The sequence below is a fragment of the Brevibacillus porteri genome (assembly GCF_003013475.1).
Classification (GTDB): domain Bacteria; phylum Bacillota; class Bacilli; order Brevibacillales; family Brevibacillaceae; genus Brevibacillus; species Brevibacillus porteri.
The window spans coordinates 1-57671 of sequence record NZ_PXZO01000011.1 but is presented as its reverse complement, the minus strand read 5'-3'; the positions used below and the strand labels follow the sequence as shown (position 1 = coordinate 57671).

Sequence of the window (57671 nt, the reverse complement as noted above, 5' to 3'; positions counted from 1 at the left end):
TCTTCCAATTTGTGAGGAATGGTTGCTTTGAAATCGGTATCCCCCGAAGGAAAGCGACATCAACCCGATTATTCTCCTATCACTTCCATTTTCGCCAATCGAAACGGGAAACACAAGACAAAAATAAAATCCCCATCGATTACCAGCTCCGACGAGGATTTTCGCTTGATTATCCAATTTTAAATGTGATGAGCAAACAAATAATTCAAGAAAAAACCACCGCTGACAACTGCAATTACCATGCATACGATGCCACTTTTCACCCGTTCCGAAAGCAATCGCATAAATCCAAGACAGAAAAAGACTCCTGTGACCAAAAAGTAAGCGACTCCAACCCAAAAAACATTCCAAGGCAAGCTCGCAAAATCTACGTTACCCAAACGTGAACACCATCCCTGTCCGATTCTACTGATTCATTCTATGTACGATACTCCATTATAGCATTTGTTCACGCTTACTTTCCCATTTTTGCAAAATGCGTAACAGAAGTGTCATACATCCCGTCTTCATGTTTTCTACACAATCGTTTGGTACGCTTTCCCCAACAGCTCAAAGGAGGAAAAAGTGCACATGAACAAACGGAAAATACGCCTGTGGGCTTATCCCTTGGTTCTAGGTGGCGTTTTGCTGTTAGCCGCATGCTCCACTGACAATACCACAATGGATCATAATGGACACAACATGAATTCTTCACCCCAAACAACAGTAGAAACGCAACCGCAGCAGATGTCTGCTTCCAGCGACTCGTCGATGGAGGTGCTTACAGGCAATACATTTACCCTCACGGCAAAAGAAAACATGCTCCACCTCGATGACAAGACCATGAAAAACGCATGGACGTACAATGGAACCGTTCCAGGTCCACAGCTTCGTGTCAAACAAGGAGAAACCATCAGCGTGACGTTGAAAAACGAATTACCCGAGCCGGTTACCATTCACTGGCATGGCTTACCCGTCCCGAATAACATGGACGGAATCCCTGGTGTGACCCAAAATGCCGTAAGACCAAACGAAAGCTTCACCTACAAATTCAAGGTGGACGTTGCCGGGACATACTGGTACCACTCGCATCAAAACAGCGCCAAGCAGGTAGACAAAGGCTTGTATGGTTCACTTGTGGTAGAACCGGCTACACCAGAGCCAGCTGATAAGGACTTTACCCTCGTTCTGGATGAATGGATGCAGGACGATAGCATGGTGGAAATGCACGGAAGTGGCATGAGCCATGGCGTGAGTGCCCCTTCTTCCGATAGCTCGTCCTCTGGTGGTCACAACATGGTCGGTATGGAGATGCCCATGAGTGACGCTGAGATGATGCCGTTGATGTATACGATTTTTTCGGTGAACGGAAAAACTGGCCCGGCAATCCAGCCGCTATCTGTTACAGAAGGAGAAAAAGTCAGAATCCGCCTGATCAATGCCGGATACTTGAACCACAAGCTGAACCTGCAAGGTCATGAATTTAAAATCGTAGCAACAGACGGGCAACCTATCCATAATCCGCCCCTTGTAGGAGGACAGCTCCTCAATATCGGGCCAGGCGAACGATATGACCTCGAATTTGTCGCAAACAATCCTGGCAAATGGTTATTAGAGGAGCACAGCACAAATCCAGGCGCCAAGTCCCTTGTCGTGCCTATCGTCTACGAAGGCTCAGAAACAAAAACAGCCAAATCCGAAGCTGGCGATATGCCAACGATAGACATCACGAAATACGGCGAAGCGGCAAAAAACAGCTTTACGCTGGAGCAGAAGTATGACATCACGTATCAAATGGATTTGAACACGGAAACGGCAGATGGAAAAATGGCCTTTACCATCAATGGAAAAACGTTCCCGGATGTCCCTCCGCTCAATGTCAAAAAAGGCAATCTGGTCAAAGTCACGATGGTGAACAAATCACCAAAAGATATCCACCCGATGCATTTGCACGGACATTTCTTCCAAGTATTGAGCAAAAACGGACAGCCTATCTCAGGCTCCCCTCTGGTCAAAGATACGCTGAACATTTTGCCGGGTGAATCTTATGTAGTCGCCTTCGAAGCTGACAATCCAGGTGATTGGATGTTCCACTGCCACGATTTGGGCCATGCTGCGCAAGGAATGGTATCCGAAGTAAAATATGAAGGCTTCAAGCCAGATTTCGTCGTCGATCCTACCGTCGGCAACATGCCGGAATAACCATAAAAAAAAAGCAGGAAGCCACAATGGCTCCTGCTTTTTCCTTACGCCAATACACCGTCCAAAGACGTTTTCCACTCTACGCCAGCCGGAAAAACATCCTGAACTTGCTGTCTCAGCTGGTCATTTTCGCTCAATTGCGGACTCAAGATCGATACCAGACCGCTATCCTCTCTCGAACGGATCAAACGCCCGATGCCTTGACGCAGTCTCAGCAGCATGTAAGGCATATCTACCTCGTCGAAAGGATTCGCTGCACTTTTTCGTTTTGCTGTAAACACCGGATCATTTGGCGGGAATGGCAGTGACCAAATGATCACATTGGACAGCGAAGGCCCCGGAACATCTAGCCCTTCCCACAGGCTCACCGCACAGAGGCTGCTTTTCTCGTCGTTTTGGAATTGAGAGATCAGATGGCTGATTTCCGCATCTCCTTCAAACAAGAATCGCAGATCCTTACAAGCAGGCTCGTTTTTGATGGCGGTCTTGAATTGCTGTAATTCCTCCATGGAGGAAAACAACAGCAGCGCACTACCCGCTGTTTTTTGCAGCAATTGGGTAGCCTGTCTCATTTTTTCCGCAAATGAGTCGGTCGCAGAAAGTGTCGGTACGTATACCTCCATTTGCTTGTCGTACTCGTACGGAGAAGCCACCGAGAACGACAGGTATTGCTCAATGCCCAAGCTGTCCGCCACATACTTGAACGATCCATCAACAGATAGAGTCGCTGACGAAAAGACGATCGGCATCTTTTGTGAGAATACACGCTCTTCCAGTACTTCCTGCACCTTTTTCGGCATGACGACCAAGGTAGGACCTGTAATCTCTTCACTCATCCAGGAAATGACGTGATCCGGGTCTTGGAAAAGTCCCAGTGCCAACTGCATCATTTCCAGATGCTCTTCGACAATTCGCAACTGGAACTCGTCCAATGTATACAGCCCACCCTCTAACGCCAGCTCTTCTTCAATCCAACTGACGAGATTCGTAAAACGGTGGATGGTTGCAATGAGTTCCGGATGGAAGTGAATCTCTTTGCGGTTGGAGCCCATCACAGCCTTGCTCTCTTCGTTTAATCGGGAAAACATCTCTTCACTCTGAGCAATGGCTTCCTCAATGGCAATAGCGAGCTCTTCCCTGATCTCACCCTTCAAGACACGCGTAATCGTTTCTTCGAACACGGAGTGATTCAGCTTGTACGTCAATGCTTTTTGGGCAGCTGGCTCCAGCAGATGACCCTCGTCAAAAATGACCGAGCTATGCGGTGGCAGCAACGGCAGCTGGCCTCCGCGCTTGCGGATCTCATAGGTCCACACATGCTCCATATAAAAGTCATGGGAGCAAATGATCAAATCGGCTGACTGACGGTAATGATTTCTCGAAAGGGTCTGCCCACAGCGGTGCTGTCTGTCGCACACAAAGCAATCTTGAAAAGTATCCCAATTCATCTGCGCCCATTCTTGATCATCCAGGTCAGGATATGTGCTGCGATCCCCGTACGGATAAAACGACTGCAAGGCCTCATGTGTATGAACAAACGAAGGCAACTCTTGATAAATACGCTGGAAAGCTTCCCCTGTCTCAGGCTGGAATCTCGCCTCATCCAGCTTGCGCAAACAGAGATATTGGTCCGGAGATTTACCGAGTCTCGCGTCAATCGTCAGGTTGAGATGACGAGCCAGTTTGGCAATATCGCCTTCTGGTTTTACGAGCTGCTCAATCAACGACTCATTCGCACAGGCAATGATGGCGGGCTTTCTGGTATATCGTGCATAGCAGATGGCGTACAGCAAGTAAGCCAATGTTTTTCCCGTGCCTACTCCCGCCTCTGCAAAAATCGTTTGCTTTTCTATAAAAGCCCGTTCAAGCTGAAAGGCCATGTAGATTTGCTCATCACGCACCTCGAATCCAGCCTCAGGCAATACTTCATAAAAAACGTCCGCTACCCAATCACTCACCTGAGAGATGAACGGCTGGGACGGATCGTAGGCAAAAGGATAACGTTCCAATTGTGACCTGCCTCCAATAATGAAAAGAATCGTCAATCATAGATACCAACATGTTATGATGACATGTCTTGACGATAAACACAATACAGATGAGAGAAAAAACCATTCCTTTTCGTGGTAAGATAAGGATGGTAGAAAAGTAGAATGAAACAGGAGTGAACAAGCCAATGGAAAAAGTAATGTTTATTGAAATAGGAATGGGCATCGACATGCATGGACAAAACGTCACCAAAGCCGCAGTCCGCGCTATTCAAAATGCCATCCATCATAATTCGATGCCTGGACTGCGTTCTGTCCTGCCAGGAAACGATATCCATAACATGAAAGTAAATGTGAGGCTTGCCGTTCCTGCTGACAAAGACAAGCTCGACTTGGAAACAGTTCGTACAGCACTGCCTTACGGGGAAGTCTCCTTCGAAATCGTCGAGGGTGGCATGCTGACGAGCAGTGGAGTCGTGATCGCTGAAAAAGAGGACAAGAACGACCTTGCCTATATCGTCATTGCTTCGGTAGAAGTAGGATACTAGAATAGCGGCTCATCCACTACATGTGGGTGAAACTGATAACGTTCCAACTCTATTTCTCCTGCTGCTGACACGACTATCCCTTCGCTTTCCAAGGCCATTTTTTGCAGCGTGAACGAATCCAAATCTTGCAATCCGATCTTTCCTTGGGCGTTGATGACCCGATGCCAAGGAAGCTGGTGCTTTTTGGACATGGAATGAAGGATGCGAACGATTTGTCTGGCAGCCCTTGGACTCCCGGCCAACGCAGCAATTTGCCCGTACGTCATGACATGGCCCGCTGGAATCCCGGCAATAATGTTTAGTGCGCGCTGCGTAAATTCGGTCATGATGACTACTCCTTCTTGCTTGATCAAATCAAAAGGCTTGTGATTCCTTGCGATCACAAGCCTTTTCTGCTTTTATCAGGTTAAAACAGTCTTTCCAGCTCGTCAACCAGACTGCCGACGTATGCGACAGCCTCGCGAATTGGCTGCGGATCTGACATGTCCACGCCAGCTTTTTTCATCAGTTCCAGCGGCGTTAGTGTTCCTCCGGCTTTGAGCACCTCGATCCAGCGATCAACAGCAGGCTGTCCCTCTTCCTTGATGCTCGCTGCCATTGCTGTAGAAGCGGTCAAACCAGCTGCGTATGTGTAAGGATACAGCCCCATGTAATAGTGCGGTTGGCGCATCCATGTAAGACTCGCTGCCGCGTCCAGATCAACTGCATCACCCCAGAAGTCTGCGAGCACTTGCCCTTTCCATTCGGAGAGCTGTTTGGCAGTCAAAGGTACGTCTTTTTGCGCTGCTTCGTACACTTTTCGTTGCATTCTCGCTTCTAACAGATGCGTGACAAAGTTGTGATAGTACGTATTCATCAATTGCAAAATGACCCAACGCTTCAAACGAGGATCGTCGGATTGCTCCACGATGTGCTGCGCGAGCAAGAGCTCATTGAGTGTGGAAGGCGCTTCGATAAAGTACAGCGATGGACGAGAGTTCGTAAAGCTTTGCTCTCTTGTCGCCAGCATAAAGTGTCCACAATGACCCAGCTCATGTGCCAGCGTGAAAGCACTGCGCATATTTCCCGACCACGTAATGAGAATGTAAGAGTGCTTGCTATATGTCGTTGAGCAGAACGCACCTGTCGATTTGCCCACGTTGTCTACGTAGTCGATCCAGCGTTCATTCAGTGCTTTTTCCATAATGGCTGTATATTCAGGACCCATTACTTGCAAGGAAGCCAGTATCTTTTGCCCAGCTTCTTCAATCGTAATCGGTGGGCTGAATTCTGGATCAAGCGGCGCCTTCAAATCACAAAAGGCCAACTTCTCAAGACCGAGCTCTTTTGCTTTCAACTTCGCATAGCGACGCATGTGCGGAGCGAGCTCATTGCCGATAATATCCAGAATGTTGTGGTACATATCCAGCGTAACTTGCTGTGGTTTAAGCAGCATGTCCGTTACGGTTTCATAGCCACGCAGGCGAGACATGACTGTCTGTCTTTTCACCTCTGTCGCGTATACCGCAGCGAAGGAGTTTTGGTAGGAAGCGAGTGTCTTCGAAAAGGATTCGTACGAAGCACGGCGCAGCGTCGGATCGGAAGACATCTCATAATCGGTCTCAAACAACGCGAAGGATACTGGACGCTCATTTCCTTCGCTATCATGGACGGGTCCAAATGACATGTCCGACAGTTTTCCACGCGCGTAAATGTTGTATGGTGCAGAGAAAACCTCACCCATCGCCGCAAACGCTTCTTCGGTCTCGGCAGACAATCGGTACGGTTTTGTTTCCAGCAAATCATTCAGGCTTTTGCGGAATACTTTGAGTCCTGGTTCTTCCGCCAAGAAGCTCTCGATTTTTCCTTCAGGCAGTGCCAAAATCTCGGAAGGTATAAAAGAAAGCGCAGCATTCAGCTGGGACACGACATCCCCTACCCGTGCAGAGTTCGCTTGGTTTTGTGGATTCGTCCCGTCTTCAGACGACCGCAGTCTGGCATACGTCGCTGCGATATTTGCCCGAACATGGATCGCCTCGTTTGCCTCCAAGCATGCCAATAACGTCTCTCCGCTCGTATGCAGCTGACCTTTGAATGCAGTGACGACAGGCAGATGCTGTACAATTTCTACTAATTCTTGCTCCCACGCTTCCTGGCTCTCAAACAGATCGTTCAGGTTCCACGTATACTCGACAGCGACTTGATCACGTGTCTGTCTTGTCTTCACTCTGACTGCCTCCTTTAGTTCTGCCAATAAAATATTTTTTATGTAATAAAATTGCCTTTTCATTTGAATTTTCCTACAATTAACCAAAATAAACAAGTGGATAACTTGCTCGAATTAGGCAGTAATCTGTCTTTTTCTGCGCTTTCCTAGGAAATTCTTTCAAATCATAAGCAGGTGATTTCGGAGGGGAAGGTAAAATAGATAGAGTGCAAGTAAGCCTTTTGTTCTTAAAAGGAGGAAATGAACCATGTCTTTTGAAACCTTGTTTGACCGTTATGCTGATCTCGCAGTAAAAGTCGGCGTGAACGTACAGCCTATGCAAACGTTAGTAGTAACAGCTCCGCTATCTACTGCTCCTTTTGTGAGAAAGGTAGCCAAAAAAGCGTACGAAGCGGGTGCCAAGCACGTACATATTGATTGGACCGACGATGAACTCACACGGATGAAATATGATTTGGCTCCTGATGAAGCGTTTCGTGAATACCCGCAATGGAAGGTACAGGGATTAGAGGAAATGGCGGAAAATGGCGCGGCGTTTCTCTACATTTCTGCAGCGAATCCCGATTTGCTGAAGGGTGTAAATCTAGACCGCATCTCTACCGCCAACAAAACAGCTGGTCAAGCTCTCCATAAATTCCGCAACTATACCATGTCCGATAAAGTGAGCTGGTGCGTGCTTGCCGTTCCATCACCTGCATGGGCCGCTATGGTCTTCCCGCATTTGCCACAAGAGGAACAGGAGCCTGCCCTGTGGGATGCCATCTTCCGCGCGACTCGCGCAGATATGGATGACCCTGTCCAAGCTTGGCATGACCATCATGCGACACTGAACAGCAAGGTGGATCAGCTCAACGCCAAACAATACCGCTATCTTCATTACGAAGCTCCCGGTACCAATTTGACAATTGAGCTGCCTGCCAACCACATTTGGATTGGCGGCGGTAGCGTAAATAAGGACGGTGCCTCCTTCATGGCCAATATGCCGACAGAAGAAGTATTCACCGCGCCATTAAAAGAAGGCGTCAACGGAACCGTTCGCAGCACCAAGCCTTTGAGCTATCACGGGAATTTGATCGAGAATTTTACGCTGACTTTTGAAAAAGGAAGAATTGTCTCGGCAACTGCTGAAAAGGGAGAAGAATCCCTAAAGCAATTAATTGAAACAGATGAAGGCTCGCATTATTTGGGGGAAGTGGCCTTGGTTCCTCATTTGTCCCCCATTTCGCAATCAGATATCATTTTCTATAACACGCTCTTTGATGAGAATGCGTCCAACCATTTGGCGATCGGGAACGCTTATAGTGTGAATATCGAAGGTGGCGCTGAGATGAGCAATGAGGAACTGGCTAGCCGCGGTATCAATATCAGCCTCACTCACGTTGATTTCATGATCGGCTCCGCCGAGATGAACATTGATGGTGAAACAGCTGACGGCAAGCGTGAACCACTATTCCGCAACGGAAATTGGGCTTGAATCTAACCTGAGAATGACATAGCGAGAGGCTGGATTTGTGCCATCACCATGACAAATCCAGCCTCGTTCTTTTCTCGGATACAACAGCTTTTCGCGGAGCGCTTTCATGAAGGGGAAATTATCGGATATAAGTGTCCCTGCATGGCAAAGGACGCTTTTCCCGTTTCCTCGGAAACAACAACGATCAGTGCATCGCTTTTTTCACTCAACCCCAAAGCAGCACGATGTCTGGTTCCCAACTTTTTTTCCCCTACGACAACTTGTGATAATGGCAGTACATTGGCCGCGGAAATGATTTGATTTTCCCGAATCAGAACGGCCCCATCATGCAAAGGGCTGCCAGGATAAAAAATCGACTCCAGCAAGGAATGGCTCATCGTTGCTCCAATCGGTATGCCAGCTTGCAGCAGTAAATCAAGTGGGTCCTCGCGCTCAACGACGATCAATGCTCCTTGACGACTTTTGGACAAGTGCTGCACAGCCATGGACAGATCCAGGTATTTTTCCGTATAGGGAGAGAGATAGCATTGCAAATAAAACGAGGCTGCTACGGTTTCGAGTCGGCTAAACTTGGTACGTATATGATCAAATGTCCCAAGCAGGCAGTCGTTTTCATTTTTTAACGCATGTAAGCTCTCATCTAACGTAACGGATATTCCCCTCAGCTCTTGCAGCAATTCAGCCTTCAGCGATGATGTATCACAGTTAACTTCCAACATATGAACCCCTCAATTTCCATTTCTCTTCACGCCTCGTTCTTTGTTTGATTGTTCCCTTCCCTATAGGAAATCATTCTATTTTCTAGATGATAATTCCACTACAAACCGGACATAGTAAAACTCAAATGATGAACAGCTTATGGAGCGAAACCGACATGATCACGAAATGGAATGAGTTTCTTTCCATCGCACCACGGAAAACGAGTTTAGTGTCGTTGGACCAAAGGTAGGCTTTGTTGAAAACATCGATATCAACCTGCATCTCATCCGTCAACAAATCAGCACACCCAAATTAATCATTCGAGAGTTAACCTTAGGTACGCTCTCTCATACGCGCATAGCCGTTGTCTACTTGTCTGGTATTACGAATCCTCAGCACATTGAAACCGTTGAGCAAAGACTACAGACGATCGACTTCGATATTATTTTTGATTCATCACAGCTCGATCAAATCATGAGTGACAATTCGAATACGCCTTTCCCATTATTTCTGTCTACAGAAAGGATTGACCGGGTCATCTAAGCCTTAACTCTCGGGCAAATCGTGATTATTTCTGATGCATCTCCGTATGTCATTACCGGTCCAACCACTATCTTTGATTTCTTCATTTCTCCTGAGGATTATTATTTACCGTGGATCTTATCGTCCTTGTTTCGGTTGATTCGCATTTTTGGTGTGCTTTTTTCTATTTTGATGACACCTGCCTATACGGCCGTTCTCACTTTCCATTTGGAAATGATTCCGCAAGACATGCTGGCTCCGATTATTTTATCGAGGAAATACGTCCCGTTTCCCCCTGTTTTAGAGGTGCTTTTCTTGGAGCTGACGATCGAGTTCTTGCGAGAAGCAGGTGCCCGGCTCCCGACAAAGGTCGGACAGACTCTTGGAATCGTAGGTGGAATCGTCATTGGTCAAGCATCTGTAGAAGCTGCCTTGACCAGTAATATATTGCTGATCATCGTTGCTCTGTCTGCGCTTGCCTCTTTCACTACCCCCATTTACAAAATGTCAAATACGATTCGATTTCTGCGCTTCCCGCTCATTATTTTATCTGGGTTTGCAGCGATTGGAGTTCATTGTGATATCTCTTTGGCTCTTCGTGATTTTGCCAAACATCTGTCTGAATCTATGGGGGGTTACCCGCGGACTGAAACAGATATTTGGCCTCAGTCAAATCCGCACCCTTCTGCTTCTCCTAGCGTCTCTGGCAATGGGTTCCTTTCTGCTCGAAGGTACGACTCCTTTGCTCATGGCACTCGATTTTTATGGGAAAGTGAGCATCGTTTTCATTTATGGCTATATCCCGCTGTTGTTCTTGCTCTTCCTCCTCTGGGGGAAAAAGCGAAGTACCGCACGATACCAGACTCCCGGAGCGGAAACAGAAAAAGCCCGATAGATGTCTATCGAGCAAATCGTGCTGCGATTGTCATGCCAGCTCCTGCCAAAGCCTCTCGGATGCTTTGCGCGAATTCCAACGCATGGGCACCGTCGCCATGAATACAAATCGTATCGGCCTGAATCGGGATATCCACGCCTTGCTGGGTCAGGACGAGTCCCTTGCTTACCATACGTATGACTTGCTGGAGGGATTGCTGTTGGTCTGTAATCATCGCATTCGGCTGACTACGTGGTGTCAGCGTGCCATCCTGCTGATACGTGCGGTCTGCAAACACTTCATGCGCCGTAGCAAGACCGATTTTTTCCCCTGCACGCGTCAACTCGCTTCCCGCCAAGCCATACAACACCAGCTCCGGATTTACTTTGTAGATGGCCAACACGATAGACTCAGCCAGAGCGGGTCTTGTGGCTGCCATATTGTACAAGGCCCCGTGTGGCTTCACATGATGCATGACGCCTCCTTCTGCCCGTACAAACGCTTGCAGGGCGCCGATTTGGTAGAGGACTAGCTCGTACGCCTCATCAGGGGAAATCTCCATGTTGCGGCGACCGAAGCCGACCAGATCAGCGAATCCGGGATGGGCACCGATGGCCACACCTGCCTCCAAAGCCATTTGCACCGTTTTTCTCATTGTTCCTGGGTCTCCAGCATGGAAACCACAAGCCACATTTGCAGAGGTGATATAGGGCAAAATCTCTTGATCGTTGCCCAACTGATAGGCGCCAAAGCTCTCTCCCATATCACAGTTTAGATCTACTGTTTTCATCTTTTTACCTCCATCCCACGGTTACTTCTATACCAAGCTTGATCGCCTTCATCAATGAATCCCTCTCGATAAGCGCCTTTTGAGCATCACGCAGAGAAATCTCTTGAAAGTGAATCTTTTCGCCTGGCCGCAACTGGGCGACGATCGGCAAATCTATAGTTGGCACATAGCCTATCTTCGGATAACCGCCAATGGTTTGTCTGTCTGCCATCAGGATAATAGGTTGACCGTTAGGCGGAACCTGTATCGTACCTACGGTGACCGCAGCCGAGATCAGTTCCATCGACTGCGTAAGTTCGAGCGCCGGTCCTGTTAAACGATACCCCATCCTGTCTGATTGAGTAGACACTTGAAAGGTTTGTTCGAAAAAGCTTTGACGGCTCTCTTCCGAAAAATCTGCGAATTGCTCGCCTTGTATCACCCGTACAACCGCTTCTCCATTTTTTACAAGCGTACTAGAAGGAATAAACCAATTCGCTTGGTAGAAAGGAGCTGCTCCTGCCTTTTTTTCCAATTGGTTAGCGAGAAATTGGCTGAATGAACCTGGAGAGCTTTGAACTAGCTTATCTCCTGCCGCAAGCATTCTACCCGCAAAGCCTCCGAAGCTTCCACGGAGATTCGTACTACGACTACCCATCACAAGTGGCACATCCCAGCCGCCTGCGACTGCGAGATAGGCGCGACAGCCTTCCTTGGCCAGGCCAAACTTCAAGATGCTTCCACTCCTGATCCAGACTGCTCGATTGGGCAAGACGGATCTATCATTGATCGTGACTTTGAAGTCACCACCACAAATGGCGATTAGCATGTCCTTATGAAACAATAAGCTAGGGCCTCTCATCGTCACCTCCAGAACAGCATCCGTTTGTTGATTGCCAACTAACATGTTCGCCATCTGTACAGCTTGCTTGTCCATCACCCCACTGACACTGACCCCAACCTGCTGAAAGCCAAATCTACCTGTATCTTGAACGGTCGTGCAAAGTCCTGGCGTAATCACCTCTATACTCACTTAGTACACCTTCTCCCCGTTATCGTATTCCCGCTCGGAGATAGGACGAAAGCGAACTTTATCACCAGCGCACAAGAGACTTGGAGAACTTTCACCTGCCTGAAATAAGCTCAGTGGTGTTCTTCCGATAATTTGCCACCCACCTGGGCTCTCTATCGAATAAATACCTGTTTGCAATCCTCCGATCCCTACACTACCCATCGGAATAGATAGTCGTGGCGAGGAACGTCGCGGCGTGGCCAGTCGCTCATCCATTCCACCGAGATACGGAAAGCCGGGAGCAAATCCGATCATGTACACCAGATACTCTGTTGTCGAATGGATCGAAATCACTTCCTCTACACTAAGACCATTTTGTTTGGCGACTACCTCCAGATCTGGACCAAAGCTCCCTCCATAACAAACCGGGATTTCTACCAGTCTGTACTCTGTAGAGTGAGTGTTGGAGATTTGCTGCGACATTTGCTCAAGAATAGCAACGGCACGATCGTATGGCAAAATATCATCAAGTGGATCGAAAAGAGTAATCGGATCGTAATAGACGGTAACAGTCGTAAAGCCAGGTACAGATTCGATCATCCCGGGGAAAGGATGCTCCTGTAGGTATTCAGAGAATAGGATGACCTTCTCATGGGTCTGTTGATCGATAACCTCTCCTAGTTTGACCATGACACCCGAGTCCCCAAGAGGAGAGAATTCATATCTAGGCAACGTTTTTCCCTCCATTTTCGAATATCGGTATTGCCACATGAATTGAAGGGAGGAGGATTTCTCCTCCTGCTCAGCTAATTTGTCCGCCTTCCATGACAATATCCCGCTCATTAGATATAGTCGTCTCGATTGCCAATCGCAAGCCTTTTACAATTGTTTCTAACGCCATGCTTGGCTGCCCTGCTTGCCTTGCTGCTTGTTCAGGCAAATAAGGGATATGGATGAACCCTCCGCGTACGGAAGCTTTTTTCTCAGCAAGGTAATGCATCAATCCATAAAAAAGATGGTTGCATACATATGTACCTGCCGTCTGCGATATGGAAGCCGGAATTCCTTGTTGTTTTAACTCATGTACAATCGCTTTGATTGGCAATGTAGACCAGTAGCCAGTAGGACCGTTTTCCCTGATCGGTGTATCAATCGGCTGATTTCCTTCATTATCCGGGATTCGAGCATCGTTGACGTTAATCGCTACACGCTCAACGGCAATATCTCCTCGTCCACCTGCTTGACCGATACATAACACGATGTCCGGATTCGTTTCTTCTATCGCTGCGTACAGATGTTCGATAGATTTTTCAAAAACCGTAGGAATTTGGCGCAGCTCTACTTTATACAAATCAGACTCGATTTCTCCCAGCTCTTTTACCGATTCCCAAGCAGGGTTAACCGTTTCTCCACCAAAAGGATCAAACCCTGTTACTAAAATGGTCTTCATGATTGTTTCCTCCGATCCGCATCGGTCTCATTCGTGAGAGTCGAATATGGTTTTGTCCATACTGTCGCGAAACACGCCGTGGGCTGGATGCCACACACTCCATGACAGCACGATTGAAAATCTTATGTGTTTCTATGCAATCTCGCAATGCTCCTCCCGCAACCGTCTCATCAGCCGCTTCCGTTATTAAATCAAGCGTCACCCATTCAGGAAAACGAGAGAGTAAGGAAGGAGAGGTTCTGTTCGGCTTTGTAGGCCACCGATAAAACAAGAAATCTTGATCAGTAGGCAATGGGAAAATGGCGGGCTCCCAGTTATGTCCATACCGAATGTAGCGCTCGATAAAGCGTTTATTTTTGTTCCACAGACGCGGATGATGTCTCAGTCCTTCCTCGGCTGCCTTTTGAATCGTATCAAGAGCGACAGCATGATAAGGATAGTCAGATCGCTCCATCTCGCGGCCAATCCCGTAAAAGAGTGAGATCGGCATCCAATAAGATACAGGGAATCTCGGCGGGCTATTGTACCCTGCGAATGGTTGTGTCCATTCATGCGAAGGGATTCCGTGATCATCGATGATCACATCCGGCAACCAGCGATAAAACAGTTGGGGAACCACCCGCGATTCGCCAAAAACGCTCGGCTGAAAACGGTGATTGGTGTATTCTAATCCAACGGCATTATAACGGGCAGCATGATGCTTCCAAAATGGATTATCTTTGACGAGCTCTTGATGAAGTGCGACCCCATCCGGATTGGCAAATGGAATCACGACCAGATTGAAACGAGTAAGCCAATCCATTTTTTCGGCAAGGAGTTCTGCCACCAGCTCACGTGCAGCAGGCATACTGGAAACCTCGTTTGGATGATGTCCGGTTTCGAGCAAAATGGTTGGTTTATACAGAGAGAGCTTGTGAGTTGATACGTATTTGGAAATCTGGGGTGCTGTTACCTCCACTGCATAAATCGGCCGTCCTTCAAACGATTTCTCTACTTCCCACATATGTACAGACGGATGTGTAGCCAGCTCTGCCCATTCGCCCATATCTGGATAATGGTTTCGGTGTAGATAAGGAAGCTTCCGTTCTTCGTTGCTGGTACTCTTTTCGTACGTTCTCAGGATGCGTGCTTTTACAGGAGCAGATTGCTCTGCCTCGAAGTATAAATGAGTCGTTTTGATAGAAAAAGATTGTTCTTCTTTATATTCTTTTACGCGAATGGTTGCCACTGGAGAGCTTGCTGGTTTGACCTTTACAAATGGTCGCACCGCCCCAGGAGAATTCCACGCCACTCCCGTTTTTCTTTCACCCAAATACGCATAGTAGTCCAGCGTATAAAAATAAATATCTTCATGCAACGCTTCTAACGACGATATGGTTTCTTCGTCTATGTCTAGCCGTTCTTCCTGTTCACTCATAGTGACGGTTACCTCTATCGAATGAAAGAGCGGAGTGTTTCCTTGATACGGTTCACTTTGTTTACATAACAATTCTTCCGTCAACTCAGGTAAAAATTGCTGCGTATAGAATTGCCAAAACCTCTCTCGATCCGTAGGAACCAAGAATTGTTCTTTAGTTGTTCGATAGGAGAAGAAGAGTCCAGACGTAGTTGGATAAGCTCGACTTTGCTCGTCGGCATACGGCACTGTGGATACAGGTACATCCAAATTCCATGTACCTAAGTGCTCCAGCCCGACTCCCCATGCTTCGACTTGGTATGTAGTCGGTAGGTTCTCATCCATCACGATTGATACTTGCGACAAGGACAAGCCCAATTCTTTTTCCAACAACTGATCAACCGGGTATAATTCTTGAAGCCATCGATGAGAAAGCTCCATCCCGCCTTCTCTGTCTTCTCGTTGGAAAGAAATCAAAATTCGATCTACTCTTTCCCCTGTACGTACAAGAGACGGCAAAATCGTTTCTTTTATCCAGCACAAACCTGGTTTAAAAGCAGAGTGAATATGTACCGTACTATCGTTATCTGGAAGCAGCTCCGTGATTGTGCTCTTCCAGCATCGCTCCAACGCACGTCGAATCTCTTTTGGTTCTGATAAAAACGCCGTGACCGCCAGCGGAGAAGATAAGCACCCGTCCGTCTCCATTCGACTAGCAATCGCGATCAACTGCTCATGAAACAACTGTTCTATCTCATTTCGTTCGCCCTGGTCTTTCCATGTTTTCTCTATAAATAGGGGGAATTCCTTCTCTTTTGGCTCGTCTGATTCTTCCCATGCACCAAAAGTCCCCCCGAGTCGGTGCGAAGTGGCAGTCCCAAAATAATCAAGCGCCGCAACAAGCGCTTGTCCTCCCCCTGAAAGCTGAATGACTCTTGTTGTCTTTTCTCTAGGGTCTGGGATTACTTCGACCACTCCACTTGCTAGAGGTGCTTCACCATTCATGTATAAGCAAAAAGTGAGCTCTGCAATCCGATTTGCTTCTCCTGTGAGCGGGAAATGTATCCCGGTCGAGGCTAGACCAATCCGAGCTGCAAAGCGGGCGGCAGACATAACCGCCTCTGCAGTATGGATCCCTGTAAAAAATACATCTGTCCGACTCGTTAAATCCGTACGCCCCGCTTGATAGAACCCTGCCGTTGTCCAAAGCTCTGTCAGACTTTCAAGTGGAGTTGGTCTCTCTACGATAGGACTTCCCTCATGCGCGCTCATCAGCGCATACTGGGGTATCGCAATCTGACAAACAGGTGAAGCATCCGCGCAAACATATAGTTGAACTTCATGTAAAGAACAACGAATCCTTTCAATGTCGCCGAGTGAAGTTGTTGCAGGTGCTGCATCTGTCCAATATGCCGCCATCCAGCGCAGTAATCGACTAAGACTCTCCTCGCTTCCACCAACGAAAGCAATTCGATTGTCCCCTCGATCGAGCGTGCATGACGCATCATCCACATCGCAGGATGGCTCGATACAGACTGTGCAAAGCCACTCACCGCTTTTCGTGCTGCTAGCAACCATCGGTGAATCTTCCATACAAATGGAAGGCAGATCTAGCTCACTTGTTTCAAGGCCTAATCGGGCACAAAAATCAATGAATCCTTCTACGACGATTCCCGTTTGAAAACAGAAGGAAACAGACAATGAATCAGCTACACCGTCATTGTTTCGGTCCGCAACTAACCCTTTCGTTGTAAAAATATCACCTAGCCCTCTCATAGGTTAGCCCCCCTTACACGCGCAGATTTGGATCTAGCTCATCACGCAGCCAATCGCCCAGCAGGTTAATTCCAAACACCGTAATCATAATGGCGATGCCAGGGAAAGTAGCAACCCACCATGCCGTCTCCAGATAGTTGCGACCGTCTGCCAGCATGCCGCCCCATGTAGGAATCGAAGGGTCTACACCCAATCCAATAAACGTCAACGATGCTTCCAACAAAATGTTGGTGGCTACATTTAACGTTGCCAATACGATGATCGAAGAAGAAACGTTTGGCAGGACATGTTTTCTGATGATCCGCAAATTCGTAGCTCCGATTGCTTTGGCAGCCTGGACGTATTCCATTTCTTTTACACTCATGACCTGTCCTCGAACCAGTCGTGCAAAGCCTACCCAGTTACTGATTCCCAGAACAAGTATGAGCTTCCATAGACCTGCCCCAAAGACCGTCATGACGATAATCGCAAACAAAATGAAAGGGAATGCCAGCTGTACATCTGCCAAGCGCATTAACAGATCATCTACCCAGCGCCCGTAAAAGCCTGCGATGAGGCCCAGAATCACCCCGATAACCAAGGAAATCAGTACGGATACGACACCAACCAATAACGATATTCGCGCTCCGTAAATGATTCGGCTCAGTAAGTCACGTCCTACCTGATCCGTACCTAGCAAATACTCGGATTTCCCCGTATCGTCCATCCACGAGGGAGCAACCAACCGTGCACGCAAATCAGCTTTATCAGGAGTAGATGGCGCTATTACCGGTGCAAAAAGTGCGGATACGACGGCAAGCATAAGCAAGAACATCCCCGTCATTGCCCACCGATTTCGAACGAATCTTCTGCCCATCTTGCTCCATTTTCCACGTTTTTTGATTGGTGGATTGGTCTGATTGTTTGTAACTGTCGCTGTCGTCATTCGCTTTTTCCTCCTTCCTGCCTAATACGTGGATCAATAAAGCCATAACTGATATCAACCAACAGGTTCACGAAGATCATCAAAAAAGACAAGATAATCACAGAGCCTTGAATCACTGGAAAGTCACGTTGCGATATCGCATCAATCAGCATACGCCCGATACCTGGCCATGAAAAAACTTGCTCAATAATCACGGTACCGCCCAACAACGTTCCAAATTGCAATCCAATAAAGGTTACCGTTGGGATTAATGCGTTTCGTAAGCCATGCTTGATGATGACAAGCCATTCCTTGATCCCTTTGGAACGAGCCGTATTGATATATTGCTGATTCATTACCTCCAGCATGGAAGAGCGAACTAATCGAGCCAAAATTCCTGACAAGATGAGTCCGAGTGCAACAGAAGGCAGAACCAAATACTCCAGACCTTCATAACCAGAAGCAGGAAACCAGCCCAGCTTAACGGCAAATATGATGATTAACATAATCCCTAACCAAAAGTTAGGAAAAGAGATTCCTAGCAATGAAAAAATGCGTCCGAAAAAGTCAGCTACGCTGCCTCTGTAAACAGCGGAAATGATACCTACTGGAATCGCAATCAACAGGGCGACAAACATTCCCCCGAAGGCAAGCAGCAAAGTTGCTCCCATCTTCTCCTTCATCATGTCGATCACGCTCTCACCTGTTCGGAAAGAGGTGCCAAAGTTACCGGTAAACATATCTTTTAAATAAAGCCCGAACTGTACATAAACGGGCTCGTCCAGACCGAGATTTTTCCGAAGCTCAGTAATCGCCTCTTTGGTAGGCTCACCTGCTTGAAACATGATCGATACTGGGTCACCAGTCATTCGCACCAGGACAAAAATGACAAGAGTAATAGCAAGAACGACAAAAACACTATGTAGTAGACGTCTAATTAAAAAGGCTGCCATCCCGCTCCTCCTTTATCAAAAGTGAAGGGAATAGAAGAGACATCTTCTACTCCCCTGTTCAAAACATTCCTTATTCAACCGATACTTCGCGCAAATCGATACGTTCATCTGCCGGAGGTTGGAAGCCTTTTACTCGTTTGTTCGCAGCCCACAGGTTGATCGTTTGATAGAGCGGTACATCTGGGACTAGCTCATACAGACGTTGATTCAGCTCTTTAAATGCTGCCAGACGCTTTTCTTGGTCAAACGTGGAGCGTTCTGCTTTCAAGAGCTCCTCTACTTTTTCGTCATGGAAATCAGGGTTCCAGAACTCGCCTTTGTGATACATCAGATAGGCAGTATTATCAAAGTCGAGCGTCCATCCACCCCAGCCATTCCGGTACATATGTCCTGCTTTTCCCTTCGGAATGAGGTCAGAAGTAAATGTGGAGCTGTCCACCAGATTCAGCTTCACCTTGAGACCGACTTGGCCTAATTGCATTTCGATCGCTTGTGCTACCTCTTTAAATGTAGCATCTGTACCTGGGAGGAAGAGATCAAGCTCAGTTCCTTCCTTCACACCTGCTTCTGCGAGCAGTTGTTTTGCTTTTTCTGGATCATAATTGCGTAATGGCAGGTTAGGATCATAGCCGAAAGACATATCGCTTTGGAATGAATTGACGCGCTTACCATATCCGCCGAGCAGCGTTTCGATAATCAAGTCTGCATCAATCGCGTAAGCAATCGCTTCACGGACTTTTACATTGTCAACTGGCTTCATCGATGTATTGAAACGAATCGAATAAACGGTTGGCGACCCGACTTGCATCAGTTCAAGATCAGACATGCCCTTGATGGATTCTGTTTGGCTAATCTCGACTTTTTTCATAATGTCGATGGCACCTGTTTGCATTTCAGCGAGACGTGTAGTCGCTTCTGGAATAAAACGGAACGTTACTTTTTCCAGCTTCGGTTGACCTTGCTTCCAATAGGTTTCATTTTTCACCAGTACAACCTTGCTATCTTTTTCATAGCTATCCATTTTGAAAGGACCCGTACCTACTGGATGCGTGTTAAAGTACTCGTCCCCTTTTTCCTTGTAATACTTAGGCGGAACGATCACGGCGCCATAACCTGCCAGCTTTGTAATGAGTACAGGATCTTTTTCCTTGAGAATCATGTTGACTGTAAACTCGTCTACCACTTCTACACGGTCAATCGAAGCATAGTTCGCTTGCTGTGGTCCTTTTTTCCCTTCTTCACCAAGCAGGCGATCAAATGTAAATTTCACTGCTTCCGCATTGAATGGCTCGCCGTTGTGGAAGGTAACTCCTTTACGAAGTTTAAATTGAAGTGTCTTGTCATCCTTGAACTCCCACGATTCAGCGAGTCCTGGCTGGATTTTCAAGTCGGTGGTACGCTCGACTAAGCCTTCAAATACAGATGTTGCTACAGTACTCCAATCAAGCAAAAACGTATCAATCGGATCCCAAGAGTGCGGATCTCCATTTACACCAAGTGTGAGTTCATTTTTTGCCGGAGCTTGCGCTTCTGTTTTAGGTTGCGGATTTGCCTGTGTGCTAGTGTCAGCCGGCTTACTCGAACATCCGCCCAAAGCAGCAGCTAGCACGAGTAATGCGGAGCAAGCGGTGATACCTACCTTCTTTTTCAAAACAAGTCCCCCTTTTCTTTTCGTTCTGGAATTCATGTTGAAAAAAATATGATAGCCGTCATTTGTTCCTATTGGTTATACAAATGACAAGCAACATATCGACCATCGCCCATCGATTGAAATTCGGGCTTGTCCGTTTTGCAAATTTCCATACAATCCGGACAACGCGTATGAAACGTGCAGCCACTCGGCGGATTCGCAGGACTCGGTACATCTCCAGTCAAGATGATGCGCTCACGCTTCATTTTCGGCTTGGCAATCGGAACTGCGGACAGTAATGAGCGGGTATAAGGATGCAGAGGCTCTTCATATAGCGCATTTTTGGGTGCCAGCTCAACCATCCGTCCCAAATACATCACGCCGATCCTGTCGCAAAAATGCTTCACGACGCTCAAGTTGTGAGAGATGAATATGTAAGTGAGTCCGTATTGCTTTTGCAAATCTCTCATCAGGTTCAATACCTGGGATTGAATCGATACATCGAGCGCAGATACTGGCTCATCTGCCACAATCAGCTTGGGATTAAGCGCTAGCGCACGTGCAATGCCGATCCGCTGTCGCTGACCACCACTAAACTCATGAGGAAAGCGTTCCGAATTTTCCGATTTCAGACCAACAACCTGCATCAATTCCGCTACTTTTTCCTTGCGTTCTTTTGACGTTTCATACAGTTCGAATATGATCATCGGCTCTTCAATGATCTCCCCGACTGTCATTCGCGGATTGAGGGATGCGAACGGGTCTTGGAAAATGATTTGCAAATCCTTTCGCTTCATCCTCATCTCATTTGGGGAAAGTGCGGCTAAATTCTCTCCTTGAAAAATCACTTCGCCACCCGTAGGCTCGAGCAATCGCAGAATGGCTCTGCCTGTGGTTGACTTCCCGCAACCAGATTCACCTACAATTCCGAGCGTCTCCCCCGTTGCAACGGTAAAAGAGAGATCGTCAACCGCTTTGACGTGATTCGTTACCTTCTTCAATAATCCACTGCGAATCGGAAAGTATTTTTTTAACCCTCGCACCTCAAGTAAGGGCTTACATTCTGATTGTTCCAAAAGATTCACGTCCCCTCCGCTTACTCATACAGCCAGCATCTGCTTTTTGTACCATCATTCAGATCGAATAACGGTGGAGCTTGTTCGTAGCATTTGTCAAAAGCCTTCTGGCATCGTTCAGCAAAACGGCATCCTGCGGGCATCTGACCTGGACTCGGAACGGTCCCGCCAATCGTAAACAAGTACTCCTGCTCTGTGTCCATATCCGGGATCGAGCCCAACAAACCAACCGTGTACGGATGCTTTGGAGTAGCAAATAGCTTTTCTACCTCGGCTTCCTCGACGACTTGCCCTGCATACATGACGACCACCCGATCACACATCTCTGCTACTACACCAAGATCGTGCGTGATCAGCATGATGGTCATCTCGCTCTTCTGCTGTAGCTCTCTCATCAGGTCAAGAATCTGCGCCTGAATGGTCACGTCTAGTGCGGTCGTAGGCTCATCTGCAACCAATAGAGATGGACTACAGGACATCGCCATCGCGATCATCACACGCTGCCTCATCCCGCCAGATAGCTGATGCGGATACTCATCAACGATTTCTTCGGCTCTCGGAATTCCGACCAGCTTCAGCATTTGGATCGCATGCTCTTTGGCTTGTTTTTTGTTCATACTTGTATGATTCAAGACGAGCTCCATGATCTGTGCCCCGATTGTATAAACCGGATTGAGCGAGGTCATCGGTTCTTGAAAAATCATCGCGATCTCTTTGCCTCGCACCTTCCTCATCTGATCCTTGGAAAAGGCAACCAGATTTTCACCGTTGTACAGGATCTCTCCTCCGGTGATTCGCGCGGTCCTCGGCAGAAGCCCCATGATGGATAGAGAGGTGACACTTTTCCCACAACCCGACTCCCCTACTACTCCAATCGTCTCACCTTTGTTGATTTGAAAACTAACTCCATCCAAAACGGTAATTTCTCCATTATCGGTTCGGAATCTCGTCTGAAGATTTTTGATTTCCAGCATCAAAGTCCCGCCTTTGCATCTGAATATCCCAGCTTGCTCATGATTTGATTCGCTACTGCTTTTGTCTCCTGTACCAAATACCCCAATCGATCTGGCTGAAAGCGTGATGTAGCTCCAGCCAGGCTCAAGCCAGCTATGACTTGTCCCGTAAAATCTCGAATAGGTACAGCAATGGCTGCGGAATCCGGCTCCAATTCACCGTAGCTGACTGTATAGCCGTTTTCACGTGCATCGTGAATCCATTGCCATAGCAGATCTTTGTCTGTATTGGTGTCTGGTGAGATTTTCTTCATGTCTACCCGGTTCAACAATTCTTCGATCTCATCATCCGGCAGAAATGAGAGTAAAATGCGCGGGCATGCCCCTGCGTACAACGGTGATTTTCTACCTACCTGCGTATATACACGAACATACTGGCGGGTATCGACTTTTTCGATGTAAACCCCTTCGTCTTGATCACGAATAATCAAGTTGACTGCCTCATCCACCGTATCCCGCAGCTGCTGCATATACGGTAGCGCGATTTTCCTGATCTCCAGCCGTTGGGCAACAATGTTCCCAAACTCCAGCAGCTTCAATCCCAATTGGTATTTAGGCGGATTATGAGTGGTCGTTTTGGAGATAAAGCCGCGCATTTCGAGCGTCTGAAGAATTCGAAACACCGTACTCTTCGGCATATCTGACAACTCGACAAGCTCAGCCAGGCTTAATTCACTGTTTTGGATAAAATATTCTAGAAACTCTAGCGTTTTTAATACACTTCGGTTTGCCGTTTTTTCTGTTTTGTCCATTTTCATCACCATCTTATTGTCCCAAAATACGGAACGTTATTTTGTATTTTGGCATGTCACAATATTAAATGAATTCAGTTATTTCCGTCAATACATTTTTACCCCTTAGCAATCAGGTCGTTTCTACCTACTGGCTCAGGGGTAATTTGTAGTTAAGGTTTTAGTGAATATTCTTTTTCTTAAACCGTCCACCAGAAACATCATGAATATGACCGATTGCCAAAAATGCAGAGAAATCAATTTCCTCCACGATGGATTTCAGCTTCGCTTCTTCCAAACGGGTGATGACACAGAAGATGACTTTTTTGATATCTCCGGAGTAGCCACCTTCTCCATTCAAATAGGTGATTCCCCGCCCTAGTCTCGCCGTTAGCGCATCGCCAATTTCGGTTGGGTAATCACTGATGATCCATACTGATCTCGATTGTTCGAGCCCGACCATGGTGATATCGATCATTTTGTAAGCAATGTAGTATGCAATTAACGAGTACATGGCCCGGTCCCACCCAAAAATGAAGCCAGCACTGCCTAAAATAAAAATGTTAAAAAACATGACCATTTCGCCGACCGAGAACGGACTTTTCCTCGTCATCAGGATCGCAACAATTTCCGTTCCATCCAAGGAGCCTCCCGCGCGAATGACAAGTCCCACACCGATTCCGATGATGATCCCCCCAAAAACGGCAGAGAGAAGCAAATCGTCCGTCAAGCTAGGAACATGATGGAGGTAGCTCGTACCCAATGACATCACGACGACACCGAACAGCGTAGAAATGGCAAATGTCTTGCCAATTTGCTTGTAGCCGATAAGTAAAAAGGGCAGGTTCAGCAGGAATAAAAATAATCCAAGTGGGCCTCCTGTCAGCTTTGAGGCCATAATGGATACACCAGTTACACCACCGTCAATGATGTTGTTTGGAACCAGGAATATTTCCAGTCCGACTGCCACCAACAAAGCTCCAATGATGATTCCGAGAGCTCTCAGTACGATCCTTCTTTTTTTCGTCCGCTTATGAGTGACCGGAGCAACTGCTTTTGCTTCCATTTTGATCATCCTTAGCCGTTTTTTTCTTACCACTTCATCTTTCCCTGGTAGCAAAAAAAATAGCCAGCCAGGATTTCTCCCAGCCGACTCTTTCTCATCCGTTAGCCCCAAACAGCAATGGAAATAATACCAATCGTGATCATCAAAGACATGGACAGACGCCATGCGCGTTGTCGCTCCTTTAGCAAGAAGACCCCGAGCAGCGTACCAAAAACCGTACTGACCTCACGAATGGGCGCAATAGCTGCCAGTGGTGCCAATGTCATGGCAAATAAAAACAACAAATACGAACCTGGTGACAAGACGGCACCGAGTACAATCGTTCGCCAGTTTTTTTGCCACTCACGGCGGATGAGTCCCTTTTTCCAAACGAAACCCCCTGCGACAATCAAACAGGCAAAGTTCGTTATTTCCAATAAAGCGAATGGAGATAATTGTTGTACGATTTGCTTGTCGGTTAACGTGTACCCTGTAATGCATAGTCCAACAGCAAATGCGTATCGTAGGGCGAGCGGATTCACTGGTTGAGCCTGACGATCTGTGCCAATCATTCCACTAATGGCGAAGACTCCGATTACGATGCAAATGACACCCAGCCATCCCGGTACAGATAAATACTCTTGAAAGAAAATCGCGCTAAAAAACGGAATGAGAAGCGTCCCCGTCCCCCTCATGATGGGGTATACCTCTGAGATATCCCCGTATGTATACGCCTTTGAAATCAATAAGGTATAGCATCCTTGAAAGAAAAAGGACATAAACAGAAAAAGAACCAAAGACCATGTCAGTTGTACGCGCATCAATTCCCAAATGAGCACAGGCAAGAGGATCACGGTTGTTGGTAATGTAATCAACCAAAGAAACGCCATTTTGTTCTCACTTTTTTTCGTGAACAGGTTCCAAACTGCGTGCGCAAGGCCAGATGATAGTACGAGCAAAATCGAAATCGATAGCATGTGTGCCCCTTCTCTCTCTTGTTGTACAAACACAACTAAAGACAATAAAACACATTGCGTTTAGTTGCTTTTCACTCGACGTGTACAGTATACACCCAGTCCCCGCAAAAATTAAGTATTGTTTCTGCTTATCGTCCAAACCATTTTATTGATGCTCTCGAACACACGCATCTTTTTCCATTCTCCGCATTTTGGGTTATAATGAAGGGATGACACTTCGTTCGGAGGATCTGACTACATGTTGCAAAGAGAGTTGACTCGGGAACAAGCGATACAGGTAGGCGAGCAAATCCTAATTGCCGTCGAAGGACACATCATTGAACGGGGCTATACGTACTTTTCAGATGGCGTCGTCTTCAATACACGCGTAGAACAAGGCCAATATTTGACCAGTGATGTTCAAGGCTCCGAGGTGTATCATGCGCGCCTCGATATGGAAACGGTTCAAAACAGTACCTGTACCTGCCCTTATTCACGTATTTGCAAGCATATTGCTGCTACTTTTTTTCAGATGTACAGTGTGTTCGAGAATCCTCGTACATTTTTGACCCGCTCCCAACAACCAAGACGAGCTACTTTTTCTCCTCATCTGCTGATTCCTGCATATAAATACAGCCATACCGCTCCTGCTCAGCAGGATACAGCGTCTGTTTCCTCTCCGCTTACTGCGAACAGCTCCGTCAAAGAATGGTGGGCATTTTTTGAGAGCTGGACACGTAACCTGTTTGCGGCCATGGAATCGTATCGAGCTTCCTCTGAGTTATTATCGAGCTATCAAAATGTGCTGAGTGTTGCTGCCTCGTGGCCGAAGGATCGGGCACAACTCTTTGTCATTCATGCCAATCTGTTTCATCTCATGAAGCTTACACAATACGTCAAAACGTACCGTCAATCCTACTGGTTTCTGGATTTGGTTCAGACAGCCGAGCGGCTATTGGATCAATTAGAAGGGACATTGTACTTCGCAGATATCCCAGCTCTCTTGACTCACCATCAGGATGCCATCGTAGATACTCTTCAACTGACAAAACAATTGAAAGAAAACGAAGCCACTTCCCTCTACTGGATATTCGCTTATCAAATGTTATGGTGGATGCTATTGAAGAAGCCAGAGTGGATGCAAGAGGAGATCCTTGTGCTGGATCAGCTTATCAACAATGAAGACAGGGCTGCTGCCGAAAAGGAAAAAGGGCTGCTGCTCCGTGCCCACTTTCATGTGATGGAAAAGGAGGACGAAGCTGCTCTACAAATCTGGAAAAGAATGAGCCGTTTGAACCTCTCCTTCTATTTGTCCTATATGAAATCATTCGCTCGCAATGGGGAATGGCAGCGATTTCTCGATTGGACTGCTTCTTTGACATCCTTAATCGGGCAAGCCGAGACACAGCAATACCGACTCGTTATCGCCATTTGGCAGGAAGCGATGCAGCAAGTGGGACGATCAGCCGAGTGCGGCGCCAAGCTGAAGCAGTTCTTACCGAGCAGTTATCACGAATATGCCGCCTATTTATATGAAGAACGACAGTTTCAGCAATGGATTGATTTGCAAATGTCGTTTCAAGTGCCCATGGCAGATATCTCGGTCGTGCAGGTGAAAGAAATCGAGGAAGCCGATCCGACTCTGCTCTTCCCTTTTTACTTGCGTGAGGTGAACAGACTCATTGCCGAACGTAACCGAACGGCCTACAAAGAAGCGATCAAGCTCATGAAAAAGGTAAGGACGATTTACAACAGAGCAAACCAAGATGCGCGCTGGGAACGATACGTTGAACAATTATCTGCCAAACATAATCGGTTACGTGCTTTTCAAGAAGAGCTAAGGAGAGGAAATTTCAACTTATGAATACCGTCACTACATTTGTTCTAGACGGAGAGCTTTTGGCAGACGGACAATTCTTGATTACTGGCAAAGACACGCAAGGAGCAGTGGTCGATCCAGAAGAATTGGCAGGAACACTGTTTGCGTGGGATGAGTCATCCTATTACGGAACCTTCCTGGACAAAAACGAGCAGGGCGTATTGCTCAGCCCTGCCAAGGCCCTCTCCTTTTTCGTCTCTCCCCAGTGGCTTTTGCATCGAACCTATTCATCCAGCACACCATTTGAACAATTTACGCATGTAGCGGGAATGATCCGTGAGACGCTCGCCCAAGGGTCCATTGCCCCTGATTTTTCTTCCTGGAAAAAAGGACAAATAGGCTGGAAAGTCATGCAAACTCCCGACGATTTCCCGGAGTACGGACACAGGTGGCTTTCGCTCGTCGTGGAGGAATCTGTGCAAGGCACTGGTGAGATTGGACGAAAGTGGGAGCAGCTATTAACGCAATACCCAGCTCTGTACGCCATGGGCGCCGAGCTTTCTCCACATCTTCTGGAACAGGAATGGTTGCAATCGATAGGCTGGCTGCCAGATACGACACCATTTCGCACATGCTTGCAAATCGTCGAAGCCGAGGAGCACCCCAATGACTGGCAACTCCAAGTGTATTTGCAGAATCGTGAAGAGCCAGATCAGTTATTTCTCATTGAGCCACATCAGTTGACGGCTGAGGGAGTAGCCACCGCTCGCATCCCTGCGGACTGGCGTGAACACTGGAATCGTTTTCGCACGGACCTAGCCAAATGCAAAGAGATTCTCCCGTGGCAAAAAGACACCCAGAAGAATCAAAGCCGTTTTCTCACCCAACTGACGAACGAGCAAGCATGGATCTTTTTGACGTCAAGCAGTTTGCAGCTGGTGCAAGCCGGTATTCACGTCTTTCTGCCAGCTTGGTGGGAACAAGTACGCCGGGTAAAACCGAAGCTAAAAGCCAAGATTACATCCTCTGTCGGGGCTAGCAGACAGTCCTTCCTGGGTGTCTCCCAGCTTATGGATTTTGAATGGAAGCTCGCCTTGGGACCTGTGGAGCTCAGCGAAGAGGAATTTGAGGAACTCATTAAACAAAAGCAGCGCCTGCTGAAAATTCGTGGGCATTGGGTACAATTGACTCCCGATCTATTCTTGCAGCTACAGGAAGCACTCAAGAAAAACCAAGCGAAAAACGGCATGACCCTGCGTGATGTCATGAGAATGCACCTCGCCCCTACTGTGGAGGTTGAGGAGCTACCCGATGATGAGTTCGATTTCGACACTTCCCTGACGGTTGAAGTTCAGCTAAACCAGCATTTGCAAGAGCTGTTGAATCAATTGCAAGAAACAAAGCGCGTCCCGATCATGGAGCAGCCATCTACTTTTCACGGGACGTTGCGAAATTATCAGCTGGAGGGCAGTTCGTGGTTGTTCTTTTTACGCCGTTTTGGATTGGGAGCTTGTCTGGCCGATGACATGGGATTGGGAAAAACGGTTCAATTTATTACGTATTTGCTTCATGTCAAACAACATGGCCCAGCCAGTACTCCTTCTCTCTTAATCTGCCCGACCTCGGTCATAGGCAACTGGCAAAAAGAGCTGAAGCGCTTCGCCCCCTCTCTTCAAGTAATGATTCACTATGGCAATGATCGCCAAAAGAAGGAGGCGTTTTTGCCAGCGATCAAAGGAGCGGATCTGGTGATTACCTCCTATGCTCTGTCCCATTTGGATGAGCAGGAGCTAGGAATGGTTACATGGGATACGATATGTCTCGACGAGGCGCAAAATATTAAAAACGCTTATACAAAGCAAGCGTCCGCTGTGCGCGATTTGAAAGCATGGCACCGGATTGCTCTCACAGGCACACCAATCGAAAATCGTCTGAGTGAGCTCTGGTCCATTTTTGATTTCTTGAATCCCGGCTACTTGGGAAGTCTCGGGGAATTTACTCAGCGCTTTGTTCACCCCATCGAACGCGACCAAGACCAGCAGCTCATCAATCAAGTGCAACGACTCATTCAGCCTTTCCTGCTCCGTCGTGTGAAAACCGATCCGAACATTCAGCTCGATTTGCCGGACAAGAATGAGAGCAAGGAATATGTACCGCTGACTACCGAGCAAGGCGCACTTTATGAGACAGCGATTCAAGATATGTTTGATCGAATGGAAAAAGCCTCTCCTATGGAGCGGCGCGGTCTGATTCTGACGACATTGACACGTCTCAAACAATTGTGTGACCATCCCGCTCTCATTTTGAAGGAAATCTCAACAACAGATGAAGCTAGTCGCTCACACAAATTGGAAAGGCTGCTGGAATTGGTGGAGGATATTCGCCAAAAGAAAGAGCGTTGCCTGATTTTTACCCAATACATCGAAATGGGCAATTTGCTCCAACGAGTACTGACACGAGAAGGCTATGGACCTGTCTACTTCCTTAATGGGGCCACGAAGAAAGAAAAACGCGATGAGATGATCACTCGATTTCAAGACGCGACACTCCCAGACCATGAACGCGGAGCCATCTTCATTCTTTCCTTGCGTGCGGGCGGAACCGGCTTGAACTTAACGGAAGCCAACCACGTCATTCACGTAGATCGCTGGTGGAATCCTGCGGTAGAAAATCAGGCCACTGACCGTGCTCATCGAATAGGACAGCAGCGCAATGTTCACGTCTACAAATTCATCTCGCTCGGGACGATTGAGGAACGCATTGATGAAATGATGGAGAGAAAGCTATCGTTGAGCCAGCAAATTGTCGGGACGGGCGAAAGCTGGATCACGGAGCTGTCAACGGAGGAGCTGCGGGACTTGTTCACCCTGCGCCATGATTGGCTAGACACGAAAGGATAGGTGGAGAATGGAGCGAGTGCAACAAAACGACAGCAATTCCACTACGCGCCGCCCTACAGAAGAGCCCAAGCTACCCGAGGCATGGCTGCGTTTTTTGGAAGCTGTTCAAGAACAATTTTCCGATAACCAATCAAAGAAAGAATAAGTGCGAAAAACCCAAGGCCTGATCACGTTAAGGATCGAGCCTTGGGTTTGATTTTCTTAGTGGAAAGGAAACCTCCACTGTCGTCCCTTTATTCGGGGTACTCGAAAAATGGATATACCCGTCGTGTGCTTGCATGATTTTATAACAAATCATAAGTCCTAGCCCGGTCCCTTTTTCCTTAGTGCTATAAAAAGGCTCCCCTAATCGTTTTAGCCGTTCTTCCGCCATACCGCAGCCTTGATCAATGATTCTAATCATCACTTGCTCGCTTTCTTTATGCCTAGCCACGATGTGAATCGTCCCGCCATCTTGCATCGACTCAACGGAGTTTGACAGAAGATTCATGAAAAGCTGCTGAATTTGATTCTGATCGCACCAAATCGAGGCCCCTTCCACTTCCTTGACATCCAGCACCAGATGATGTCGCTCTAGCTTTATTTGCACCAATCGTGTAACCTGCCGCAGCAAATTCGCTAGATTTTTAGGTTCGTACGGTTCTGTGCACTCTCTTGATAAAAAGACGTATTCTCGTAGCACACTCTCTAATTGGTGAAATTCAGCCTGCATAATATCAAAATATTCCCGCTTCCATTGATCTCGACGGAGCAATTGTACGAAGCCTTTGATGGAAGTGACCGGGTTTCGTATTTCGTGTGCAACCCCGGCAGCCATTTGCCCAATGACGGATAGCTTGTCTATCTTTTGTAAAAACTCTTCTGTTTGCACGTGCTTCGTGTGATTTCGAATGATAAATATGACTTGGTTCGTCTCATGTTCTTTCTGAATCACCGGGGTGCCTTTTGCCTCCAGCGTGATCTTTTTGCCATTTCTGTCCGGGCAAGTAAATGTAATGAGGCGAGGCTGCTTCTCCACCGTGATCTGACGAATCGTTTGCATAGCAAGCCTGCCCGTTTCCAGTGGCAGTACAGCTAGCAGGTGTCGATTCACTACTTCATCAGGAGCGATCTCCAGAACGGATTGAACGGATGGTGAAATATACGTAATGATCCCCTGACTATTGATGATCACGATAATGTCAGACAAGTTTTCTGCAATCATTCGATATGTTGATTCATTCACATGTTGCTGCTTGCGAAGAACGTCTCTCCCCTCTCTCTGATCTATTTCGTATGTATCAATAGCTCGGTGTTGTCCACCATTGAGTAGTAGAAATGCACTGTTCCTAAACCTTTCCTCACGCTTCAACACACGAGCCAAGTCTTCGGCAGGCATAGGCTCACTAAACCAAAATCCTTGAGCAGAATCACAACCAAGCTGCCAAAGAAAATCCAGCTGCTCTTGCGTCTCTACACCTTCTGCCGTTACTTGCAAGCCCAGACTTCGTGCCATCGCCATGACGGTTTTGATAACAGTCGCCTGCGTGACATCACTCATGCATTCCTTTACACAGGATTGATCGATTTTTAGCTTGTTCATGGGAAACCGGGATAGATGTTGAATGCTACTATAGCCCTTCCCAAAATCATCCAAGCTGATTCTTACCCCGATCCTTTTTAATTCTGCTAAAATCTCGATGGTACGCTCCCCATCCCTGGTAGAGTCCTCGGTAAATTCCAGCTCCAAATAGTGAGGCTGCAAGTTTGTTTCGTCTAAGATCGTTTGAATGGTGCTACCTAACTGCTCCGATTCCAAGGCATAGGATGACAGATTCACGCATGTCACAAGAGGTGGTAGTCCAGCGTCCTGCCAAGCTTTGTTCTGCTTGCAAGCCGTTCTGATCACCCATTCCTCTACCAAAAGAATCAACCCGCTCTTTTCTGCTAACAAAAATACCCAATTTGGGGGCAGTAGCCCTCTTTGATGATGGTTCCATCTTACCAGAGCTTCTGCTCCGATGATTTTGCCTGTTCTTAGATCGTAGAGTGGTTGATAATACAGGCTAAGCTGTTGATTGACAACCGCTTGATGAAAATCTCGAACGTAGCGATCCAGTTCCTTTTGGTTCATTGTCTGTATACGAACCACGCCTTCCTGGAAATCATTCTGATTTTTCCAACTTTACCCCTGACTCTACTTTATAGGAAGAGGCTAGCACATGTCCATACGTCTACGGTGTATAGAAAATACCCTCCACAAAGGAGGGTCAGCTACGCGCGAATTCTCATCAGAGCACGCTCTTCTTCTTTTATCCGCGGACAGGTATAGCAATACTTTTGCTCCCCCGTTTTATAGTACAAACAGCATTGATTCTTGATGCGCACTTTCGCTTGGGAATCACGCATATCTTCAATCCAACGCACACGCACGCGAAATGGATTTTTTTGCAATCCAAAGCTCTCGCCTTCCAGCTGATTACAGAGGACATCGTAATCAGCCTTCACTTGTTGCTTGATGCTATCTTGTTCTACCAACGCCACAAAAGCATCCGTATGGTAATTGAACTTGGTCGGGAACTGTCCCCAGAGCATCGCTTCGGGGTTTCCCGTTACCTTTGCAAGAGTCGTGAGCAAAGGGTGCAGGAAGTCGTGGAAATACGCACGATAGCATTCCTTCAGCCAGATTGCGCGCTCTGCTTCGCTGGAAGGCGCTTCTACGATCTCATACGCCGGGATCACAAAGGCGAATTGCGGATAATCATCCTCGTAAAACAATTCAATCGTCATATTATCCAGCGTCATGGTAGATGCACGATTCCAGACAGAGATCATATACTGAAGACCGAGAGAAGGGCTCGTGAGCCAACTGCTGATGTAAGTACCAGCAGCAGTCAGCTCATGTGCCTTGATTAGCGGAGCATAGATTTGTACGAGCTCATTCATATGTGTCGGGTCTACCAAATCTCTTGCCTTCATCGAAAATAAGGCATTGGGTCTCGGTTTAGAAGTAAGATCAAACCGTTGTGCTATAAAATCGTCATCCCACTCTTGCATCACGATCTCCCTCTCTATTCATTATCAAGAAAAGACGCTGTTTGACTGGTCGAGGTACGTGCCGAACTGTGCTTGATACAGTCTGCTATAGAGGCCTTCACGAGCCAAGAGCTGATCATGACTTCCTTGCTCGGTAATACCTTGTTCCGTTACAACGATGATTCGATCTGCATTTTTAATGGTAGCCAATCTGTGGGCGATCACTAAAGTCGTACGGCCTTTGGACAATTCCTGCAAGGACTGCTGGATCGCCGCCTCCGTTTCGGTATCAAGTGCAGAAGTAGCTTCATCCAAAATCAGGATCGGCGGGTTTTTCAAGAACATGCGCGCAATCGCCAGCCTTTGTTTTTGACCACCGGACAATTTAACTCCCCGTTCACCAATGATCGTCTCCAGACCAGCAGGCTGAGAACGGATAAACTCTTCTAGTTTAGCCAGACGCGCTGCCTCCCAGATCTCTTCCTCTGAGGCGTTTAGTTTTCCATACATGATATTTTCGCGAATCGTCCCTGAAAAGAGGAACACATCTTGCTGAACGATCCCGATTTGGCTGCGCAATGATGCTAACGTGATTTGGCGAATATCCATTCCATCAATGGTGATGCTGCCCCCACCGATCTCATAAAATCTCGGCAAGAGACTGCACAATGTGGTTTTTCCTGCTCCAGAAGGGCCTACAAACGCAATTGTCTCGCCCGCCCGGATGTTCAAATCAATGTTTTGCAAAACAGAAGACTCTTGGTCGTAGCTAAACGAAACATTCTTGTAGGAGATATCGCCCTTCAATGATTCTACCTGGATCGCATCTGGAGCATCCGCAATATCCGGTGCTGTGTCCATGATTTCGATGTAGCGCTTAAAGCCTGCAATCCCTTTTGGATAACTCTCGATAATCGCATTAATTTTCTCCAACGGACGGAAAAACACATTCGTTAACAGTAAGAAAGCGACAAATTCACCGTAGGTCAATTCACCTTGAATAACAAACCAGCTGCCGCAAATCAGGACAAACAAATTGACTAAACGCATCAGCACGTAACTGACAGAAATATTCTGGGCCATGATTTTGTAGGACAACAGCTTGGTGATGCGGAAACGCTGGTTGTTCTCTGCGAATCTTTTGTTTTCAAATTGCTCGTTGGCAAAAGCTTGTACGACACGCATTCCGCCTACGTTGTCCTCCACACGTGCGTTGAAATCCGCCATGTCGCCGTACAGACGATGGAACGCTCCCGTCATTTTACGGTTGAAGTAAACAACGAAGAATATCAAGAGCGGAATCACCAAAAACGTAAGTATCGCCATTTCTTCATTAATATTAAACATCAATAGAAATGCACCGATCAGCGTCATCACGGCGATAAATAAATCTTCCGGACCGTGGTGAGCGACCTCCCCGATCTCCATCAAGTCATTCGTTAGGCGAGATAGCAGATGCCCCGTCTTAGTATTATCGAAAAAGCGGAAAGAGAGCTTTTGAATATGGTCGTACAGCTTCTTCCGCATATCCGTCTCGATATTAATTCCAAGCATATGTCCCCAGTATGTGACGACATAGTTCATCCCGGAGTTAAGACCATACAAAGCCAAAAGTCCAATGCACGCCCACACGATCATGTTCCAATCCTTACTAGGAAGTAATTGATCGACAACCATGTTCACTGCAAGCGGAAATCCCAACTCCAACAAGGCAACGAATACTGCACACGTGAAGTCGAGGATGAATAATCCACGATAAGGCCGATAGTAAGAAAAAAATCTGCGAAGCATTGAAGCAGCAACTCCTCTCTCTCAAGAACAACATCAATCATGTATTTGATTTTGAAAATCATTTTCATTATATATGGATTTGCTTTTTATATCGATGCTTTATTGGAATTTTTTTCTTCGCGGAGCACATTCGCATAAAAAACGGTTCGAAACCCTTTATCCATCAAGGAATAAGAGGCTCGAACCGGAAATCACTCAGCGTAAATCTTGATAAGCAGGTACCCCACCCGCTCCTTTGGCAGAAAGGATCGCATTGACGACGGCTTCCGCCAGCACTTCTACACTTAGCGTCCCGACGAGATTGACCGAAGCATCCACGCCCCCTGTGGCGATGGCAAAAATCGTATCTCCATCACTCATCGTGTGAACCGGATGAATCGTTTTTGCGAGTCCATTATGCGCCATTTGCGCGACTTTATTCGCTTGTACTTTATTCAAATTCGCGTTGCTCGCGACCACTGCGATGGTAGTGTTCGTCCCTGACGGAACCGGGGGTGTTGCAGCATCGATCATCCAGGACAAGCTATCGCGGATATTGCCATCCTCCCCCCTCGCTCCTGCCAAAATTTCTCCTGTGGAGGGTAACCTCACTTCTCCGACGGCGTTCACCGCTACGATTGCACCTACCACGAGACCATTTGGCAAACGGCGAGAAGCTGTTCCAAGCCCACCCTTCATCGCTCGCTTCATCCCAGCCATTTTTCCAACTGTCGCACCCGTCCCTGCCCCAACATTTCCTTGCTGGACTGGCTGTTTGCTGGCAAGACGAGCAGCCTCGTAGCCCATTTGTTGATCCGGACGGATTTTGGCACTGCCGATCGATAAATCAAAAATAACCGCAGCTGGAATGATGGGAACGACGCCCACCCCAACATTGTAGCCTTGCCCCTGTTCTTCCATATACCGCATGACACCGCTTGCCGCATCCAAGCCATAGGCACTGCCCCCTGTTAAAACGACAGCATTGACCTCCTGGACAGAATTGATCGGATTCAACAAATCCGTTTCTCGTGTCCCAGGTGCAGAACCTCGTACATCAACCCCACACGATGAGCCTTTTTCCAGCACGATCACTGTACAGCCCGTCAAGGCTTCCTCATTTTGGACTTGTCCGACTTTGACGCCAGGAACATCGACAATCGTACCACCCGCAAGCTTTGGCTTCTTTCCTTCGCTCGCTTCCTGTCCCGTGGCAGAGCCTGCTGCCAAAAACGAACCCGGTACAGCTGCAGCGAGACCAAGCATCGCTGTTCTTTGCAGGAACTTTCGCCTGGATACAGCAGGGGCTACTTGTCCCTCATCCTTCCAATCTTTGGCCATGTTCACAACCACCTTTCCTTACGTAATTGGACAGCTCTTCTTAGTTGTTAGAAAATTCAGTCTGTTTCTTTATGATAGCGCTATCGGCCGGAATGCTCAATCCTGCAAAAACGTCAAGATTTCCTCTTATTTCATTTTTGCAATAGTCCGATCATATTTCCGAATTGGTAAGCCTGAAAATGCAGTGCTAGAATGATCAGTAACAATATTCCTGCTTTTTAACTGCAAAGGTTGTGACAGAAAGATGGAATTTTCATGGAAACGTAATTTGATTGTGTTATGGATTGGGGTATTTTTCTGTAGCACCGCCTACTCCATCTCCATCCCTTTCCTGCCCATCTTCCTCCATACTTCACTGGGGGTCAATGAGCATCTGGAAGCCTGGTCCGGCATTTCGTTTGGCATTACGTTTTTAGCAAGTGCACTCATCTCGCCATTTTGGGGCTCTCTTGCGGACAAATATGGACGAAAGCCTATGTTGATTCGCTCTGGATTTAGCCTCGCTTTGTTGTACTTCTTGACCTACTTGATTACGGACCCCTATTTGTTTCTTGTGTTACGGATCTTCCAGGGCTTGCTTGCCGGCTACGTACCTGCCGCCATTGCGTTGGTAGCGACGAATACACCAGAAAAAAACGTCGGGTACGCACTGGGGATTATGGCGACTTCGGGTGCAACAGGAGGAATCATCGGTCCGTTGGTTGGCGGTGTCGTCAGTCATGTGTGGGGAAACGCGGAAGCTTTCATTTTTTCAGGATTTGTCGTGCTCGTAGCAGCGCTGATCGCTACTTTCTTCGTGAAGGAAACGAACTTGAACCGCTCCGGCAGCCGCTCGAGTGTACGCGAAGATTTGCGCGCTGCGATGGCAAACCGCCCGTTGATGTCCATACTAGGTATGAGCTTGATGGTCACGATTTCCGTTATGCTTCTTGAACCTTTATTAACGGTGTATGTCATGCAATTGGGCGCTTCGCAGCAAGACGCATCCCTCAGCTCCGGCATCATTTTTGCGGCAGTAGGAATCGCGACAGTCATTGCTGCTCCACAGTGGGGAAAGCTCGGGACTAAGGTCGGCTATTCCAAAATCTTGTTTATCGGCTTAATGGGTGGAGCCATCGGAAATTTACTGCAATTTTTCTTCACCAATCTGTACGGATTTGGCATTTTGCGATTCGCGTACGGACTGTTTTTTGCCGCTGTTTATCCATCGATCAACGCCATGATTGTAAAAGTTACGGAACCAGAATTTCGTGGCAGAGCGTTTAGCCTGAACCAATCGTCGACGCAGCTTGCGACGATGATGGGGCCAATCATTGGCGGATTTCTCGGGGGACTCATCCCGATTCGCTTCGTCTTTATCATCAATGGCATTGCGCTGTTGATTACTGCCATCCTGATTCGATCCAAACGATCACAATTGGCCGGACAGCCGTTGAAGCAGCAGACAACGGAGCGTCAGCTAGCGACGAAGTAACGAGTGTACCACGATCACAAGCAAAAACTCCCTCTCAAGCGTACAGGTGAGCACCTGGCGATGACAGAAGGGAGTTTTTTCACGTGAACCCGCCTTTTCTTCCACGATTGTATTCGTTACAATAGTAGGTATTCAGATGATGAACAGAAGATTCTGACAACCACAAAGTCAAATTACATACGCCATGGAACTACCCGCCTATTCCGATTTGACGAGACCACTCATTTTGTCTGAGGAAAGGGGCATACGTATATGTCGGGGAAAACGGTGATTTTGCTTATTCTGATCATAATTGGGCTGATCTGTGTCAATCTTTTTGTCTCCAACGGTTTTATCCGCCTGCTTGCCATCGTAGGAATTTTAGGGATTACCTTTGTTCTGCAGGGGGCTGTGATTCGAAAGAGATGAAGCTGGCGCTTACCAGCGAAGGTACCTACACCGTCATGCTGGCTTTTTTATGAAAACAGCAACGGGCTCGGTTGATAGCCCGTCGCTTCCCCCAACACCAGGACTTTATCTCCCGCTTGCACCTTCCCTACCTCCACCAATGCCTCTGCCAAACCGTTAGTCCGACCAACGGAAATGATGCCGCTTCAGCATACGACAAACCACGTGGCATCGGGGCTACGATATTCGCCGGAACAACAATTTCATCTGGGTATTTCCCTTCTATTTGCAGTTCTGGGCGAAAGAAGACATCATCCCCGATTTGAAAATCCTGCACATTCGTACCGAAAGCCGTCACCGTATCCGCCCTCTTTGAACGATTAACGACGAGTTTTTTCCAGCTTGCTGCTGATCAACGTGAGTAATGCTGCACCTAATACCATCACTCCGCCGACCCATGGCGTATGAATCAGGCCAATGGTATCGACGATGATTCCTCCCACGAAGGCTCCAATCGCAATGCCGAGATTGAAAGCAGCAATGTTAATGGCAGAAGCAACATCAACAGCACTAGGCACGTATTTTTCAGCCAACTGCACGACATATACCTGTAAGCCCGGTACGTTCATGAAAGCCAAGAGGCCCATCAACATTATCGTGAGCGTTCCCACCCATTTAAGAGGAGCGGTAAATGTTAAGATGATCAGAATGATCGCCTGAATGATGAACATCCAGCGCAGCGCTTTTATCGGATTCTTGTCAGCTGCTTTTCCCCCGACCGTATTTCCAATCGCTACCGCAATCCCATACACGAGAAGTATCAGACTGACGGCACTCGCCTGATAACCTGTGATTTCTTCCAGAATCGGACCTAAGAACGTAAAGGTTACAAAGGTACCGCCGTAGCCAAGTGCCGTAATCGCAAAGACAAGCAACAGTGGCAAATTTGTGATTATTTTCACTTGGTCTTTAATAGAAGCAGGCTTGGCTTTCTTCAAATTGCTTGGTACCAGAATCGCTGTCGAGATAAGGGCAATCACGCCAAGAATGGCAACTCCCCAAAAAGTCGCTCTCCATCCAAACATTTGTCCAATAAACGTTCCCAAAGGTACACCTGTAACGGTTGCAACTGTCAGACCCGTAAACATCGTCGCAATCGCGCTGGCACGCTTGTTTTCTGGCACCAGATCGGCTGCAATCGTCGAACCGATAGAGAAAAATACCCCATGAGAAAACGCAGTAAAGAAACGGGCAATAATTAATATCGCAAAGCTACTCGACAAGGCTGCCGCACTGTTTCCGACAGCAAAGACAATCATCAAAAGCATGAGCAGCGCTTTGCGTGGAATTCGACTTGTGAGTGCTGTAATAATCGGCGCTCCAATAGCTACGCCTAATGCATATCCAGAAATAAGAAGTCCAGCTAAGGTGATGGTTACTTTCAAATCCTGTGCGACTGTAGACAACAAACCGACGATAACAAATTCAGTAGTCCCGATACCAAATGCGCTGATTGCGAGAGCAAGTAAAGCAAGAGTGGAGTTTTTCGCATCAGCTGTTTGCTGCTTTACGTTGGATGTAATCGTGCTCATCTGAGTTGTATCCTCCCTTAATTTTTCTTGCCATTCACAAAGCAGGGCCCTTACTTATCATGATTGGCGAATATGTTGGATCTGAATGCTATTATGTCTCATGCCTCACTTGATAGGAAGTACGTACTTTCAAGTATCATAGGCACTAAAAAGTACCTTACACCAGTAATCAAGCAATAAAAAAAGCCGGGAAGACTGACTCCCCGACTCATACCTTATCTCTCTTGCAGCGCAACTTTTAATCCTAATACGATGTAAACAGAACCTACGATCTTGCCACTCCAGCGACCCAGCCAGGAAATTCGTTTCACCAGATGCCCCAACGGTCTGATACTGATCGCAATCAACGCAGTGTAAAAGAACCCCAAGATGGCGAAAATCAGTCCCAGGACAAGGAATTGAAGAATGGCTGCTCCACGCTCCGGATGTACGAATTGCGGCAGAAACGCCAGAAAGAACAACGCCGTCTTCGGATTCAGAACTTCTGCGAGGATGGCTTGCCCATACGATTGAAGCGGCGGCAACGGTGTTACTTTTGGCAGCTCTGGGTCAACTGGTCTTTCAAGCATGGCCCGAACTCCTAAATAGACCAAGTAAGCCGCTCCCGCAAATTTTACGAGATTGAATGCCCATGCAGATGTCATCAAAATCGCGGATAAACCAACCGCAGCAAAAATCGTATGAATGAAGTCGCCGGTGGCAATGCCCAGCCCTGCCATAATCCCTGCTTTACGTCCTCCCTGCACGGTACGCGTCGCAGTTAACAGGACAGCGGGTCCCGGAATTAAAAAGAGGCCGATCACAACAGCCAAAAATGCTCCCATGGTAGTCCAATCAAACATGTGCTCTCCCTCTTTGTATCGAATATTCAAATTCTCTTCCTAATCATAAACGATGTGCAGCGAGAACGATACGGTTTAGGCTTACTTTTCGCCTTCATGAGCTCGTGGTGGAAACACAATCGTGATGGTCGTTCCCTCACCCACTCTGCTATCCAACGAGATGATTCCCTTGTGTGCCTCCACGATCCCTTTCACAATCGTCAACCCCAATCCTGCTCCACCGCGTTCCCTTGCTCGCGAGCGATCTCCCCGATAAAAACGCTCAAAGACGTACGGGAGGTCCTTTTGATCGATGCCTGTGCCGCTGTCCTTCACTTGCAACCGGACCATCGTACTCGATTTGTCTACTGTGACTACGACTTCTCCACCCGCTGGCGTATGCTTGCAGGCATTCGTCAACAAATTGGCCACAATTTGCGCCAGTCTCTGCCTGTCCCCTTTGATCCAAACAGCGTGATCTCCTTTGAAGTGAAAATTCATTTGTGCACGGGCAAACGTAGCACTCATTGACTCAGTGACTTCTTTGACAACCTCTCGTAGTTCTACCTCTTCACTGCGCATTTGCAAGGAACCCGACTCCACCTGAATCACCTGATCTAAATCGCGGACGAGACGGCTCAAACGCAGTACCTCTGACCTTGTGCTTTCGAGATTTTTGGGAGTTGCTTCCCATATGCCGTCGATCATCCCCTCTACTTGCGCTAGCAGGGTGTTCAGTGGTGTTCGCAATTCATGGGCAATATCGGAGGTCAGTCGCTTGCGCAGCTCCTCCTGATGCTCAAGACTTTTGACCAAGTTGTTAAAAGCAGCGACCAATGACGTAACTTCATCCTTGCCACGAGGCTCCGGGACGCGTATCGACAGATTGCCTCGCGCGACTCGTTGCGCTGCCGTACTCACTTGGACGACGGTACGCACCATGGTCCGAGCGAGCGGTATGCTGATGATAATGACCAAGATGAGCAGCACAGCCATCGTCCACAACGTCGTGTTTTTATGCGCCCATTGGAAATGACTTTCCAAGGTCATATACGCACTCCGATCATCGTGGCTAATTACCAGTTGCCCGATCTTGACTCCCTTACTGACAAGGGGAATCTTGTCTACACTGTAATTGCTCGTATGGACTCGCGGCTTACCCCATTCGTTTTGCACTTGTTGCTGTTGATCGAGGAGAGTGATATGCAATCCCAAGACCTCAGAAACCGCTTCAAGCTTATGATAGGCTTCCGCTCCCCAGCCTTGACTGTCCTGATACGCCTGGAGTGCGACACGCGATATTTCTTGGTTATGCTGATTTCTCACTTCATTGGCATACATGGAAAAATGAACATCCATTTCCTTTACGGACAACAACGAGGAGAAAAGAACAGCGCATGCGCCGACTGTCATGATCACAAAGGCGAGCTTTACCCAAATATGCTTCATCGTGGCCTCACTTCTTCATGGGATCGTCAAAGCGATATCCCAATCCATACACCGTCTTGATATATTCAGGTTGCTTCGGGTCTACCTCTATCTTTTGGCGAAGATTTTTGATATGCGTATCAATGGTTCGGTCGTATCCTTCGAAATCAAAACCCATGACCTCACGCACGAGCTCCTCCCTGCCCCACGTTCTCCCTGGATAACGGACAAGCGTTGTGAGCAAGCGGTATTCATTTGGCGTAACCTCCAAAGCGACTCCATTTTTCGTGACTCTCTTCTCATTCATCGATATGGTCAAGTCTCCCACCTCGATGAAATCGGAGAGTGTTGAATAATCGCCCGCACGACGCATGACGGCTCGAACACGCGCTACGAGTTCTCTCGGGCTAAAGGGCTTGATTAAATAGTCATCAGCGCCAATCGTAAGCCCGCGAATTCGATCCGCCTCTCCACTTTTCGCCGTTAACATCAAGATCGGGACACGAGACTCTTTGCGAATTTGGACGCAGACCTCTTCCCCGCTCAGATCAGGTAGCATCAGGTCCAAAATGATACAGGTCAATGAAATTGTCGTGGCCATTTCCACTGCTTCCTTGCCTGTTTGGGCGGTCAGAACATGATAGCCTTCCTTTTGCAGATAGGAGGACAATATTTCTAAGATTTGCGGCTCATCATCGACTAGCAAAATGGTAGACATATGAATCCCCCCTACTCCTCTTGTATTTGATCCTTTCCTTTTTTCCAGAAAAGCAAAAAGACGAGAGCACCTGCCAGCAAGGCAAAGAGCAAGCGAAACTTGTTTTCACTAAAAGTAATCAGATCATGACCGACGAATGTTTCAAAAACCATCGACGGCACTTTTCCAATTAAGGTCGCTACTAAAAATTGCACGAAGGTGATATTCGTCAAAGCCGCACCTAAATTGATCACACCGGAAGGCATCATCGGATTCAACCGGAGCAAAACGATGGCAAGACATTTGCGAAAACTCGTCGTTCCATTGATGGCATGTACCCATTTGAACGATTTCAGTTTTTCGCGCCGATCTGCTTTTTTGATCGTGTAGCGGTAAAGAAAGAAGGCAATACAAGCACCAACCACCTCTCCCGTTAAGGAAATCAAGAACCCTCCGTACAAGCCAAACACGACCGCATTCGCACCCGATAAAAAAATGGACGGCAGTACACCTGCCACACTAATCACGATGTTCAATACGATACTACCGATAATCCCCAGCATCCCTAAAGAGCGAATCCACTCTGCCAGGGCTTCTACATTCGTTATCCAATCCATCCGTCTGTATGACTCCCCTCTACCACTCTCTCTCTAGAGTAATCGAAACTTGTGAAGAAATCATGGAAAAAAGCAAAACAGTCGTAGCCTGATCGACTACAACTGTTTGTATGATTTGCTGCACCATTATTCTTCTGAGATCGCGATGTACAAATCTACTTGCGCGTTGTCGGGATCAGCGCAGCGCACTCCGTCATATCGTTCGAAATCTCCGGTAAATGTCCGCTTGTTCCCCGGTTGATGGGACCACTCCCACACCTTCGCCCACGCTTCCATCACAACCTCTACCATCGGGCCTACGCGCGTCGTAAATACGGCATAGGTAGAAGCCGGTAGAGTCTTGACCGTGAGCTCAGCAGGAAGCTCACCGTTCTTTTCTACAACGGTTCCTACTAACAAGGCGTACTCGCCTGTCTCGTCACTGTCGTAATCGGAATACACACCCAGAACAACACCCGGCTCTTTTTGATGGGGAGTTTTGAAGGGATGCTCTTCTTGATAATAGCGTCGCCATAGATCCCCAATTTTCGGATTCGGTCCGCATTCCGCCTCATTGGTTGTTCGAATTTGCAAGCCTGCTACACGCATTTCATCCAGTTTGACAATCGTTGGGTTCATCATTAACCACGCTCCTGTAAGAGATTGCTTACATGACTTAGTATAATGACCTTACCTTGACAACTATCTGTCAACGTTTCAACACTCATTCATAAAGTTTTGTCATTCTTTTTACTGTATCCCTCATTCGTTCCCTCACATGCTCAGGCTCATGTACAAACAAGGTATCGCCAAAGCTAAGCAGCATGCCGTTTAACCACTCATCGTCTGTCATCATCGTTCGTACTAGTATCGAGCCATCCTGCATGGTCTCTATCGCTTCTGGCGCAAACATATCCCGTACCCTTACATGTACCCTCGAAGAAAATTGGAGGACAAGTGAAATTCGCTCTGACGTATCCCATTCTTCGAGCCATTCCAGCTTATCTGCTTGTTGATACGGGCGTGGCGAAAACTCCTCTGTAAGCACAGACATGTCTGCAATCCGTGACAAGCGAAACAGACGATCCTCCTGGCGCTGTAAACAATAGCCATACACGTACCACACATACCCTTTGATAATCAGTTTTACAGGCTCAATGGTGCGCTCTGTCGCATCGCCTTGCATTTTCGTATAGGTGATCCGCACACGAAGTCTCTTCTCGATGGCTTCCCTCAGCCTGTTTACTTTTTCGGCGATTGCCGGTGTACTGCCCCACGGATTGAAGTCGTAAATAACGGGATGTGCACTTCCTTGCAGAGAGGATGGTGCGGTGATGAGCAACGCTTTTATTTTTTCCAAAAGCTGTCCGATTTGCTTATCGTCTGTGGAGGAATGAACGCCTTTTAGCGCAGCGATAACCGCAACCAGCTCGTCCAAGGATAAGTATTGCCGATCGATCGTAAAATTCTCCATGATCTCGTAACCGCCGCTTGCCCCAGGGTACGCTACAATCGGAATTCCGGCTGCGTTAATGGTTTCCAAATCCCGATAGACCGTACGCAAGGATACTTCAAAGTGATCGGATAGTTCACGAGCGCTCACACGGCGCTTATTCAACAGCATGATAACAATAGCGAGTAGCCGTTCTACCTTCATGGTTTGCCCCCATTTGGTTTGGGTCAACATTGTGGAGGAGAAGAAAAAGCACAGTTCTCTTCGACTCTGACACGCCAGCAGGGGGATTGACTGTCCGTCTCCACTTCAACAAGGGGACCGTCGAGCCAAAGCCACCCTACAGGCGGAAGATTCTCGAGGAAGAAGTGTTCGACAAGCATGGTCCCCTTTTTGAAGTTCCGACTGGGTAGGCGTTGTCAAGGTCTACGAGCCCTGTGCTTTTTCTTCTCACTAGCTTTGTTGGTTCATCGATACTTTTTAACAATTTGAAGAGCATTCCGGATCAATGATCATACAAAAAAGAGAACCTGCAGCCTAAACTTGCTGCACATTCCCTTTTTGCCTTGCTTCATTCGAAACTATACGCCCATACGTCTGCGTTGATTGTTTGGTTTTTTGGTGAGCTGGCTTTTCATGCTCTGATTTTGCGCCTTTTGATTCAACGGATTATTAGCTTGTGCTTGCGCTTGTTTTTTCTCCGCCATTTTGCGCTTCATCGCCTCTTGCAGGCTGATCTTCCCAGGCTTTTGCTCAGTGGTTTCTTTTTCGTTTTGGTTTGGCTCCGTCATGCGTAGCAACTCCTCATAGAAATTGGTTATCTTCTATGTATTCTAGTGCAAGACAGGAGGAAGCGCCAGTGGGAATCTACCCGTTATTCACCCGAAGCTGTGATAATTTCACACCGCTCGCCTGGTACTTCAAAATTTCCTCCAAAAGCTCTGCAAGGTACGCACCTGCCTCAATCGGTAGCGTGCCACCCTTATGAATATTAGAAATAACCGTACGATCTGATTCTACCGTATTGGCATCCGGTTTGTAAATCATGTAAGCACTGAGACTTTCTGCCGTTGCAAGTCCCGGTCTTTCCCCGATCAAGGAGATGACGACCTTGCAATTTACGATGGACGCGACCTGATCTTGAATCCAGACGCGACCTTTGTTAATGAATACTGGCTTTCCTACACTGATGTTTCTCAAGGAAAGACCTTGGATTAACGCAGGCAGCAAGTCTGGAATCGTCGCCTCACACGCCGAGGTGCTGAGTCCGTCCGAAATGACGATTTGAACATCTTTTCCTTTATCCCCATTCTGCTCCAGCCAACGAGCGGATTCATCCGATAACATCCGGCCCGAGTCGAGGTTCATTAAATACTCCTCCATGCTCGTCGCTCTTGAATGGAGAACAGGAAGCTGCAAGCTCTCGATCAGTTCCGGACTGATTGTTTTCATGACCGCATCGCGAGCCGCTGCCTGATCTATGCGAAATTGCAGATAGCTACCCGTCTTCATTCGGGTACCCGCTCTACCGATTCCGATACGAGCCGGCGTTCGCTTCATCGCTTGCTCCAATGCTTCTGGATTGTTGGGGTTCTTTACCCCGCATTGCTTTTGCTCAGGAAAATCAATTACGCCCTGCCCTATTTTGGACAGCTCATCGATTACGCGCTGAACCAAGTCGTCCATATTGATCTGTTTCATCTGGCTTACCTCCCCGCTCGTTAGTCAAAAATGGTTAAATCGCCTGCACGCTCTGTCAAACGACCATTTTCCATAATGCCCATTTTTTCCAACCATTTCTCGAATTCCCGGAGAGGTCGCAGTCCCAAGAGCTCGCGGTAGCTGGCGTCATCGTGGTAGCTCGTGTCTTGGTAACTGAGCATGACGTCGTCCCCACCTGGTACGCCCATATAAAAATTCGCCCCTGCCAAGGTCGTCAGCATCCCTGCAATTTCCTGGTCATTCTGATCCGCATACATGTGATTCGTATAAGTCGGAGCGATTCCCATCGGCAAACCATGCAGCTTGCCCATAAACAAGTCCTCCAGATCAGCACGAATCATCTGTCTGCCATCATAAAGTGTTTCTGGTCCGATAAAGCCAGAGACGTTATTGACCATAAACGGCTTCCAGTGACGGCAAAAACCGTACGTACGGGCTTCTAGCGTCTGCATATCGACGCCTTCATGGGAGTCCAGTGACACTTCGGAGCCTTGCCCTGTCTCAAAATACATGACGTTTGGTCCCGACGCCGTGCCTTTTCGAAGCATCAAATCCATTGCCTCATCCAAAATCTCCTTGTTCACGCCAAACGCATCATTCGCTCTTTGTGAACCTGCCAGACTTTGGAACATCAGAGAAATGGGCGCTCCGCCGCGAAGAGCCTGCATCTGTGTCGTGATGTGAGCCAGAACGCAGTTTTGCGTAGGAATTTCCCACTTTTGCATGAAATCATGTGTCATTTTCAAGAGCTTGGTAACGCTTTCAACGGAATCATTATTGGGGTTAATTCCAATAACAGCGTCGCCAGATCCGTATGACAAGCCTTCCTTCATCGAAGCCAAAATGCCATCGGGATCATCGATTGGGTGATTCGGCTGGCAACGGAACGCCAGTCTTCCCGGCTCGCCAATCAGTGTGTTGCAGTACGCTTGATGCTTCATTTTTTGGGAAGCCATGACTAAGTCAATGCTGGACATCAGCTTGGCGGTAGCGGAAATCATCTCGCTTGTGAGTCCACGGCTAATTCTTGTGAGCTCAGGTATTCCTGTGGAAAACGACAAGATGTACTCCCGTAGCTCCCCTACTGTCCAATTTTTAATCTCATTGTAAATGGAGAGATTGATATCATCATAAATGATCCGTGTCACTTCGTCTTTTTCGTACGGAATGACTGGATTTTCATATATATCACGAAGTTGCATTTCACTTAATACGACTTTGGCCGCCATCCGCTCCAGTGCGGAATTGGCTGCTAGTTTACTCATGTGATCGCCAGACTTTTCTTCACTCGCTTTAGCCAATACATCACGAACCGAAGTAAACTGGTAATGCTGTTTACGTACAACGCAAGCCAATTTCATCTCTAGCTTCACTCACTTTCTTTTCAACTTTCCGTAAACTCTATCTCATGGAACGTAAAAAAGCGCTTCGAAACATAAGACGAAATGCTCGCCTTGGTCCAAGCGCCGTTGCTCTTCCTACGATTCACTTTTTTGCGTTCATTGTTTGCCCGTAAGCACGAACTCCACTGCCGGTAGCAGTTCTTCCTCCATGACGGGTTTGACCAGATAGGCACATATCCCTTTCGCTTTGGCTTGCATGACCATGTCCTTTTGACTGTAAGCAGTCAAGAGAAGGATAGCCGCGTCCGAATGCTCTCGGATAATCCCAGTCGCTGTCAAACCGTCCATAATTGGCATTTTGACATCCATAATAATGAGATGCGGATTCCACTTTTGCGTCAATCGAACGGCCTCTTTGCCGTTTTTTCCTTCAGCTACGACGTTATATCCCTGCTCTTGCAACATCTCGACCAGGTCCATACGCGTTATGGGGTCGTCGTCTATGATGATGACTCGATAATGCTGACGCAATACTCCACCTCCCGATCACCATTGAACGGACGTGCCAACTGCTCATCATTTCCATACGCAACCGACGCCGTTGTCGGTTTATCGCATATTTCTGAATACGTTTATTATATCTATATTTTCAGGCTAATTCCAGCTTAAATCCTATCCATGAGCGTCAGAGATGGTATTTCTACGAACTATCCGTTTCTCCTAAAACTTCCCGCCGAGTCTTGTCTTCGCCTAAAAAAATCAATGTACGATTTTCGGCTGCAGTCATTTTTGGTGAGCGATAAAATGAAAACATAATAATCGAGGGGGAAAAGAATGATAAGGGCCGAGATGAAGTCCGAGTATTATCAGGCGTTACTGGATAAAAACTCAGAATATGAAGGTGTCTTTTTTGTTGGAGTCAAGACAACTGGCGTATTCTGTCGCCCGACATGTCCAGCTAGAAAACCTAAGTTTATTAATTGTGAGTTTTTTGATCATGCCAAACAAGCACTTCTAGCCTCATTCCGGCCCTGCCAGCGCTGCCGTCCACTTTCACATCCCAATCATGTTTCAGAGCTTGTGCGTCTGCTAGTTAGCGCTGTAGAAGAAAACCCCGAGCAGCGCTGGACGGAAAAAGATTTTCAAAGATTATCCGTGGACGCTGCAACAGCGCGACGCCAATTCAAAAAACGTTTTGGCATGACGTTCGTCGAATATGCAAGGGCGCGACGTATGGGAATTGCACTGAAAGAAATCAGAGAAGGAAAAGCAATCATTGATGCCCAACTATCCACCGGATACGAGTCCAGCAGTGGGTTTCGAGACGCATTTTCACGAATTATGGGGGCAGCACCTACTCTTCTTGGAGATCATCATGTCTTAAAGGCATCGTGGCTGGATACGCGACTGGGTCCCATGATAGCTATCGCGGATGAAGCAGCGCTATATCTACTTGAATTCGTAGATCGCCGCGGCTTGGAACGAGAAGTTGAACGTCTTAGACAAAGAACGAAGTCAGCGATTATCCCTGGTTCTACAGCGCCAATTCGTTCGATTGAACGTGAGTTAATGGAGTATTTTGACGGAAAGTTAACAGAATTTGCAACGCCTTTGTTTATGGTTGGATCGCCTTTTCAAAAAATGATCTGGGAGCATTTACAAACGATCCCCCCCGGTCAAACCTCATCCTATTCCGAGGTTGCAGCAGCTATTGGGAAACCAAGCGCCTTTCGTGCTGTCGCTCAAGCAAATGGTGCGAATCAGTTAGCAATCGTCATCCCCTGTCACCGTGTCATCAACTCCAATGGTGATTTGGGTGGGTACGGAGGAGGACTTTCACGTAAACGCTGGCTGCTTCATCATGAAAAAGAAACGCCCGCCCCATTTGACTCAGATTCGTGAAAAATCCGGCAAATGGATCATGGATGAATAAGCAAAGGAGTGTACAAATTGAGACCCATACAATCGAATAAATGGGCTGTTTTATCTGTGGTCACGCTTGTTTCGTTCATTACTAACTTAGACGCAACGATTGTGGTTATCGGTCTTCCTGCTATCATGGAAGATTTGCGTATTCCGATCAACATCGGTATGTGGACGATTACCGCGTTCTACATCATGAGCACATTATTTTTGCTTCCAGCTGGGCGTTGGTCGGATATGCTCGGAACCAAGCACATTTTTTTATGGGGGCTCACCTTGTTCACGATTTCCACTGCGCTTTGCGGACTTGCGAACTCAAGCGCAACACTGATCGGTGCACGACTCCTTCAGGGAACTGGTGCGGCAATGGCAATGGCATCAGCAACACCAATCCTCATACGGACATTCCCACCCAATCAGCTCGGAATCGCTCTCGGGATTAACAACATATCATGGGTGACTGGATCACTCATCGGTCCGGTGATCGGAGGCGCGCTTATCGATGATTTCGGATGGCGATCCATCTTTTTTGTAGCTGTCCCCACTGGAGTCATTGGTTTGATCTCTGGCCTCCTGGTTCTCAAAAACACGACCCCAATCGAAAAGGGCAAGACTGACTGGCCGGGGATTTTGACCTTTGGACCAGGTTTAGTCGCTCTGCTTGTCGCACTGTCTGAGGGGCAGTCTTGGGGTTGGACATCGGTACCCACACTTAGCCTCTTTGCAACCGCTCTACTTTTATGGATAGCATTCGTACTCATCGAACTACGTGTTCGAAATCCACTTTTTCCTCTAAGCCTTTTCACTTATCGAAACTATTCGATTGGTCTTGGAATCACGATGAGTTATTGCATTGGTTACTTCGCCGTCACCATTCTCCTGATGCTATATCTGCAAGGGGCACATCGCTTAAGCCCTTTGGAAGCGGGATTGTTATTGATCCCATTATCGATTCCCCAACTCTTCACGGCCCCCTTTGGCGGTAAATTTGCCGACCGTTTTGGCCCCGTGCGTATGATTCTGTTAGGATCATTCCTAATAGGCTTAGCCCTTCTGCTACTTGGACAACTTGGTTCTCAGTTATCGAACATGGCTGTGATTATTCCGCTTCTTATCATATCCGCCGCCACTGGTCTGTCCTGGCCTTCGCTCGCAAAAGCAGTCCTATCTGCTGCTCCGCAAGAGCGCGCTGGCTCCGCTTCAGGTATGTTCTGGACCGTCTATGAAATGTGTCGGGCAATAAGTCAAGCTCTTTCATTGGTAGTTGTACAGCTAAGCGTCAAGTCTTCATCCGTCTTGCCGCTATTTTCCGAAACGGGAACGGGAGAAATCGCTCAATCAAAGAGTGCCTTGATCTATGCAACGAACAACGGTTTCCGATTCTTCGCCATATTCTTCGCTATCGCAATCGTATTAGGATTTTTTCTCATGAAGCCGCAATCGAAGAAAGATAGCTGGAAGGAAAAGAATATAGTCCGTCAGTCTGGATAAGTTGTGCAAGCTTCCCCACCCGTCAGGTGGCGGGAATCGACACGTTGCTGGCACTCCTTCCTCGCAAAAATGCCCTCGCATACGCAAGGGCATTTTTTTCTTACTGCGCTTTTTCTGTTATTTTTTGACGTAGGTTATCTACGAGCTCGGACATTTTCACTCCGCCCAAAATCTCCTCCATGGCATGCTGCGCACGGGTCAAAATCAACTCTAGCACAAACTGTATATTCGCTCCCACTGGACAATCAGGATTCGGTTGCTCATGGATGTGAAAAAGTTGCCCTTCTTCCACGACATCAACTGCACGGTAAATCTCTAGAAGCGTGATTTGATCCAGTTCCTTGGCGAGAGAAGCGCCGCCAGCTCCGGCACGTACGTTCACGAGCCCAGCCTTCTTCAACAGGCCCAGCACACGTCGGATCACGACCGGATTCGTATTCACACTACCCGCGATCCATTCGGAAGTACAATGCGAATTAGAATCAATGGAAAGCAGTGATAAGATGTGGACCGCAATGGAGAAACGGCTGCTGATTTTCATACGTTGTCACCCTTTCGTTGTAATGATTATAGTTACACCCCATACAAGAAGTCAAGTTAACCATACCGTCACATTTCGTCTCATCGAACTTTTATTCATTCTACTATAATAACTTTGTCAAGTGTTCCCTTAATCTGGAAGGAGTGTTGACTAAAATGATGCTTCCACAAATTGAAGTTACGCCTGCTACAGCCTTAATAGATGTTCCCGTCCACATTACACTTAGCGGGTTTGTCCCGAATCAATTAATCACCCTTCATGCCACTCTGAAAAATGGGTTGCCTGGAGGAGATTTGACTGCATCATCACATGCCATCTTTCAAGCGGACGAAAATGGCTCAGTCGATTTAGTTTCTCAAGCCCCCTTGTTTGGTACTTATGAGGGAATTGATCCGATGGGGCTGTTCTGGTCTATGAATGTCCAGACCATGCGTTTCTATCATGCCTATTCTCTGGACGATTTTCAGTTCACCCCACGCTCCACCGAGATAGAATTAACGGCAGAGGTATGCGATAAACCCGTAGCGAAAGCAGTCGTGAAACGTATTTTTGTCTCCCGCGACGTATCGATACAGAAAGTGACAGACCATGGGCTAGTCGGTCTGTATTTTTCAAAACCCCACACAGAGCAAAAACCCGCCATTGTCGTACTAGGTGGTAGTGAAGGCGGAATTGGCTCATGCTCCCAATTTGCTGCTTTGTTCGCCTCTCACGGCTATCCAGCGCTAGCACTCGCTTACTTCCAATGCAATGATCTTCCAGACGATATTCGCCAGATCCCGATCGAATATGTTCAACACGCCATTCATTGGCTACAACAGCAGCCCTCCGTACATCCTGATAAAATTACGTTATTCGGACGTTCCAAAGGAGCAGAATTGGCATTAGTCACAGCATCGATTGATCAAGACGTACATGCTGTTATTGCTTCGAGTCCCAGCTCTACTGTCAATATCGGGACGGATAAGGCATTCGCTGGATCAGACACGTTCTCCCCACAATCCTCTTGGTCGTTTCAAGGTGAGCCACTTCCTTTCGTGCCATGGACAGAGGATCAAACAAAAGTCTCGCAGGAGCGACTCGACGCACGTCTACGTATCGATCATATCCATGCCGAAGCCTGGGCTGCCTGTGATTGGTTAGAAGATGCCGAAATCCCGGTGGAAAAAATTAATGGCCCGATCCTCTTCCTCTCCTCGGATGACGATCACTGGTGGCCAGCAGCAGAGCAATGCGAGCATATGGTGCAACGGCTGAAGGATCATCAGTTTGCTCATTCAGTGGTGCATTTGCGTTATGCGGATACAGGACACGGAATCCGCTTTCCTTACATACCAACTACCCGCATACAGCTCAATGGTGGTACGCCCAAAAACAACGCCTACGCATCCGAGCACTCTTGGCGTGAGGTTCTGCAGTTTTTGGAGCGGACTTTTCCAGGGTAAAAAACAGGGAAAGCCTACTCGCATGACGAAGTAGGCTTTACGATCTATCATTTTAGAAAGGATGTATTGCCCTATGGACTGCCTATTTTGCAAGATTGTAAACGGAGACATTCCGTCTAAAAAAGTGTATGAGGACGAGCATGTACTGGCTTTTCACGACATTAATCCTGTTGCCCCTGTACATGTCCTGATGATTCCGAAAAAGCATATTCAATCCGTTCTGGCTATCGAGCCTGAGGACAAGGAGCTGATCGGTCACCTTCATCTGTCGCTGCAAAAAGTAGCAGAGACAATGGGCGTGAACGAGGATGGCTTCCGTATCGTCACCAACATTGGCAAACACGGTCAACAAACCGTCTTCCATCTGCACTACCACCTCATCGGAGGCAGACAATTGGAGTGGCAGTTCTAATCACTATCAGCTACTGCTCCCTTTGAGAGGCAATGTGGCGGGCGATACCTTCACCGTGAAACCTTCCATTTTCGATAAAAATGGCGTTTGCGTGTTGGCCCGCCGCAATGACTCCCGCTATATAGAGACCTGGGATGTTCGTCACCATCGTCTCTGGATGATGTGCCGGAATTCCCGTTTCCTCGTCAATCATAACCCCTAACGAATGAAGGAAGGTACGATCCGGACGGTATCCAATCAATGAAAACACATGATCATTGGCAAGGGTAATGACTTCCTCCCCTGTTTTCACCTTGATAGAACGCTCCTCAATGCTCTCGACTGTTGCACCGAACAGCATGTGGATGCGTCCTTTTTTGATCAGACTCTCAAAAACAGGCCTTGTCCATGCCTTGACCTTGCCGGAGAGCTCCGTTCGGCGGCAAATCACCGTTACTTCTGCTCCTGCCCGCTCCAGCTCCATCGCCGCATCTACGGCAGAGTTGTTACCCCCTACTACCGCTACTTTCAGCCCTGTATACGGATGTGCTTCCTTGTAGAAAGACGAAACCTTCGGCAGCTCCTCGCCTGGTACATCCAGCCGATTTGGATTGTCAAAGTAACCTGTGGCGATCACCAAGCTTTTCGCTTCGTACGTATGTGTGTTGGCGAATCGGTCCGTTGTCGTGACATGAAAGCCAGCTGGCGTCTTCTTCGCTTCCGTCACCGTCTCATATACGTTCACACGCAATTTTTCTCGCGCGGCTACCAGTCGATAGTAATTGAGTGCCTCCTGTCTGGTCGGCTTGTCGTTCGCCGTTGCAAAAGGGACGCCCCCAATCTCCAGTAAATCAGGTGTGCTATGAAAAATCATATAGGTCGGGTAGCGATAAATCGAATGGACAAGCGACCCTTTTTCAATAATGATAGGATCAAGTCCAGCTCGCTTGCAGGCAATTGCCGCTGCCAGTCCACAAGGCCCACCGCCTACAATCAGTACGTCTTCCATTTCTCTCCGCCTCGCTTCACTCTCTCTATTCTTATTCCTTCATCATATCATATCGCATTTCCAACAAAAGAGTTCGGGCACCCCGGCAAGGTTTCTACCAAAATCTGACCAATGAAAGAATGGTTCTCTCTCCTTATACTGGATGTATGATGAAAAAACAAAACCTACATATCTGGTTAGTCTCCTTAGCTTTTTTGGTGTACGGTCTCTCTTTTGCCATAGGAGTCCCTGCATCCACAGCATCGACGAATAATTTAAAAGATATCGCAAACAGCTATGCGAAAGAGCAAATACGTTCGCTACATGCGGCAGGTGTCATCGCAGGGGATGAAAACGGGTATTTTCACCCAACTCGCCCGGTGACGCGTGCTGAGTTTGTCGCGATGCTCACACGAACGCTCGGTATTAAACCGGTGGTCAGCAACGTCGCAGCCTATTCGGATGTCCCGAAAAACTCTTGGGCATACGGGTATGTACAAGCTGCTTCTGGGCTTAACATCGCGAATGGCATTAGTCCTACTGCTTTTGCTCCGAAGCGGACGATCTCTCGCGAAGAGGCCGCTGCGTTTCTTGTACGTGCACTGGAACAGAGCATTTCGTCTTCTTACCAGTTGCCCGTGAAGGATGCCAATGCGATTTCGAGCTGGGCACGCGCCTCCGTCAGCCACGCCATGCAGAAAAAATGGCTGGTAGGCTACAATGGCTACTTCCGCCCGACTCAAGCACTTTCGAGAGAAGAAACGGCTGTTATTTTATATCGAATTCAGGAGAATCTGAAGAAGCAAAACGTTACAGCAAAACCGCTTGTCTCTCTCGGATGGCAATATGAATCCACGACAGAGGAGTTCATTGCACAAGTCAAGAAAAGCGGAGTCAACACGCTGTCACCGCGTTGGTACTTCCTGCAAAAAGATGGAACGATCAGTGACATCACGGATGCTTCACTCGTCCAGTGGACTCATGCGAATGGCAAGCAAGTGTGGCCGCTATTCGGGAATAAATTCGATCCCGAAGCTACCCACAACATGCTGTCCAATCCCACTAAACGAAAAGCAGCCGTGCAAAAGCTTTCTTCATTCATTGATAAGTACCAGCTAGATGGGATTAACATCGATTTTGAAGGGTTCTCCCCTGCGGATCGCAACAACTTCACCTTGTTTATCCAGGAGCTCGCGACTGCTCTTCACGCAAAAGGTGCTGTCCTATCTGTAGATATTCCGCCAGATGGTGATTCAGACTGGAGCGATCCTTTTGATTTTGCTAAATTAGCAAAGTATGCGGATTATTTGGTAGTAATGGCCTATGAAGAGCATTGGGTAGGCGGGTCAAAAGCAGGCTCCGTGGCATCCTTGCCTTGGTTTACGAAAGTCATTACCGACCTGCTTGACGAGGTTCCGACCCAAAAGCTGATCGTCGGAATGCCTCTTTACACACGCGACTGGTACCAATCGAATGGGTCTTTGAAATCGACAGATATCAGCATCCCCGAGTCTTACCAGTTGCTCTCGCAATACAGAGCAAAAACTGTGTGGGACGATAAAGTTGGACAATACCGTTCGACGTATCAAAAGCAAGGCGTCACGCACACGATTTGGCTGGAAGAAAGCCGTTCGATTGGGCTGAAAGCTCAAGCTAGTCTGCAATGGCAAATTGGTGGATTGGCGTACTGGTACATTGGTTCTGAATCAACTGATATGTGGACAGCCATTGCCAATTCGATAACTCTTAAACATGCACGTGAAAAACTGTAAGAATCATGAAAAGAAGCGCCCTCTTCCGGCTACAGCCGTGGCAGAGGCGCTTCTTTTTGTTTAAGCTAGGCAATTCTCACTAAGTCCCGGAAGAGCCCGCGCCTCCAGGATGTTTGGGAGCCTCGACGGCTTCGTCCGGCTTAATAAATTTAGTTTCCGACATCGATTATTTAGAGCGGTATAACTGACCGCATGCTGCGTTAATGTCCGATCCGAATTGAGTTCGGACCGTGATGCTGATACCCTTTGACTTCAAGATCCGAACAAACGCTTTCATCCGATTAGGATCAGATTGCCGATAGCTGTCAAGCGTAACATCGGTCGAATTGAATGGAATCAGGTTAACGTGGTAGAGATGTTCCCCAGGTCCCCTTCCCCTTAACAACTCAGCAACTGCTTCCGCATGCGCCGTCGAGTCGTTGACTCCTCGAAGAAGAATATACGCAATATACACCTTTCTCCCGGTATGCTGGATATGACGATCCAATGCCTTCAGCACGTCATGGACTGGGAATCGGTCGTTGATCGGCATCAGCTCGCTTCTCTGATCGTCAAACGGCGAATGCAGCGAGAAGGTTAGATTGACCTGCGGAAACTCCCGTGTCAGCTTGTCGATCCCCGGCAACAGGCCGATGGTGGAAATCGTAATTCGTCGATGTCCTAAACCAAAGAGATGCGGGTCGGTCAAAATCGTCATTGCATCAAAAATATGCGGGTTGGCAAGCGCCTCCCCCATACCCATGAATGAGACGCTGTCCAAGGCGTGGCCGTTCAAGCGAAAGTGTAGCAATTGGTCGGTAATTTCGTCGGCAGTCAGATTTCGTTTCAGGCCGATGGTACCGGTGGCGCAAAACCTACACCCGAATCCGCAGCCGCACTGCGTGGAAATACAATACGATTTCCACCCCCGCTCATATGTAAGTCGTACGGCCTCCACGCGTTCATCGCCCGCAATGGTAAACAGCACCTTGCTGACCTGGTTCGACGTGAGTTCCTTTACCGGAACGATGCTGCAGACGTTCGGACCAAGTATCCGGGTCAACTCGTCGCGCAAAAATTTGGGCAGTATAGTCATCCGTCCGTATTCGCCGATGTTTTGCTTGAAAATTGCGTCCATAATCTGAGCATACCGATACTCGGGCTGCTTGAAGTCGGACAATATTCGCCGAATCGTTTCATATTTCGAGGATAGTCTCATGTCTTCTCCTTACCGCCGGAGAAAACGTAAAAAAGCAACCATCAGTTGGCACTTTGACACGTCATTAACCAACTATACAGAAAAAGCGCATACGTTTGCAGGCGGATCGCTACGTGCACCTGTCGATAGATTGGTAAACCTCCGGCAACCGATTTGTTTTTTTGTGAACCGCTTCACCTAACAGGAACCGGTTCACACAATCATCTACAACCTCAATCTCCATCGCTTTCATCCTCCTAGAAATGATTTTCTTTCAGTTCCACAAATGCAAATGAACCCGCTCTCAGAGGCTGTCAGATTCGTTACCTTGATCAATGACATGTCGGTAACCGCCTTTATCAAAAATCGAGTAGGAGGGAGT

48 protein-coding genes and 1 pseudogene are annotated in these 57671 nt (G+C 47.6%); 13 read left to right on the top strand and 36 right to left on the bottom strand.

Translation table 11 applies throughout. From position 1 onward, the window contains the following. Positions 1 to 570 precede the first annotated feature (570 nt). On the top strand, positions 571 to 2181 hold the full coding sequence (locus tag C7R92_RS08320) for a multicopper oxidase family protein (protein WP_106833884.1): 1611 nt from the start codon (positions 571 to 573) through the stop codon (positions 2179 to 2181). Between the two features lie 44 nt (positions 2182 to 2225). Here the strand turns inward: C7R92_RS08320 and C7R92_RS08315 are convergent, their stop codons facing one another. Continuing rightward, on the bottom strand, positions 2226 to 4190 hold the full coding sequence (locus tag C7R92_RS08315) for an ATP-dependent DNA helicase (RefSeq protein ID WP_106833883.1): 1965 nt from the start codon (positions 4188 to 4190) through the stop codon (positions 2226 to 2228). A 167-nt stretch (positions 4191 to 4357) separates the two neighbouring features. Between C7R92_RS08315 and C7R92_RS08310 the strand changes: the two genes are divergently transcribed. Beyond that, positions 4358 to 4717: a Lin0512 family protein gene (locus C7R92_RS08310; protein ID WP_106833882.1), complete on the top strand. Its 360-nt coding sequence runs from the start codon at positions 4358 to 4360 to the stop codon at positions 4715 to 4717. Here C7R92_RS08310 and C7R92_RS08305 read toward each other — a convergent pair. Together C7R92_RS08305 and pepF are read right to left on the bottom strand one after the other, a co-directional pair. Next, on the bottom strand, positions 4714 to 5043 hold the full coding sequence (locus C7R92_RS08305; protein WP_106834013.1) for an MGMT family protein: 330 nt from the start codon (positions 5041 to 5043) through the stop codon (positions 4714 to 4716). The genes C7R92_RS08310 and C7R92_RS08305 overlap by 4 nt on opposite strands. An 80-nt stretch (positions 5044 to 5123) precedes the next feature. Then, positions 5124 to 6923, bottom strand: a complete 1800-nt coding sequence (gene pepF, locus C7R92_RS08300; protein WP_106833881.1) for an oligoendopeptidase F — start codon at positions 6921 to 6923, stop codon at positions 5124 to 5126. Positions 6924 to 7170: 247 nt separating this feature from the next. On the opposite strand from pepF, the gene C7R92_RS08295 reads away from it, so the two are divergent. After that, positions 7171 to 8397: an aminopeptidase gene (locus tag C7R92_RS08295; RefSeq protein WP_106833880.1), complete on the top strand. Its 1227-nt coding sequence runs from the start codon at positions 7171 to 7173 to the stop codon at positions 8395 to 8397. A gap of 104 nt (positions 8398 to 8501) precedes the next feature. Here C7R92_RS08295 and cdaS read toward each other — a convergent pair whose 3' ends face one another. Continuing rightward, complete coding sequence (gene cdaS, locus C7R92_RS08290) at positions 8502 to 9116, bottom strand: sporulation-specific diadenylate cyclase CdaS (RefSeq protein ID WP_106833879.1); 615 nt, start codon at positions 9114 to 9116, stop codon at positions 8502 to 8504. A gap of 193 nt (positions 9117 to 9309) precedes the next feature. Here cdaS and C7R92_RS08285 point away from each other — a divergent pair. After that, positions 9310 to 10191: pseudogene (locus C7R92_RS08285) on the top strand (spore germination protein); the annotation flags it as partial. A 326-nt stretch (positions 10192 to 10517) separates the two neighbouring features. Here C7R92_RS08285 and C7R92_RS08275 read toward each other — a convergent pair. The 13 genes from C7R92_RS08275 to C7R92_RS08215 all read right to left on the bottom strand — a co-directional run bounded on the left by C7R92_RS08275 (position 10518) and on the right by C7R92_RS08215 (position 25224). Continuing rightward, positions 10518 to 11282, bottom strand: coding sequence for a LamB/YcsF family protein (locus C7R92_RS08275; RefSeq protein WP_106833878.1), 765 nt, complete (start codon positions 11280 to 11282; stop codon positions 10518 to 10520). Positions 11283 to 11286: 4 nt separating this feature from the next. After that, positions 11287 to 12294 (bottom strand): 5-oxoprolinase subunit C family protein, encoded by a 1008-nt coding sequence (locus tag C7R92_RS08270; RefSeq protein ID WP_106833877.1) that lies wholly within the window; start codon positions 12292 to 12294, stop codon positions 11287 to 11289. Then, positions 12295 to 13044 carry a 5-oxoprolinase subunit PxpB gene (gene pxpB, locus C7R92_RS08265; protein WP_106833876.1) on the bottom strand — a complete coding sequence of 250 codons (750 nt, stop codon included), beginning with the start codon at positions 13042 to 13044 and terminating at the stop codon, positions 12295 to 12297. It lies immediately after the preceding gene. Between the two features lie 31 nt (positions 13045 to 13075). After that, positions 13076 to 13723, bottom strand: coding sequence for a pyroglutamyl-peptidase I (gene pcp / locus C7R92_RS08260; RefSeq protein WP_106833875.1), 648 nt, complete (start codon positions 13721 to 13723; stop codon positions 13076 to 13078). After that, complete coding sequence (locus tag C7R92_RS08255; protein WP_106833874.1) at positions 13695 to 16895, bottom strand: M14 family metallopeptidase; 3201 nt, start codon at positions 16893 to 16895, stop codon at positions 13695 to 13697. The genes pcp and C7R92_RS08255 overlap by 29 nt, the downstream gene beginning before the upstream one ends. A 13-nt stretch (positions 16896 to 16908) precedes the next feature. Then, complete coding sequence (locus C7R92_RS08250; protein ID WP_017248277.1) at positions 16909 to 17820, bottom strand: ABC transporter permease; 912 nt, start codon at positions 17818 to 17820, stop codon at positions 16909 to 16911. Then, positions 17817 to 18752 carry a nickel ABC transporter permease gene (gene nikB, locus C7R92_RS08245; protein ID WP_069845208.1) on the bottom strand — a complete coding sequence of 312 codons (936 nt, stop codon included), beginning with the start codon at positions 18750 to 18752 and terminating at the stop codon, positions 17817 to 17819. The genes C7R92_RS08250 and nikB overlap by 4 nt, the downstream gene beginning before the upstream one ends. A 70-nt stretch (positions 18753 to 18822) precedes the next feature. After that, positions 18823 to 20403 carry an ABC transporter substrate-binding protein gene (locus C7R92_RS08240; RefSeq protein WP_106833873.1) on the bottom strand — a complete coding sequence of 527 codons (1581 nt, stop codon included), beginning with the start codon at positions 20401 to 20403 and terminating at the stop codon, positions 18823 to 18825. Positions 20404 to 20471: 68 nt separating this feature from the next. Next, positions 20472 to 21458: an ABC transporter ATP-binding protein gene (locus tag C7R92_RS08235; RefSeq protein ID WP_035291132.1), complete on the bottom strand. Its 987-nt coding sequence runs from the start codon at positions 21456 to 21458 to the stop codon at positions 20472 to 20474. A 20-nt stretch (positions 21459 to 21478) separates the two neighbouring features. Next, positions 21479 to 22432: an ABC transporter ATP-binding protein gene (locus C7R92_RS08230; protein WP_069845210.1), complete on the bottom strand. Its 954-nt coding sequence runs from the start codon at positions 22430 to 22432 to the stop codon at positions 21479 to 21481. Continuing rightward, positions 22432 to 23223 carry an IclR family transcriptional regulator gene (locus C7R92_RS08225; RefSeq protein ID WP_244195693.1) on the bottom strand — a complete coding sequence of 264 codons (792 nt, stop codon included), beginning with the start codon at positions 23221 to 23223 and terminating at the stop codon, positions 22432 to 22434. Before C7R92_RS08225 ends, C7R92_RS08230 begins: the two co-directional genes overlap by 1 nt. Before the next feature lie 160 nt (positions 23224 to 23383). Then, entirely contained in the window at positions 23384 to 24268 is an 885-nt protein-coding gene (locus tag C7R92_RS08220) for a YitT family protein (protein ID WP_106833871.1), read from the bottom strand. Between the two features lie 101 nt (positions 24269 to 24369). Then, the gene (locus C7R92_RS08215; protein WP_106833870.1) at positions 24370 to 25224 is read right to left on the bottom strand and encodes a DMT family transporter; all 855 of its coding nucleotides are present in this window, start codon (positions 25222 to 25224) and stop codon (positions 24370 to 24372) included. Positions 25225 to 25462: 238 nt separating this feature from the next. On the opposite strand from C7R92_RS08215, the gene C7R92_RS08210 reads away from it, so the two are divergent. From C7R92_RS08210 to C7R92_RS32285, 3 genes are read left to right on the top strand one after another with little or no spacing between them, the layout of a single operon-like run. Next, a complete protein-coding gene (locus C7R92_RS08210) occupies positions 25463 to 27067 on the top strand; it encodes an SWIM zinc finger family protein (RefSeq protein WP_106833869.1) in 1605 nt (534 codons plus the stop codon). Beyond that, positions 27064 to 29922: a DEAD/DEAH box helicase gene (locus C7R92_RS08205; protein ID WP_106833868.1), complete on the top strand. Its 2859-nt coding sequence runs from the start codon at positions 27064 to 27066 to the stop codon at positions 29920 to 29922. Before C7R92_RS08210 ends, C7R92_RS08205 begins: the two co-directional genes overlap by 4 nt. 7 nt (positions 29923 to 29929) lie before the next feature. Continuing rightward, positions 29930 to 30067: a hypothetical protein gene (locus tag C7R92_RS32285; protein ID WP_167403193.1), complete on the top strand. Its 138-nt coding sequence runs from the start codon at positions 29930 to 29932 to the stop codon at positions 30065 to 30067. Between the two features lie 27 nt (positions 30068 to 30094). Here the strand turns inward: C7R92_RS32285 and C7R92_RS08200 are convergent, their stop codons facing one another. From C7R92_RS08200 to C7R92_RS08185, 4 genes are all read right to left on the bottom strand, one after another. After that, on the bottom strand, positions 30095 to 32053 hold the full coding sequence (locus tag C7R92_RS08200; RefSeq protein WP_244195692.1) for an EAL domain-containing protein: 1959 nt from the start codon (positions 32051 to 32053) through the stop codon (positions 30095 to 30097). A gap of 122 nt (positions 32054 to 32175) precedes the next feature. Further along, positions 32176 to 32958, bottom strand: coding sequence for a Fe-S oxidoreductase (locus C7R92_RS08195; protein WP_106833866.1), 783 nt, complete (start codon positions 32956 to 32958; stop codon positions 32176 to 32178). A 24-nt stretch (positions 32959 to 32982) separates the two neighbouring features. Further along, positions 32983 to 34728, bottom strand: a complete 1746-nt coding sequence (locus C7R92_RS08190) for an ABC transporter ATP-binding protein (protein WP_106833865.1) — start codon at positions 34726 to 34728, stop codon at positions 32983 to 32985. A 195-nt stretch (positions 34729 to 34923) separates the two neighbouring features. After that, positions 34924 to 36048: a P1 family peptidase gene (locus tag C7R92_RS08185; RefSeq protein ID WP_208636190.1), complete on the bottom strand. Its 1125-nt coding sequence runs from the start codon at positions 36046 to 36048 to the stop codon at positions 34924 to 34926. A gap of 244 nt (positions 36049 to 36292) precedes the next feature. Between C7R92_RS08185 and C7R92_RS08180 the strand changes: the two genes are divergently transcribed. Then, entirely contained in the window at positions 36293 to 37522 is a 1230-nt protein-coding gene (locus C7R92_RS08180; RefSeq protein WP_069845219.1) for an MFS transporter, read from the top strand. A 535-nt stretch (positions 37523 to 38057) separates the two neighbouring features. Here C7R92_RS08180 and C7R92_RS08175 read toward each other — a convergent pair. The 12 genes from C7R92_RS08175 to C7R92_RS08115 form a co-directional block, all read right to left on the bottom strand. Then, positions 38058 to 38267: an MDR/zinc-dependent alcohol dehydrogenase-like family protein gene (locus C7R92_RS08175; protein WP_244195691.1), complete on the bottom strand. Its 210-nt coding sequence runs from the start codon at positions 38265 to 38267 to the stop codon at positions 38058 to 38060. Between the two features lie 22 nt (positions 38268 to 38289). Then, positions 38290 to 39501 (bottom strand): MFS transporter, encoded by a 1212-nt coding sequence (locus tag C7R92_RS08170; protein ID WP_069845221.1) that lies wholly within the window; start codon positions 39499 to 39501, stop codon positions 38290 to 38292. A gap of 215 nt (positions 39502 to 39716) precedes the next feature. Next, positions 39717 to 40343 carry a LysE family translocator gene (locus C7R92_RS08165; protein WP_069845222.1) on the bottom strand — a complete coding sequence of 209 codons (627 nt, stop codon included), beginning with the start codon at positions 40341 to 40343 and terminating at the stop codon, positions 39717 to 39719. Positions 40344 to 40424: 81 nt separating this feature from the next. Next, positions 40425 to 41771, bottom strand: coding sequence for a HAMP domain-containing sensor histidine kinase (locus C7R92_RS08160; protein ID WP_106833864.1), 1347 nt, complete (start codon positions 41769 to 41771; stop codon positions 40425 to 40427). 7 nt (positions 41772 to 41778) lie between these two features. Next, a complete protein-coding gene (locus C7R92_RS08155; RefSeq protein WP_007727348.1) occupies positions 41779 to 42468 on the bottom strand; it encodes a response regulator transcription factor in 690 nt (229 codons plus the stop codon). Positions 42469 to 42479: 11 nt separating this feature from the next. Further along, entirely contained in the window at positions 42480 to 43064 is a 585-nt protein-coding gene (locus C7R92_RS08150; protein ID WP_106833863.1) for a TVP38/TMEM64 family protein, read from the bottom strand. A gap of 126 nt (positions 43065 to 43190) precedes the next feature. Further along, on the bottom strand, positions 43191 to 43685 hold the full coding sequence (locus tag C7R92_RS08145) for a GyrI-like domain-containing protein (protein WP_106833862.1): 495 nt from the start codon (positions 43683 to 43685) through the stop codon (positions 43191 to 43193). An 82-nt stretch (positions 43686 to 43767) separates the two neighbouring features. Next, positions 43768 to 44700 carry a helix-turn-helix transcriptional regulator gene (locus C7R92_RS08140; RefSeq protein ID WP_106833861.1) on the bottom strand — a complete coding sequence of 311 codons (933 nt, stop codon included), beginning with the start codon at positions 44698 to 44700 and terminating at the stop codon, positions 43768 to 43770. A 377-nt stretch (positions 44701 to 45077) separates the two neighbouring features. Continuing rightward, complete coding sequence (locus C7R92_RS08130; protein WP_007727355.1) at positions 45078 to 45287, bottom strand: hypothetical protein; 210 nt, start codon at positions 45285 to 45287, stop codon at positions 45078 to 45080. Positions 45288 to 45363: 76 nt separating this feature from the next. After that, positions 45364 to 46197 carry an ethanolamine ammonia-lyase subunit EutC gene (gene eutC, locus C7R92_RS08125; RefSeq protein ID WP_106833860.1) on the bottom strand — a complete coding sequence of 278 codons (834 nt, stop codon included), beginning with the start codon at positions 46195 to 46197 and terminating at the stop codon, positions 45364 to 45366. Between the two features lie 20 nt (positions 46198 to 46217). Continuing rightward, positions 46218 to 47579: an ethanolamine ammonia-lyase subunit EutB gene (locus C7R92_RS08120; RefSeq protein WP_106833859.1), complete on the bottom strand. Its 1362-nt coding sequence runs from the start codon at positions 47577 to 47579 to the stop codon at positions 46218 to 46220. Between the two features lie 138 nt (positions 47580 to 47717). Continuing rightward, a complete protein-coding gene (locus tag C7R92_RS08115) occupies positions 47718 to 48092 on the bottom strand; it encodes a response regulator (protein ID WP_106833858.1) in 375 nt (124 codons plus the stop codon). Between the two features lie 303 nt (positions 48093 to 48395). Between C7R92_RS08115 and C7R92_RS08110 the strand changes: the two genes are divergently transcribed. Continuing rightward, complete coding sequence (locus C7R92_RS08110) at positions 48396 to 49463, top strand: bifunctional transcriptional activator/DNA repair enzyme AdaA (RefSeq protein ID WP_106833857.1); 1068 nt, start codon at positions 48396 to 48398, stop codon at positions 49461 to 49463. Positions 49464 to 49511: 48 nt separating this feature from the next. Then, entirely contained in the window at positions 49512 to 50975 is a 1464-nt protein-coding gene (locus C7R92_RS08105; protein WP_106833856.1) for a DHA2 family efflux MFS transporter permease subunit, read from the top strand. 100 nt (positions 50976 to 51075) lie between these two features. Here C7R92_RS08105 and C7R92_RS08100 read toward each other — a convergent pair whose 3' ends face one another. Next, positions 51076 to 51516, bottom strand: coding sequence for an Rrf2 family transcriptional regulator (locus tag C7R92_RS08100; RefSeq protein ID WP_012686286.1), 441 nt, complete (start codon positions 51514 to 51516; stop codon positions 51076 to 51078). 155 nt (positions 51517 to 51671) lie between these two features. On the opposite strand from C7R92_RS08100, the gene C7R92_RS08095 reads away from it, so the two are divergent. Next, the gene (locus tag C7R92_RS08095; RefSeq protein ID WP_106833855.1) at positions 51672 to 52961 is read left to right on the top strand and encodes an acyl-CoA thioesterase/bile acid-CoA:amino acid N-acyltransferase family protein; all 1290 of its coding nucleotides are present in this window, start codon (positions 51672 to 51674) and stop codon (positions 52959 to 52961) included. 73 nt (positions 52962 to 53034) lie between these two features. Then, entirely contained in the window at positions 53035 to 53373 is a 339-nt protein-coding gene (locus C7R92_RS08090; protein ID WP_007727375.1) for a histidine triad nucleotide-binding protein, read from the top strand. 10 nt (positions 53374 to 53383) lie between these two features. Here the strand turns inward: C7R92_RS08090 and C7R92_RS08085 are convergent, their stop codons facing one another. Next, positions 53384 to 54361: a YpdA family putative bacillithiol disulfide reductase gene (locus C7R92_RS08085; RefSeq protein WP_106833854.1), complete on the bottom strand. Its 978-nt coding sequence runs from the start codon at positions 54359 to 54361 to the stop codon at positions 53384 to 53386. 146 nt (positions 54362 to 54507) lie between these two features. On the opposite strand from C7R92_RS08085, the gene C7R92_RS08080 reads away from it, so the two are divergent. Next, positions 54508 to 56112 (top strand): glycosyl hydrolase family 18 protein, encoded by a 1605-nt coding sequence (locus C7R92_RS08080; protein WP_244195690.1) that lies wholly within the window; start codon positions 54508 to 54510, stop codon positions 56110 to 56112. Positions 56113 to 56278: 166 nt separating this feature from the next. On the opposite strand, the gene C7R92_RS08075 is transcribed toward C7R92_RS08080, so the two are convergent. Beyond that, positions 56279 to 57310 (bottom strand): Cfr family 23S rRNA (adenine(2503)-C(8))-methyltransferase, encoded by a 1032-nt coding sequence (locus C7R92_RS08075; RefSeq protein ID WP_106833853.1) that lies wholly within the window; start codon positions 57308 to 57310, stop codon positions 56279 to 56281. Between the last annotated feature and the right edge of the window lie 361 nt (positions 57311 to 57671).

Bases quoted from the DNA above. Each gene is read 5' to 3' on its own strand.
- C7R92_RS08320 (WP_106833884.1), top strand. From the start codon at position 571: ATGAACAAACGGAAAATACGCCTGTGGGCTTATCCCTTGGTTCTAGGT.
- C7R92_RS08310 (WP_106833882.1), top strand. From the start codon at position 4,358: ATGGAAAAAGTAATGTTTATTGAAATAGGAATGGGCATCGACATGCAT.
- C7R92_RS08305 (WP_106834013.1), bottom strand. From the start codon at position 5,043: ATGACCGAATTTACGCAGCGCGCACTAAACATTATTGCCGGGATTCCA.
- C7R92_RS08295 (WP_106833880.1), top strand. From the start codon at position 7,171: ATGTCTTTTGAAACCTTGTTTGACCGTTATGCTGATCTCGCAGTAAAA.
- cdaS (WP_106833879.1), bottom strand. From the start codon at position 9,116: ATGTTGGAAGTTAACTGTGATACATCATCGCTGAAGGCTGAATTGCTG.
- C7R92_RS08275 (WP_106833878.1), bottom strand. From the start codon at position 11,282: ATGAAAACAGTAGATCTAAACTGTGATATGGGAGAGAGCTTTGGCGCC.
- pxpB (WP_106833876.1), bottom strand. From the start codon at position 13,044: ATGTGGCAATACCGATATTCGAAAATGGAGGGAAAAACGTTGCCTAGA.
- pcp (WP_106833875.1), bottom strand. From the start codon at position 13,723: ATGAAGACCATTTTAGTAACAGGGTTTGATCCTTTTGGTGGAGAAACG.
- C7R92_RS08255 (WP_106833874.1), bottom strand. From the start codon at position 16,895: ATGAGAGGGCTAGGTGATATTTTTACAACGAAAGGGTTAGTTGCGGAC.
- C7R92_RS08250 (WP_017248277.1), bottom strand. From the start codon at position 17,820: ATGACGACAGCGACAGTTACAAACAATCAGACCAATCCACCAATCAAA.
- nikB (WP_069845208.1), bottom strand. From the start codon at position 18,752: ATGGCAGCCTTTTTAATTAGACGTCTACTACATAGTGTTTTTGTCGTT.
- C7R92_RS08230 (WP_069845210.1), bottom strand. From the start codon at position 22,432: ATGCTGGAAATCAAAAATCTTCAGACGAGATTCCGAACCGATAATGGA.
- C7R92_RS08225 (WP_244195693.1), bottom strand. From the start codon at position 23,223: ATGGACAAAACAGAAAAAACGGCAAACCGAAGTGTATTAAAAACGCTA.
- C7R92_RS08220 (WP_106833871.1), bottom strand. From the start codon at position 24,268: ATGGAAGCAAAAGCAGTTGCTCCGGTCACTCATAAGCGGACGAAAAAA.
- C7R92_RS08215 (WP_106833870.1), bottom strand. From the start codon at position 25,224: ATGCTATCGATTTCGATTTTGCTCGTACTATCATCTGGCCTTGCGCAC.
- C7R92_RS08210 (WP_106833869.1), top strand. From the start codon at position 25,463: ATGTTGCAAAGAGAGTTGACTCGGGAACAAGCGATACAGGTAGGCGAG.
- C7R92_RS08205 (WP_106833868.1), top strand. From the start codon at position 27,064: ATGAATACCGTCACTACATTTGTTCTAGACGGAGAGCTTTTGGCAGAC.
- C7R92_RS32285 (WP_167403193.1), top strand. From the start codon at position 29,930: ATGGAGCGAGTGCAACAAAACGACAGCAATTCCACTACGCGCCGCCCT.
- C7R92_RS08195 (WP_106833866.1), bottom strand. From the start codon at position 32,958: ATGCAAGAGTGGGATGACGATTTTATAGCACAACGGTTTGATCTTACT.
- C7R92_RS08190 (WP_106833865.1), bottom strand. From the start codon at position 34,728: ATGCTTCGCAGATTTTTTTCTTACTATCGGCCTTATCGTGGATTATTC.
- C7R92_RS08185 (WP_208636190.1), bottom strand. From the start codon at position 36,048: ATGGCCAAAGATTGGAAGGATGAGGGACAAGTAGCCCCTGCTGTATCC.
- C7R92_RS08180 (WP_069845219.1), top strand. From the start codon at position 36,293: ATGGAATTTTCATGGAAACGTAATTTGATTGTGTTATGGATTGGGGTA.
- C7R92_RS08170 (WP_069845221.1), bottom strand. From the start codon at position 39,501: ATGAGCACGATTACATCCAACGTAAAGCAGCAAACAGCTGATGCGAAA.
- C7R92_RS08165 (WP_069845222.1), bottom strand. From the start codon at position 40,343: ATGTTTGATTGGACTACCATGGGAGCATTTTTGGCTGTTGTGATCGGC.
- C7R92_RS08160 (WP_106833864.1), bottom strand. From the start codon at position 41,771: ATGAAGCATATTTGGGTAAAGCTCGCCTTTGTGATCATGACAGTCGGC.
- C7R92_RS08155 (WP_007727348.1), bottom strand. From the start codon at position 42,468: ATGTCTACCATTTTGCTAGTCGATGATGAGCCGCAAATCTTAGAAATA.
- C7R92_RS08150 (WP_106833863.1), bottom strand. From the start codon at position 43,064: ATGGATTGGATAACGAATGTAGAAGCCCTGGCAGAGTGGATTCGCTCT.
- C7R92_RS08145 (WP_106833862.1), bottom strand. From the start codon at position 43,685: ATGATGAACCCAACGATTGTCAAACTGGATGAAATGCGTGTAGCAGGC.
- C7R92_RS08140 (WP_106833861.1), bottom strand. From the start codon at position 44,700: ATGAAGGTAGAACGGCTACTCGCTATTGTTATCATGCTGTTGAATAAG.
- C7R92_RS08130 (WP_007727355.1), bottom strand. From the start codon at position 45,287: ATGACGGAGCCAAACCAAAACGAAAAAGAAACCACTGAGCAAAAGCCT.
- eutC (WP_106833860.1), bottom strand. From the start codon at position 46,197: ATGAAACAGATCAATATGGACGACTTGGTTCAGCGCGTAATCGATGAG.
- C7R92_RS08120 (WP_106833859.1), bottom strand. From the start codon at position 47,579: ATGAAATTGGCTTGCGTTGTACGTAAACAGCATTACCAGTTTACTTCG.
- C7R92_RS08110 (WP_106833857.1), top strand. From the start codon at position 48,396: ATGATAAGGGCCGAGATGAAGTCCGAGTATTATCAGGCGTTACTGGAT.
- C7R92_RS08100 (WP_012686286.1), bottom strand. From the start codon at position 51,516: ATGAAAATCAGCAGCCGTTTCTCCATTGCGGTCCACATCTTATCACTG.
- C7R92_RS08095 (WP_106833855.1), top strand. From the start codon at position 51,672: ATGATGCTTCCACAAATTGAAGTTACGCCTGCTACAGCCTTAATAGAT.
- C7R92_RS08090 (WP_007727375.1), top strand. From the start codon at position 53,035: ATGGACTGCCTATTTTGCAAGATTGTAAACGGAGACATTCCGTCTAAA.
- C7R92_RS08085 (WP_106833854.1), bottom strand. From the start codon at position 54,361: ATGGAAGACGTACTGATTGTAGGCGGTGGGCCTTGTGGACTGGCAGCG.
- C7R92_RS08080 (WP_244195690.1), top strand. From the start codon at position 54,508: ATGATGAAAAAACAAAACCTACATATCTGGTTAGTCTCCTTAGCTTTT.
- C7R92_RS08075 (WP_106833853.1), bottom strand. From the start codon at position 57,310: ATGAGACTATCCTCGAAATATGAAACGATTCGGCGAATATTGTCCGAC.